Genomic DNA, 57,671 nt, shown 5'->3' with positions numbered 1-57,671 from the left:
GGGCAGGATGGCCGGCATGGCCGGAGACGAGGACGTGACGATCATCGGCGGCGGCATCGTGGGCCTGGCGACGGCGCGGGCGCTGGTCCGCGCGGGCACGACCGGGCGGATCGCGGTGCTGGAGAAGGAGCGGGCCGTGGGCGCGCACCAGACCGGTCACAACTCCGGCGTGCTCCACAGTGGACTGTACTACCCGCCGGGCAGCGCGAAGGCCCGGTTCGCCCGCGCGGGAGCGGAGGCCATGTACCGGTACTGCGCCGAGCGCGGGGTTCCGGTGCGGCGCACCGGGAAGCTCGTGGTGGCGACCCGGCCGGAGCAGCTGCCTCGGCTGGCCGAGCTCGCCCGCCGCGGCACCGCCAACGGCGTCCGGCTGTCCGAAGTGGACCCCGGTGGGATCGAGGAGCGGGAACCGAACATCCGCGGCCTGCGCGCGCTGCTGGTGCCGGACGCGGGGATCACCGACTTCGGCGCCGTCTGCACCGCGCTGGCCGCGGAACTCGCCGAGCACGGGGTCGAGGTGCGGCGCGGCGTCGAGCTGCGCTCGGCACGCCGCGACGGCGACCGGCTCGTGCTGGGCACCACGGCAGGCGAGGTCCGCACCCGGTTCGCGGTGAACTGCGCGGGGCTGCACAGCGACACCGTGGCGGAACTGGCGGGCACCCGGCCGGCCGCGCGCGTCCTGCCGTTCCGCGGCGAGTACTACGAGGCCGCCCCCGGGCGTCGCGATCTGGTGCGGGCGCTGGTGTACCCGGTGCCGGACCCGGCGTTCCCGTTCCTCGGCGTGCACTTCACGCGGATGGTCGACGGCGGGCTGCACGTGGGGCCGAACGCGGTGCCCGCGCTCGCCCGCGAGGGCTACGACTGGCGGACCTGGTCGGCGCCGCACCTGCGGCGGCTGCTGGGCGATCCGGGATTGCGGGCGCTGGCGAAGCGCTACTGGCGCACCGGTGCGGCGGAGATCGCGCGCTCGGCGGTGAAACCGCTGTTCGTGCGGGCCGCGCGGGAGCTGCTGCCGGGGTTGCGCGTCACGGACCTGGTGCCCGCGGCCGCGGGGGTGCGGGCGCAGGCGGTGCGCCCGGACGGCACCCTCGTCGACGACTTCCTGGTGCACGAGGACGAGCGCTGGGTGCACGTGCTCAACGCGCCCTCCCCGGCGGCGACCGCCTCGTTGCGCATCGGCGAGGACATCGCGGACCGGGTCGCGGCGAAGCTCGCCTAGCGCTCCCCGGCCCGTCGAGCGGGCCGGGGAGGCGGCGATCAGTAGTGGCCGCGGTCCCGGTAGTCGCGGTACTCGCGGTACTCGCGCTCCCGGTTCTCCTCGGCGTTGATGCTGATCCGGCGGATCACGCCGTGCAGCACGCTGCTGACGATCGTCACGATCAGCGCGCCCCAGAACGCGGCCCAGAACCCGTCCACGTGGAACGGCTGGTTCAGCTCCCCCGCCACGTACCCGGTGAGCCAGAACAGCAGCGCGTTCACCACGAGCCCGAACAACCCGAGCGTCACCAGGTACAGCAGGCAGCCGAACGTCTTCGCGATCGGCTTCAGCACTGCGTTGATCACGCCGAACACGATCGCGACCACCAGCAAGGTGACCACCTTCGTGCCGGTGTCCGTGCTCGCGTCGCCGAGCTGGATGCCGGGCAGCGCGGTCGTCGCCCACACGGCGACCGCGGTGATCAGGATGTGCAGCAGGACCGTCACGAAGTGGCCTCCCGAGTTCGCCGTGGAACCTCGAACGCTACCGTTCCGCCCCCGCCCGGAGCCCGCCCACCGCAAGACCCCGCGATGCACCCGTTCAGGCGAACATCTCGTCGGTCAGGCGGCGGATCGCGTCGGCGCGGGTGCACTGCTCGGCCCGCTCGTAGGCCTCGACGAAGCGGAACACGAGCCCTTCGCGCAGCCCCCACGGGCACAGGTCCAGCTCTTCGACGCCGAGCGCGCGCAGCAGCGAGTCGGCGGTGATCGCACCGGCGAGGATGCGCCGCGCCCTGCTGCGGGAGACGCCGGGGAGCTTGGCGCGCTCGACCTGGCCGAGTTCGGCGAGCTGCGGGATCCACCGGGTCAGGTTCGTCCGCGCCAGCGTGTCCGGGTGCCGCACCAGTCGCTTCGACGAGCTCGCGGCGAGCACCGCCAGCTGCCGCAGCACCTTCGACTGGCCGACGGGCTGGCCGAGCCTGCGGCCGCGGAACGGGGCCAGGTCGACCGGGGCGACGGCTTCGACGGCCGCGTACAGCGCGGCGACCTGGTCCGGCGGTGGCGGGTCCGAGGGCAGGTGCTCGCGGGTGAGCCGGGCCGCGCCGAGCGGCATCGACACCACTTCGTCCGGGTAGGGGCCCGATCCGATGGCGACCTCGGCGGTGCCGCCACCGATGTCGACGGTGGTCAGCGGGGTGTCCTCGCGGCCGTGCCAGCGGCGGGCCGCGTGGAAGCAGAGCGCGGCCTCGGCGTGCGGGGTCATCGAGCCGATGCGGGTGCCCGCGGCCTCGGTGAGGCGGGCGCGCAGCTCGGCGCCGTTGGTGGCGTCGCGCACCGCGGCGGTGCCGAACGCGACCAGCGGTCCGCGCAGTTCGGCGCCGACGGCGCGCACGCAGCCCTCGACGGCGCGGGCGGCCTGCTCGATGCCCTCGTCGGTCACCGATCCGTCGGCGAGGGTGTTCTCGCCGAGCCGGGTGCGCTCCTTGTGGCTCCAGGAGGCGCGGGGCAGCCTGCCGCGATCGAGGTCGACCAGTTCCAGCCGCGCCGCGGTGGAACCGATGTCGAGGAGTCCGAGCTTCATACCACCCTCACGTGTAGTCCGGACGGGTCTTCGAGGCGTAGTGCGTTCCTCCAGCAGCAGCAGCGCAGAACCATCGGCATGGCCGAATCATGCCGTATGCACAGGTTTTGTTCATCGCCCGTTCGGACTTTCTTGATCCGTAATTGATGTCACTGGTACATGCGCACTTCCGATGTCACACCGAGCGGTGTTACAAAGGAGTCACCCCTGACCGCTACCAAGCGGTAACCTCGGGGCGATCAGGTGCTGCGGCTGGAACGCGAGGTGCGCCCATCCGCAACGTCAGCGACGGAGAGGACCACCATGCGCATCGGGATGCCGCTGAACTACAGCGGAGGCTTCAAGGAGACGGTCGACGAACTGGCCACCTACGAGAAGGCCGGTCTCGACATCGTCTACGTCGCCGAAGCGTACTCGTTCGACGCGGTCAGCCAGATGGGCTTCATCGCCGCCCGCACCGAACGGCTCCAGATCGCCTCCGGGATCCTGCAGATCTACACCCGCACGCCCACGCTCACCGCGATGACCGCCGCCGGGCTGGACTTCGTCTCCGACGGCCGGTTCACCCTCGGCATCGGCGCCTCCGGGCCGCAGGTCATCGAAGGATTCCACGGCGTGCCCTACAGCGCGCCGCTGGGCCGCACCCGCGAACTGGTCGACATCTGCCGCCAGGTGTGGCGCCGCGAACGCGTGCAGCACGACGGCAAGCACTACCAGATCCCGCTGCCCGAAGGCCAGGGCACCGGGCTCGGCAAGCCGCTGAAGCTCATCAACCACCCGGTGCGCCCGAACATCCCGATCATGATCGCGGCGATCGGCCCGAAGAACGTCGCGATGGTCGCCGAGATCGCCGACGCCTGGGAACCGATCTTCTACGTCCCCGAGAAGGCCCACGAGGTCTGGGGCGAATCGCTGGCCGCCGGCAAGGCCAAGCGCGACCCCGAGCTCGGTGAGCTCGACGTCGTCGGCCAGGCCCCGCTGGCCATCGGCGACGACGTCGACGCGCTCGTCGACTCGATGCGCCCGATGCTCGCCCTCTACATCGGCGGCATGGGTGCGAAGGGCAAGAACTTCTACAACGACCTCGCCCGCCGTTACGGCTACGAGGCCGAAGCCGAGGAGATCCAGAACCTCTACCTGGACGGCAAGAAGGACGAGGCCGCCGCGGCGGTGCCGGACGAGCTGGTCGCCGCCAGCACCCTCATCGGCTCCGAGGGCCACGTGCGGGAACGCCTCGCCGCATTCAAGGAGTCCGGCGTGACCACGATGAACGTGACGCCGCTCGCCGGTTCCTTCGAGGAGCGCACCAAGCTGATCGAGAAGATCCGCGGCATCGCCGACGACCTCTGATCCGCCCCGCGGCCGGGCGCGCCCCGCCCGGCCGCGGCCCGGTCAGCCGTTGAGCACCCGCACCGGCGAGCCGTCCGCGAAGGCCCGGATGTCGGCGACCGTCTCGGCGTAGAACGTCCGGTAGGTGCCCTCGGTGACGTACCCGACGTGCGGGGTGAGCACGGTGCGCGGCGTGGTCCGCCACGGGTCGTCCGCGGGCAGCGGCTCGGTCCCGTACACGTCGATGCCCGCACCGGCGAGCCGTCCCGCGTGCAGCGCCTCGCGCAGCGCCGCCTCGTCCACGATCGGCCCGCGCGAGGTGTTCACCAGGTACGCGGTGGGCCGCATCAGCGCCAGTTCCGCCGCGCCGACCAGCCCCCGGGTCCGCTCGCTGAGCACCGTGTGCACGGTGAGCACGTCGGAGTCGCGGAACAGCTCCTCCTTCGCCACCCGCCGGGCGCCGACCTCCGCGGCGGCCTCCGCGGTGAGGTTCCGGCTCCAGGCGATGACGTCCATGCCGAACGCGGCACCGACCTTCGCGACCTGGCTGCCGAGCCTGCCCAGCCCGAGCACGCCCAGCGTGCGCCCGGCCAGCTCGAACCCGACGCCCTGCTGCCAGCCGCCGTCCCGGATCGCGCGGTCCTGCTCCGGGATCTGCCGGGTGACCGCGATGATCAGGCCCCAGGTGAGTTCCGCCGTCGGTCCCCACGCCCGGTCCGGCGCGGCCCCGCTGCCGGTCCCGCACACGGTGACGCCGAGCTCGGTGGCCGCGTCCAGGTCGATCGACGCGTTGCGCATGCCGGTGGTGACCAGCAGCTTCAGCTCCGGCAGCGCGGCCAGCACGTCCCGCGGGAACGGGGTCCGCTCCCGCATCGCGGCGATCACGTCGAACGGGGCGAGCCGCCGCACCAGCTCCGCGCGGTCGGCGGGGGTGTCGTGGAAGAACTCGACCTGCGCGGGCAGCGAGTCCCAGTCCGCGTAGTCCCGCGCGACGTGCTGGTAGTCGTCGAGCACCGCGATGCGCATGCACTCCTCCTTCGGGTGTCCGGTCCTCCGAGCGCCCGGCCTCCGAGCGTCCGGTCCTCCGGGTCTCGGCCCTGCGGACGTCCCGCCCTTCGGGCGTCCGGTCCTCCGAACGTCCGGGCCTTCGGGTGCCCGGCCCTCCGGGCCTCGGTCTTGAGGACGGCCGGTCTCCGGCCGCGTCCGGCCGCGATCGTAGTGCGGCCGCCCGGCGGGGTGATCGACCCGCGGGGCGGCGCGCGCGACCTGACAACGCGCGGTGCGGCCAGGCAGACTGCCGACGTGACTCGATCCAGACTGCTGCACCTGCTGCCGCTGAGCGCGTTCCACGCGGCCGCGGACCACATCGGTTCCCCGTCGCTGGAGACCGAGGGGTTCGTGCACTGCTCGCCGGACATGGCCACCGCGCTGGCGGTCGCCAACGCGCTGTACGCGGACGTGGACGAGCAGCTGGTGGCGCTGGAGCTCGATCCGCAGCGGCTGTCCGCCCCGGTCCGCTGGGAATCGGCGGCACCGCACCCGCCGCCCGGGGTCGCCGAGGACGTGCTGTTCCCGCACGTGTACGGCTCGCTGGAGCGGTCCGCGGTGATCGGCCTGCACTACGCGCGGCGCGACGTCCGCGGCCGGTTCACGGCGCTGGAGACGCGCGGCCGCACCGCGGAGGAGCTGAACCTGCTGCCGCACCCGGAGGGCGGCTGGTTCCGGCGGACCTGGACCAGCGACGTCGAGGTGACGCCCGACGAGCGGGGCCTGCGGCCGACCGCGACGGCGATCTACTACCTGCTCTCCGCGGGCCACACCTCGGAGTGGCACCGGGTGGGCTCGGCGGAGCTGTGGCTGTGGCACCGCGGCGGCCCGCTGACCCTGGTGCTGGGCGGCGACGGGGACGTCCCCGCCGAGCAGCCGAGCAACCACGTGCTGGGCGCGGGCGCCGGGCAGGACCCTCAGGTCCTGGTGCCCGCCGGGACGTGGCAGCGGGCGGTGGCCTCGGCGACGGTGGAGTCGCTGGTGACCTGCGTGGTCTCGCCCGGGTTCGACTTCGCGGATTTCAGCACGCCCGGCTGAGGTTCGGCGGCGGACTGCGCGGGGACCCGCTGCTCCGGGTCCGGCCGCAGCACGGCGACCCGTTCCGGTGCGGCGCCGGTCTCGGCGGGCTCCGGTTCGCGGCCCAGCTCCCGGTCGGGCGCCGGATGCGGTCGCACGCCGAGCAGGCGTTTCTCGAACCAGCACAGGGCGATCAGCGATCCGATGATCGTTCCGATGGCCACCGACGCCACCAGCGCGAAGACCGCCAACGTGTTCAGCACCGACCTCACCCCCGAGAGAAACCGTGCACGGCACCGGGTCCCGTCCGGCTCGCGCCGCCGGCGAGGACCTCGCCGGGATTCACCGTAGGGCGGGGCCCCGAACGGTGCCGGACGCCGGACCGGGTGCCGTCCGATCGAGGGAATTCAGCGCCGGGGAGGTGTCGGCGGCGCCCCTCGCCCAGGCGATCCGGTGCACGTGGCGAACGCCCTTGATCAGGCAATTCGGCCATACGCGGCGCTACTATCGGGTGAAGGTGCGCGCCCCGCGGTGTCGCGGCGACGGGTAGTCACCGTCGCCACCCGAACTCGTGATCGCTGCGCGGTTCGGGACAACGGAACCGGGGTGGCGCGCGTGCGCACAGTGGTCACCACGATCCGACAGCACGGATCACCACGATCGACGGCAACGGGCCGGGAGGTATCGGTGCAGGGCTACGGGGTCCACCTGCTCTTCCACGCGCTCGCCGTGCTCTGCGGCGCGGCGCTGGGGATCGCGGGCACGGTGTGGTGGGCGGGCGGCAACCCGCCGGTGCTGTGGGCGGCGCTGGCCGCGCTGCTGCTCGGCGTCGTGGTGCTGGTGGTGCAGGGCCGCCAGCTCGCCGCCGAGCCCCGCCCGCGGCGCACCGCGCCGGGCTCCCGGCCCCGGCCGGGCACCCGCCCGGAACTGGCGGCGACGGCGATCCGGGACCCCGACGACCGCTGGCGCGGCTGACCGCCGCCGCTCCCGCGAGGTGAATGGCCCAGCAGCCCCGCCACGCTGGTCGAATGGGCCATTCACCTCGGGGCGCGGATCAGGGCAGCGGGGCGTGCGCCCAGCCGACGGCGGTCTTCCGCCCGTCCGCGTTCTCCACCCACACCTCGCTCTCCAGGTGCCGCGCCCCGTCGTGGTCGATCGCGCCCAGCACCGCGCCGCGGGCGGTGACCTCCTCGTCCACGTAGAACGGGTGCACGAACTTCACCGCCAGGTGCCCGCCCTCGATCCAGGCGCCGCCGTGGAACGCGGTGAGCATCTCGGAGAGGTAGCCGACCTGCTGCATGGCCTGGGCGACGGTGCGGTCCATCCCGGAACGCCGCGCGCCCGCCGCATCGGTGTGGATGTTGGAGAACCCGCGGCCGCCCCAGGAGAAGACGTACATCTGCTCCTGCGAGATCGTCTTGCGCACCGGCCGGATCGGGGTGCGCTCGCCGAGGTCCGCGCTCGCCGCTGCGGCCGGTGCCACGTCGAGCAGTTCGCCGGTGACCAGCCGGGACGGGGCCGGTGCGGTGCTGCCGCCCACCACGTCGGCGGCGTGCACCCGCATGATCTCGGTGCCGCGGTGGCGCAGCAGCAGCCTGCCGTCGGCGCCACGGGCTTCGGCCTCCATCACGACGTAGCCGTTGCCGCGCCGCACCTCGGTGTGCACGTAGCGGCCGCTGAGGGTGACGGTCTCGCCGATCACGACCGGTGCGTGCAGCGAGAGCTCCTCGTGGGTGTGCAGCCCGCGCGCCGTGTTGCCGTCGTAGGCGGCGTAGAACAGGAACAGCAACTCGTTGGACAGCACGGCGGGGCTCGCCGCGGGCCGCCCGCTCGCATCGGTGAGCCGCCCGGCTCCCGCGTCGTCCTGGGCGAAGGCGTAGTTGCGCACCATCCGCTCGTCGACGACCACGTCGAACGGGCCGAACACCTCCGGGACCTCGATGTTCTCGAAGACCGCTTCCTTGGTTCCGGTCCACCACCGGTTCATGGCCAGCTCCTCTGGGCGTGGGGCATCGCCGTCCCGCGGCGGGCGGGACGTGGCGACGGGGTGCGCGGCTCGTGCCGCGGGGGATCAGGTGTCGAGCCGGACGACGAACGGGAATTCCGGCCGGGTCCAGCTCCGGGCGTGCTCGACGGCGCGCCCGGTGTCGTCGTGCGTGGTCCGGTGCGCCTCCACCAGCGGGGCGCGCACCGCCACCTCCAGCAGGCCGGCGAGCTCCTTCGTCGCGGCGCAGGCGGTGATCTCCTGCTCGGCCCAGCTGACCGCGACGCCGCAGCGCTCGGCGAGGGTGCGGTACAGCGAGCCGGCGAGCAGCTCGGCACGGGCCAGTCCGGGGGCGGCGGCGACCGGCACCCAGGACTCCTGCACGGCCGCGGGCGTCCCGTCCACGGTGCGGAGCCGGACGAGCCGGACCGCTTCCGCGGCCTCGTCGAGATCGAGGACCTCCGCGATCTCCCCGGGCGGGACCAGCACGGCGCGGCGGATCTCGGTGGTGACCACGTCCTCGGTGACCTCGTCGCCGAAGGGCACCAGCCGGTTCAGCCGCCGGGACCGGGCGCGCCGCGGGGCCACGAAGCTGCCCGCACCGCGCCTGCGCACCACCAGCCGTTCCCGCACCAGCGCGTCGAAGGCCTGCCGGACCGTCATGCGGCTGACGCCGTAGCGCTCGGCGAGTTCCTTCTCGCTGGGCAGCCGGCTCTCGGGGGCGAGCGCGCCGGTGTTGATCCGGTCGAGCAGGTCGTCTCGGATGACCTCGTACATCGGGCGCGTGGCCACGGCGGGGAACTCCTCGGGGTGGTGTGATCGGATCTCAGGGTATCCGCCCGGTGCGGAGGTTCAGCTCTGCCGCGGGCCGGTTTCGGGGGCTTCGGCGCGCGCCCAGCCGACGGTGCTGAGCTTGCCGTCGGCGCGGCGCACCCACACCTCGACGTCGATCGCGAGGCGTCCGGGCCCCGCTTCCTCCACGGCCGTGACGGCACCGCCCACCTCCAGGGGTTCGAAGACCTCGACGGGGTTGATGAACTTGACCCGCAGCCAGCCGCCGGTGAACAGGTCGGCGCCGAAGAAGCGGGTGAGCATCCCGGTGATCAGCCCGCACTGCTGCTGGCCCTGCACGATGGGGATGCGCAGCCCGGCCTCCCGGGCCACGGCCAAGTCGCTGTGGGTGTTGCGGACGTACTCGCCGCAGCGGGAGAACACCGAGGCCTGCTCCTGGGTGATCGTGACGTGCAGCGGCGGCAGCGGTGCCCCGGGCCGCACCGTCGGCGTGCCGACGACCGCGGTGGGGGCGTCCGGGTCCGAGGTGCCGTCCACCGTCCCGGCCGCGCCACCGCCACCGGTCCGGTTGCGGCCCGCGACGTCGCCGGGCCGGGTGCGCAGGATCTCCACGCCGCGGTGCCGCAGGATGCCGCGGCCGCCGGTGCCGGTGGCGCTCGCCTCCATCACCACGTAGTCCTGGCCGCGCCGGGTGTAGGAGTCCACGTAGGTCCCGGCCAGCACCACCTCCTCGTCGAGGTGCGCGGGCCCGTCGAACCACAGCTGCTCCTCGGTGTGCAGCCCGACGGTGCGGCTCGCCCGGTAGGCGGTGGTGAACAGCTGCACCAGGTCGTTGGACAGCAGCCCGGCGTGCGCGATGCGGCCGCCGAACGGGCTCGGGCCGAAGTGCCACGGGTGGTGGTCGTCCTGGGTGAACGCGTACCGCTTGATCTTGTGGTCGTCGACGAGGACGGTCACGGGCCCGAAGTGCTCCGGGATGCTCAGGTTCTCGAAGACCGGTTCCTTGAGCCCGGCCTCGTGGTCCACGCCGCGGGCCACCACGCGCGGATCGGTCAGATCTCGCCAGGTCATGCGGTTCTCGCTTCCTGTCGGGGGCTCAGATCACGTCGTCGGCGCGCAGTGCGGCGAGCTCCTCGGCGTTCAGGCCGAGCAGCCGGGAGTAGACCTCGGCGTTGTCCTCGCCGGGCAGCGGCGGCGCCTTGCGGACCGAGCCGGGCGTGGCGCCGAGCTTGAGGGCGAGCCCGGGCAGCACGAGGGTGCCCAGCTCGGGGTGCTCGACCTCGATCATCATGTCCCTGGCCCGCACCTGCTCCGAGTCGGTCGCCTCGGCGACGCTGCGGACCGGGGAGTACGGCACGCCCGCCGCGGCCAGCAGCTCGCCGACGTGCGCCGAGGTGTGCCGCCGGGTGAAGCCGCGCACCACGTCGTCGAGCGCCTCGACGTGCACCAGCCGCGACTCCTGGTCGGCGAACCGCGGATCCTCGGTGAGCTCCGGCGCCCCCATCGCGGCCGCGAGCCGCGGGAACAGCGCGTCGGTGCCCGCGTGCAGGTACAGGTACCCGTCGGCGGTGGGATAGGCGTTGGCGGGCACCGTGATGTGGTCCCGGTTCCCGGTGCGCCCGGTCTCCTCGCCGAGCATCCGCCAGGCCGCGGGCAGCGTGCCCATGCAGGAGAACAGCGCGTCCAGGCAGGAGATGTCGACGTGCTGGCCGCTGCCGGTGCGGGCGCGGGCGGCGAGCGCCATCATCGCGCCCATCACCCCGTGGAAGGCGGCGATGTGGTCGGCGACGAACGCCCCGGCCATCGTGGGCGGCCCGTCGGGGGTGCCGGTCATGCTCATCAGCCCGGAAGCGGCCTGCGCGATCGCGTCGAACAGGGCGCGGTCCCGGTTCGGGCCGGTCTGGCCGAACCCGGAGATCGACACCAGCACGGCGCGCGGGTCGAGCTCGTGGATCCGCTCCCAGCCGAGGCCCATCTTCGCGAGGGTGCCGGGCCGGAAGTTCTCCACCACGACGTCGCTGCCGCGCACGAGTTCTTCCAGCACTCCCAGCGCTTTCGGGTGCCGGGTGTCGAGCGTGACGCCGTGCTTGCTGCGGTTGTAGTTGAGCGTGTAGAGGCTGTGCCCGCGGTGGTGCGGCACGTTGCGCCGCGAGTCCTCGCCGCCGGGCCGCTCGACCTTGATGACCTCGGCGCCCATGTCGCCGAGGATCTGGCAGCACAGCGGTCCGGCGATGAACCGGGACAGGTCGAGCACGCGCAGCCCGTCCAGCGGTGGCGCGGTCATCGCACCCCTCCCCCCTCGACGGCGGGCGTGGCGGCGGGTTCGGGCGTGCCGTCGGTGCCGTCGATGTCGAGCCTGCTGGTCTCCGGTGCCAGCCACGCGCACACCAGTCCGATGAGGACGAAGCCGCCGGTGATCGCGGCGACCGGCCACGGATCGCCGCCGGTGGCCAGCAGCAGCGCGGTGGACGCGGCGGGCCACAACCCGATCAGGATGCCGGGCAGCTGCGCGGCCAGCGAGATGCCGGTGTAGCGGACCTTGGTGCCGAACAGCTCCGCGAAGAACGCGGGTTCCACGCCGTACATCGGCCCGACGGAGAGCACGTAGAAGCCCACGTAGACCACGAACATCAGCGCGACCGACCCGGTGTCCAGCGCCCAGAAGAACGGGAACACCAGTACCAGCCCGGCGATCGCGCCGAACGCGAACACGGCGCGCCTGCCCCAGCGGTCGGAGGCGAGCCCGGAGGCGCCGTAGCCGAACAGCGCGAGCACCGCCGCGACCGTCCCGGCCAGCAGCACGTCGGTCTCGGGCAGGTCGGTGTAGCTCTTGGCGTAGGCCAGCCCGATGGTGAGGATGAGGTATCCGGCGAAGACCTCGCCGAGCCGCATCCCCATCGCCAGCAGCAGCGGCCGCCGGAAGTGCCGCAGCACCTGGCCGAGCGGCGGCTTCTCCGCTCCGGCGGTGTCGGCGTCGAGGCTGCGCTGCGCGGCCTGGAAGGCGGGCGTCTCGGTGAGCTTGAGCCGGATGACCATGCCCAGCGCGATCAGCACCCCGCTGAGCAGGAACGGCACCCGCCAGCCCCAGGACATCAGCTGCGGTTCGGGCAACGTGGACACCCAGGCGAAGATGCCGGTGCTCAGCACGAGCCCGACGGCGTTGCCGATCTGCGGGAAGGTGCCGTAGAGACCGCGCTTGCCCGCGGGCGCGAACTCGACGGCGACCAGCGAGGCCCCGCCCCACTCGCCGCCGACGCCGAGCCCTTGCACCAGGCGGCACAGCACCAGCAGCACCGGTGCCCAGATCCCGATGGTCGCGGCGGTGGGCAGCAGTCCGATGAGGAACGTCGCCGTCCCCATCATCAGCAGCGTGGTGACCAGCGCGGCCTTCCGGCCGATCTTGTCGCCGAGGTGCCCGAACACGATGCCGCCGACGGGGCGGGCGAAGAAGCCGACGCCGAACACCGCGAACGCGGACAGGGTGCCGATGACCGGGTCGTCGCCCGGGAAGAACAGCCTGCCGAACACCAGCGCGGAGGCGGTGCCGAAGATGAAGTAGTCGTACCACTCCACGGCGGTCCCGACGAGGCTGGCGAACGCCGCGCGCCGTGCCAGCCGCCGCCGGTCGGGGGCGTGCTCCGGCGGGGAGGTGGGTGGTGGGCCACTGACCATGTGCTGACTCCGTTGTCGCTGTGGTTCAGGTGTCGTCGGCCGGTCCGGTCGCGCCAGGTGCGCGCGTCCGGTGCCCGCTCCGCGGAGCGCGCCGGGATCTCCGCTGGTCGTGCGCGGGGTACTCGATGATGCCCCGGCACCGCTCCGAACAAAAGACTAGACAACTAGCCGTTTCGAGCTACAGTAAAGCCCGGCGCACCGCCCCGGTCAAGGGGCGACCCGCCCGGCGCGAGCCGGCCGAGGAGGAACCCGCGCACCCCCTGGAGATCCGGACACCGGCCGGGGCGGAGCCAGGACGTGAACCCGCCGCGCGCCACCGGCGGACCTGCCCAACGCGAAGTGAGGATGCACGGATGTCGGACAAGCCCACCGGCGGTCAGCTCGTCGTGACGATGCTCGAATCGCTCGGGATCACCCACGTCTTCGGCGTGGTCGGCGGCCAGACCCTCGCGATCACCGACGCGCTCATCGACACCCCGTCGATCGAGTTCGTGCACACCCGGCACGAAGGCGCCGCCGCGGTCATGGCCGACGCGCACGGCCGCCGCACCGGGCGGCCCGCGGTCGCCATCGCCACCACCGGGCCGGGGGCCACGAACCTGCTCACCGGCGTCGGCGGGGCGTTCCGCGACTCCAGCCCGGCGATCATCATCACCTGCAACAACAACGGCGAGAACATCCACAAGGACGACGCGCAGAACGCCGACCACGTGCAGATCTTCGCGCCGTTCACCAAGTTCTCCCGCCTCGTCGCGCACGGCTCCTCGATCAAGCAGGCGATGGAGGAGGCCTACGTCAACGCCATGACCGGCAACCCCGGTCCGGTGCACCTCGACTTCGCCCGGGACACCATCGAGCAGGTGCTAGCCGACGCGCCGGAGGTGCCCGCGGTGCACCCGGCGCGCTCCTGGGTCGAGGACCGGCCGGTCGCCTCCCCCGCCCGCATCGCCGAGATCGCCGAACGGGTGCTCACCGCGGAACGCCCGGTGATCTGGCTCGGCAACGGCGGCAACCGGTCCCGCGGCGGCGCCGAGGTGCTGGCACTGGCCGAGGCGCTCGGCATCCCCGTCGTCACCACCTTCAACGGGATCGGGGCGGTGCCCACCACGCACCCGCTGGTGTTCGGCGCGCTGTCCCGGATGGGCACCAACCTGAGCTCGCGGGTCGTCGCCGAGTCGGACCTGGTGCTGGCGCTGGGGAACAGCCTCAACGCGGTCTCCACCGGCCGGTGGCGGCTGCGGCTGCCGCAGGTCGTCCAGGTGGACGTGGACCCGGCGATGATCGGGCGCTACTACGCGGAGAGCACCACCGGCGTCGTCGGCGACCTCGCCGCGTTCAGCCGCGACCTGCGCACCGCCACCGCCGACCGCGCCGAGCAGGCGCGCGCCGGACGCGCCGGCTGGCTCGACGAGCTGCGGGACGCCGAACGCGAGTGGTGGGCGCGCTCGGAATCCCGCGCACCGGTCACCGCGGGCACCATCGCGCCCGCCGCCGCGGTCCGCGCGCTGCGCGAGGTCGCGCCCGCCGAGACGGTGCTGATCCCGGACGCGGGCAACCCCGGCGTGTGGTCGTTCCTGTGGGAGATGGAGCTGCCGCACCGCTACCTCAAGCCCGTCGGCTTCGGGAACATGGGCTTCGCGCTGCCCGCGGCCATCGCCTGCGCCGCCGCCGACCCGGAATCCCCGGTGCTGGCGCTGATCGGCGACGGTTCGCTGGGCATGAGCCTCGGCGAGCTGGAGACGCTGGCCCGCACCGGCGGCCCGGTCGTGCTGGTCGTCCTCAACGACTCCAGCTACGGCAACATCCGCCAGGAGCAGGAGCTGCACTTCGACGGGCGCACCACCGGCGTCGACTTCGGCGACGTGGACTTCGCCCGGGTGGCCGCCGGGATGGGCGTCGCCGCCGCGCGCGTCACCGAGGTCGACGAGCTCCTGACCACCGCGAAGGACGCGTTCGCCACGGGCCGCCCGTTCCTGATCGACGTGGTGCTGGACCGCGCGGCCAACGCCTGGACCTATCCCGCGTTCACCCCGCACCGCCCGCAGAGCTGAGCCGATCGGACTTCGCGCTTGCTCCGCGCGGCGGAACCGCTGCGCGCGCGGCGGCGCACCATGGGAACGCCGGGCGATGCGGCCCGGCGGCACGAGGAGGAGGGCGACGATGCCATCCGGATCACCCGGCCCGCTGGACGGGCTGAAGGTCCTGGACCTGTCCCGGTTCATCGCAGGGCCGATCTGCGCGCAGATCCTGGCGGACTTCGGCGCGGAGGTCGTCAAGGTCGAACGCCCCGGCGGTGAGGACGCGCGCCACCACGAGCCCTACTACCGGGGTGAGAGCGTCTACACGATGCTCTACAACCGCAACAAGCACGGCGCCACCCTCGACACCCGCCACCCCGAGGCGCTCGCCGTGCTCGAAGACCTGGTCCGCTGGGCCGACGTGGTGGTGGAGAACTACCGGCCCGGCACGGTCGAGCGGATGGGCCTCGGCTACGAGCGGATGGTGGAGCTCAAACCGGACGTCGTCCTGGTGTCGATCTCCGGGTACGGCCAGACCGGGCCGCTGTCCCAGCGGGCGCTGTTCGACGCGATCTCGCAGGCCTCCTCCGGGCTGATGTCCATCACCGGGGAGGCCGACGGGAAACCGACGCTGACCGGCACCTACATCGCCGACTACGTCACCGGATACCAGGCGGCGATCGGCGCGTTCGCCGCGATCGCGCACCGCAAGGCCACCGGGGAGGGCCAGCGGGTCGACGTGGCCTCGCTGGACTCGATGTTCGCGACGCTGGGCACCCGGCTGATCGCGCACCTGATGCTGGACCTGGACATGCCGCGCAGCGGATCGCGGGACCTGCTCACCGCACCGGTCAACGTGTACCCGGCGCTGGACGGCGACATGTACGTGCAGGCGGGCACCAACGGCCTGTTCCCGAAGCTGTGCCGCGCCATCGACCGGGAGGACCTGCTGGAGGTGCCCGAGTACCGCACCGTCGCGGGCCGGATGGCCGACCAGGAGCCGCTGGAGCAGGCGGTCGCCCAGTGGGCGGAGCACCGCAGCTGCGCGGAGATCGGCGAGGTGCTCGGTGCGGCGGGCATCCCCTGCGCCAAGGTGGCGACCGTGCCCGAGGTCGCGTCCTCCCCGCAGATCGCCGCCCGCGACATGGTCGTGGACGTCGAACACCCCGAGCTGGGCAGGCTCCGGGTGCCCGGCAACCCGGTGAAGATGGACAAGAGCCCGCCCACCACCCGCAAGGCGCCGCCGACGGTCGGCGAGGACAACGAGTACGTCTACCGCGAACTGCTCGGCCGCAGCGCCGAAGAACTGGCGCGGTTGCGGGACGGCGGTGCGGTGTGAGCGGACGCCGATGAACCGGGGCGCGCGCTGCGTCGTCGCCGTCGACGTGGGCACCTCCGCGGTCCGCGCGGCCGCGGTCGGCGAGGACGGCGCGCTCCGCGGCCGCGCGCGGGTGGAGCGGCCCGCCGGGAGCGGCGAGCTGTTCGACGCGGAGCGGTTGTGCACCGACGTGCTGGCGGCGCTCGCCGCGCTCCCCCGCACACCGGTGTCGGCGCTGGTGGTCTCCGCGCACCTGGGCGTGGTCGCGGTGGACGAGCGGCTGCGGCCGGTGGACGAGGCAGGCGGCTGGTCCGATCCGCGCGGCCTCGACGAGCTGCGCGCGGTCGACGCTGAGCTGCGGGACGCGCTGCTGCGGGCGGCGCGGCGGCCGGCGCTCACCGGCGGGGCGCTGGCCCGCGCGCTGGCGCTGCGCCGCGATCCGGCGGTGGCCGACCGGGTGCGGCACCTGCTGAGCCCGAAGGACTTCCTGGTGGCCCGGTTGACCGGCCGCGTCCGCACGGATTCGGTGCACGCCGCCTACACGCTGCTCGCCGACGTGCCGGGCCGGACGTGGCACCGGCGGGCGCTGGCGGCGCTGGGCATCGATCCGTCCTGGCTGCCCGCGCAGCTGCGGCCCACCGAGGTCGTGGGCGAGGTGCACCGCGACGCCGCCGAGCGCTGCGGGCTGCCCGCGGGTACGCCGGTGCTGGCGGGCGGGCCGGACGGGTCGATCGGCATCGGGCTGCTGCTCGGGTCGGATCCCGGGGGCATCGCCGACGTCGCGGGCACCACCGACGTGCTGGGACGGCTGCTCGCGGATACCGCCGCCCCGCCGTCGGCGCTGCTCAACCCGGCGCTGCTCGGGGACCGCTGGGTCGCCGGGGGCGCGACCGGCATGACGGGCGGGGCGGTCGCCGGCTGGCGCGGCTTGGTCGGGCCGGTCGCGGACGAGGAACTGGCCGCGGTGCCACCCGGTGCGGACGGGCTGCGGGTGCTGCCCGCGACCACCGGCAGCCGGTTCCCGCGCTGGGAGCCGGAGGATCGCGGCGCCGTGCTCGGCCAGGGGCCCGCGCACTCGGCGGCGCACCTGGTGCGCGCCGCGCAGGAAGGTGCCGCGTTCACGGTGCGCGAAGGCGTGGACCTGCTCGACCCGCCGGGTTCCGGACGGCTGCCGGTGCTGCTGGCCGGAGGTCTCACCCGCTCCCCGGTGGCGACCCGGTTGCGCGCGGACGTGCTCGGACGCCCGGTGCTGGTGTGCGCCGAACCGGACGTGACGCTGCTCGGGGCCGCCGCGGTGGCACTGGTCGGCACCGGTGCGGCGGCGGACCTGGACGAGGCGCGGCCGCTGCTGGGCTGCGAGCTGCGGCGGGTGGAACCCGATCCGGCGCGGGCGCGGCGCTACGACGAGCTGTTCGCCGCGTGGCTCGCCGACCGGGACGGCACACCGACCGGACGGACCTAGCCGCGGCGGCCTCCGCGTGCTGGCATGGGATTCCCGCCTGGAGGACGACGCCGATGCGCGCGGACACCCTGCTGGACGAGACCTGGTCGTTCGGGCCGCTGGACCGGCCGGACCCGGCGGAGGTGCCGGACGCGGCGCTGCGGCCGGTGCTGCTGCCGCACGTGGTCGCCGAGCTCGGCCACCGGGACTGGGACCCGGCGAGCTGGGAGCGGACCTGGTTGTACCGCAACGACTTCCCCGGCCCGGGCGAGCCGGGACGGCGGTACTTCCTGCGGTTCGCGGGCGCGCTCACCACCACCCGGCCGGTGCTGAACGGGCACCGGCTCGCCCCGCACGCGGGCGGGTACCTGCCGTTCGAGCGGGAAGTCACCGGGCTGCTGGCGCCGCGCAACCGGCTGGACGTGGTGCTGGACGGCCGGTTCGACCCGGAGGTGCCGCCGAACTCGGCGAACCCGAGCAGCGCGGTGGACTTCTGGCAGCCCGCGGGCCTGCACCGGGAGGTGTCGCTGGTGGCACGGCCCGCCGATCACGTGCGGGACGTGTTCGCCCGGCCCGTCCGGGTGCTGGACGCGGCGCGGCGCGCGCTGCGGGTGCGGTGCGAGCTCGACCTGGCCGTCGGCGGCGAGCTGGTGCTGCGCGCGGAACTCCGGGACGGTCCCGATCCGGTCGCCGCCGCCGAGGGACCGGTGCGGGCCGGTCCAGGGCGCGCGGTCGCGGAGCTGGAGCTGGACCGGCTGGGCGCGGTGCGGCTGTGGCACCCGGACTCGCCGCGGCGGTACGAGGTGGTGGTGGCGCTGCTGCGCGACGGACGGCAGCTGCACGAGCACCGGGTGCGCACCGGCTTCCGCCACGTCGAGTTCCGCCTCGACGGCTTCCGGCTCAACGGCGAGCGGTACCCGCTGTTCGGGCTCAACCGGCACCAGCTGTTCCCGTTCGCGGGCGCGGCGATGCCCGCGCGGGTGCAGCGGCAGGACGCGCGGCTGCTGCGGGAGGAGCTGAACTGCACGGTGGTGCGCTGCTCGCACTACCCGCCGCACGAGGCGTTCCTGGACGCCTGCGACGAGCTGGGCCTGCTGGTCTGGGACGAGCCGCCCGGCTGGCAGCACCTGGGCGGCGCGCGCTGGCGGGACCGCGCGCTGCGCGATGTGCACGACATGGTGGTGCGCGACCGCAACCACCCGTCGGTGGTGCTGTGGGCGGCGCGGCTCAACGAAACACCGGACTCCCCCGAGCTCTACGCCCGCACCGAACGGCTCGTGCACGAGCTGGACGGCTCGCGGCCCACCACCGGCGCGGTCCTCAGCGCCGACCACGACACCACCGGCTTCCGGCACGACGTGTTCGGCTGCAACGACTACTCGGCGAGCACCGGGCCGGACGGACTGCCCCGCCCCGAGCTCGCACCGCCGCGCACCGACCTCCCCTACCTGGTCAGCGAGGCCGTCGGCACCCTGTCCGGCCCGGCGAAGTTCTACCGCCGCACCGATCCGCAGCAGGTGCAGCAGGGCCAGGCGTTCGCGCACGCGCGGGTGCACGACCTGGCCGGTCGCGATCCGGGCTACGCGGGAGTGCTGGCGTGGGCGGGCTTCGACTACCCGTCGGGCAACGGGAACGTGGACCGGGGCGTGAAGTGTCCCGGCGTCGTCGACCTGTTCCGGGTGCCGAAGGCGGGGGCGGCGGTGTACCGGGCGCAGGTCGATCCGCGGCGGCGGCCGGTGGTCGAGCCGTCGTTCTGCTGGGACCTCACCGGGCCGAGCCCGGTGCAGGACCTCGCCGAAGCCGCCATCTGGTCCAATGCGGACGCGTTGGAGCTGTTCCTCGACGACGAACCGTTCGCCGCGCTCACCCCGGCCCGGGATCGGTTCCCGCACCTGCCGCACCCGCCGTTCCTGGCCGATTTCCGCGCGGTGACGGGGATTCCGGAGCTGCGGGTCGACGCCCACCTCGACGGCCGGCCGGTGCTGCGCAGGCGGTTCAGCGCGGACCGCGCCACCGACCGGCTGTCGCTGCGCGCCGACGACGCGGAACTGCACGCGGGCGGCGCGGACGCCACCCGCGTCGAGATCCGGGTGGTGGACCGCTACGGCGCCGAACGGCAGCACACCGCCGGGGACGTGGCGCTGGAGCTCGAAGGTCCCGCCGAGCTCATCGGCCCGAACCCGTTCCCGCTCGCGGACACCGGCGGCACCGGGGCGGTGTGGCTGCGCAGCACCCGCGGCACCGGCCGGGTGCGGCTGTCCGCCCGGCACCCGTCCGCGGGCCGGGCGCGGGTCGAACTCCTCACCCGGTCGGCACCGGTTCCGCGGTGAGGGCCCGCGCGGTCTGCCGGGCGATCTCCAGGTCCTCGCGGGATTCCACGACGACGGTGCGCACCCGCGCACCCGCCGCACCGATGTCGGCGTCCGCGGTGGCCGCCGCGTTGCGCTCCGCGTCCACCGCCACCCCGAGGAAGCCGAGCCGTTCCGCGACCTCCGCGCGCAGCACCGGCTGGTGCTCCCCCACGCCGCCGGTGAACACCAGCAGGTCCAGCCCGCCCATCGCCGCGACCATCGCGCCCGCGTGCCGCACCAGCGAGTGCACGTACACGTCGTAGGCGAGCTCGGCGTCCTGGTCGCAGTCGGCGCTCGCGGTCAGCACGTCCCGCAGGTCCCCGGAGCCACCGGCGAGCCCGGCCAGCCCGGACCGCTTGCGCAGCGCATCGCACAGCTCGTCCACACCGACCTTCCCGCTGGTCAGCAGCCACTCCAGCAGGCCGGGGTCCACCGAACCGCTGCGGGTCGCCATCACCAGCCCCTCGTCCGGGGTGAACCCCATCGTGGTGTCCACGCAGCGCCCGTCGCGCACCGCCGCCAGCGAGGCACCCGCGCCGAGGTGGCAGCTCAGCACCCGCCCGCCGGTCGGCCCGGCCAGCCCGGCGCCGCGCCGGGACGCGTAGCCGTGCGAGAGCCCGTGGAACCCGTACCGGCGCAGCCCCCACCGCTCGTTCCACTCCTTCGGCAGCGCGTAGGTGCGGGCCGCCTCCGGCAGCGTGGTGTGGAACGCGGTGTCCACGCACGCCACCGCCGGGGTGCCGGGCGCGCACTCGGCGGCCGCGCGCATCGCGTCGAGCGCGCGCGACTGGTGCAGCGGTGCCAGCTCGGTCAGCCCGGACAGGTAGTGCAGCAGCGCGTCGTCGACGACCGCGGGCCCCTGCAGCTTCGGCCCGCCGTGCACCACCCGGTGCCCGATGGCCTGCGCGCCGTGCTCCTGGAAGAAGTCCCGCACCGGGTCCGGCTCACCCCGCCAGTGCTGCACGTCGTGCCCGGCGACCTGGTCGTCGTCGTGCAGCAGGCGCAGCTTGAGGCTGCTCGATCCGGCGTTGACGGTCAGCACCCGCATGATCAGCTCCACTTCCAGTCGCGGACTTCCGGCAGGTCCTCGCCGTGCGTGGTGACGTACCGCCGGTGTCGGATGAGTGCGCCGACCAGTTCCTCCCGCACGTGCGCCGCCCGGGACCCGAGCTCCGGGACGCGGTCGATGACCTCGATGGCCAGGTGGAACCGGTCGATCTCGTTGAGCACGCACATGTCGAACGGGGTCGTGGTGGTGCCCTCCTCCTGGTAGCCGCGCACGTGGAGGTTCGCGTGGTTGCGCCGCCGGTAGGTCAGCCGGTGGATCAGCCACGGGTAGCCGTGGTAGTCGAAGATGACCGGCCGGTCGGTGGTGAACAGCGCGTCGAACTCCACATCGGACAGTCCGTGCGGGTGTTCCCGCGGGTCCTGCAACCGCATCAGGTCCACCACGTTGACCACCCGCATCCGCAGCTCGGGGAAGCGGCGGCGCAGCAGGTCCACGGCGGCGAGGGTCTCCATCGTCGGCACGTCCCCGGCGCAGGCCAGCACCACGTCCGGTTCGCCGTCGCCGTCGGTGCTCGCCCACTCCCAGATGCCGATCCCCTTGGTGCAGTGCACTTCCGCGTCGTCGATGCCCAGGTACTGCGGGGCGGGCTGCTTGCCGGCGACGACCACGTTGATGTAGTCCCGGCTGCGCAGGCAGTGGTCGGCGACCGACAGCAGCGTGTTCGCGTCCGGCGGCAGGTAGACGCGCACGATCTCGGCCTTCTTGTTCACCACGTGGTCGATGAAACCGGGGTCCTGGTGGGAGAAGCCGTTGTGGTCCTGGCGCCACACGTGCGAGGTGAGCAGGTAGTTCAGCGAGGCGATCGGCTGCCGCCACGCCAGCCCGGTGCTCACCTTCAGCCACTTCGCGTGCTGGTTGAGCATCGAGTCCACCAGGTGCGCGAACGCCTCGTAGCAGGAGAACAGCCCGTGCCTGCCGGTGAGCAGGTAGCCCTCCAGCCAGCCCTGGCAGGTGTGCTCGGACAGCACCTCCAGCACCCGCCCGTCCGGGGCGAGCGAATCGTCCCCCGGTTCGGTCTCCCCCATCCACGCCCGCGAGGTCGCCTCCAGCACGGCGCCGAGCCGGTTCGAGTTGTTCTCGTCGGGGGCGAACAGCCGGAAGTTCGCGGCGAGCCGGTTGCGGGTCAGCACGTCCCGCAGGAACCCGCCGAGCACCTGGGTGGCCTGCCCGCTGGTGGCGCCCGGTTCGGGCACCGGCACGCCGTGGTCGCGGAAGTCCGGCAGCCGCAGCCCGCGCAGCAGCAGGCCGCCGTTGGCGTGCGGGTTCGCGCTCATCCGCCGCGTCCCGGCCGGGTTGAGCCGCCGGATCTCCTCGACCGGCGCGCCGTCGGCGGTGAACAGCTCCTCCGGCCGGTAGCCGCGCAGCCAGTCCTCCAGCTGCCGCAGGTGCTCCGGGTCGCCGCGCGGGTCGGAGAGCGGGATCTGGTGCGCCCGCCAGGTGCCTTCGACCTGCTGCCCGTCCACCACGTCGGGACCGGTCCAGCCCTTCGGGGTGCGCAGCACGATCATCGGCCAGCGGGGTCGTTCCACCACTCCTTCGTGCCGGGCGCGGTAGCGGATGCGGTCGATCTCGTCGAGGCAGCCGTCGAGGGCCGCGGCGAAGGACCGGTGCATCACCGCAGGGTCGGGCCCGGACACCACGCGCGGTTCGTAGCCGTAGCCGCGCAGCAGCTCCAGCAGCTCGTGCTCGGGGATGCGGGCCAGCACCGCCGGGTTCGCGATCTTGTAGCCGTTGAGGTGCAGCAGCGGCAGCACCGCGCCGTCGCGCACCGGGTCGAGGAACTTGTTCGAGTGCCAGCTCGTCGCGAGCGGCCCCGTCTCGGCCTCCCCGTCGCCGACCACGCAGGCCACCGTCAGGTCCGGGTTGTCGAAGGCGGCGCCGTAGGCGTGCGCCAGCGAGTAGCCGAGTTCCCCGCCCTCGTTGATCGACCCGGGTGTCTCCGGCGCGGCGTGGCTGGGGATCCCGCCGGGGAAGGAGAACTGGGTGACCAGCCGCTGCAGCCCCGCCACGTCCTGCGCGACGTCCGGGTAGATCTCGCCGTAGGTGCCTTCCAGCCAGGTCGCGGCGACCACGCCCGGCCCGCCGTGCCCCGGCCCCGTCACGTAGATCATGTCGAGGTCGCGGTCGCGGATGGCGCGGTTCAGGTGCGCGTACAGGAAGGTCAGCCCGGGCGTGGTGCCCCAGTGGCCGAGCAGCCGCGGTTTGACGTGCTCGGGCCGCAGCGGTTCCCGCAGCAGCGGGTTGCCCATCAGGTAGATCTGCGCCGCGGACAGGTAGTTCGCGGCCCGCCACCACTGGTCGACGCGCTGGAGTTCGCGCGCGTCGAGGTCGGCGGGTGCGTCGGCGGTGCGGGTGCCCATCCGGAACCTCCGGGGAACGCCGTGCGGGATCGCTTCACTCCGCAGCGTTCCCAGCCCACCGCCGCGGCAATCCCCGCTCCGGCCGGAGATCGATCAGCACGTCCGGACCGGGGTGGTCGACCGGGCGATCAGAGGTGGACGACCCGGCCCTCCGCGGCGGAGCGGCGGGCCGCGTCGATGATCTCCAGCCCGGTGATGGCGTCGGCCGGGTCCACCGGCGGCGCCGAGCCCTCGCGCAGCGCGGTGCCGAGCAGGTCGTAGAACTCCGGGTAGGCGCCGGGTTCGGTCGGCACCCGCCGGGACTCCTCGACGGTGCCGAGCTCGCCCTGCAGCGATTCGGCTTCGACGCCCCAGCCGGCGCCGGGCAGCGCCCCGCCCTTCAGCGCCGCCTCCTGCGGGTCGAGCCCGTACTTGGTGTAGCCCGCGCGGTCGCCGAGCACCCGCAGCCGCGGGCCGTGCTGGGCGGTGAACTTGCCGACCCACAGGTGCGAGCGGACACCGCCCGCGTGCGTCAGCGCGAGGAACGTGTCGTCGTCCACGGCGCTGCCGGGCCTGCGCACGTCCACTTCGGCGTAGACGCTCGCGACCGGGCCGAACAGGGCCAGCGCCTGGTCGATGAGGTGGCTGCCCAGGTCGTAGAGCACGCCACCGGCCTCCTCCGGACCGCCGGATTCGCGCCAGCCGGTCTTCGGCGTCGGCACCCAGCGCTCGAACCGGGACTCGAAGCGATGCACGGCACCGAGCTCCCCGGCGTCGATCAGCTTCGCGAGGGTGCGGAAGTCGTTGTCCCACCGGCGGTTCTGGAACACGGTGAGCAGCAGGTCGCGGCGCCACGCCTCGGCGACGAGCTCCCGCGCCGCCGCCGCGGTGGGCGCGAACGGCTTGTCCACCACCACGGGCAGCCCGGCGCGTAGCACCTCGGTGGTGTGCTCGACGTGCAGCCGGTTCGGGCTGGCCACCACCACGAGGTCGAGCCCGCCGCGGTCGAGCAGCGCGGGCACGTCGTCCACGACCGCCGTGCCGGGGTGCGCGGCCTCCAGCGCGGCGCGCCGCTCCGGGTTCCGGGTGACCACTGCGGACAGTTCGAACCCCGGGTTCGCCGCGATCAGCGGTGCGTGGAACACCGCCCCGGCGATGCCGTACCCGATCAACCCCACCCGCAGCGCAGCACTCATGGCTCCATTACACCCCGCGGCGGCGGTCGGGCGGCGCCCGGGCCGGACACCCCCGCCGGCAAAGCCCGTCCGCGGACCTCGGCCGTTTTCCTGTCAGCGGCGACGCCGCTGAGCGGAGACCCGGCACGCGGCCGGACCACCCGCGGGTTCTCAGCGGCCCTCGCGAGGACGGCGTTCTCTCGTGTGGCGGAGCCACTCGTGAGAACGATCCGCAGCGAGGGGGCCGCTGAGGTTCCGCCACCCGCCCCCGGATCGCAGCAGGAGGGCGGAAGCCCTAGACGGAGGCTTCGGGCCCGTTCACCTGGCCCGGCGACACGAGGCCCGTCTCGTAGGCGGTGATCACCAGCTGGGTGCGGGAGCTCAGGTGCAGCTTCTGCATCACGTGGTACAGGTGCGATTTCACCGTCAGCTCGGCCAGGCCGAGGTTCCGCGCGATGTCGGCGTTCGAGCCGCCGCGCGCCACCTCCAGCAGCACGTCCAGCTCGCGGTTGGTGAGCCCGCTGAGCTCGGTGGACGCGTCCCGGACGCCGAGCGAGGCGAACCGGGTCAGCAGCCGCCGCGTGACGCGCGGCGCCAGCAGCGCCTCCCCGGCGGCGACGGTGTGCACCGCGCGCACCAGCTCCTCCGGCGGGGCGTCCTTGAGCAGGAACCCGCTGGCCCCGGCGCGCAGCGCCGCGTACACGTACTCGTCGAGGTCGTGCACGGTGAGCATGATGACCGAGGTCCCGCCCTCGGTGGCGGTCATGATCTCGCGGGCCGCGCTGATGCCGTCCATCCCGGGCATCCGCACGTCCATCAGCACCACGTCGGGGCGCCGCCTGCGCACGGCGGCCACCGCGGCGGCACCGTCCTCGGCTTCGGCGAGAACGCGCAGGTCGGGCTCGGCGGACAGCAGTGCCACCAGCCCTGCCCGGATCATCGCCTGGTCGTCGGCGACGAGCACCGTCGTCTCCGCGGGGTGCTCCACCACGGACCTCCTCGGTTCGGGCCGCCGCGCACCGGCCGAAACCGGTTTCAAATACGGGTCAGGCAAGGTCCGAATTTTCCGGGCACGGTAGCACGGCCGCCAAGTGGAACCCGTTGGAAACCGGGTGCGCGGTGAACGTCCCCCCGAGCAGCGCAACGCGTTCCCGCAGCCCGATGAGCCCGCGGCCCGATCCGCCGCCGCGCACCGGGGACAGCGCGGGCACCTTCTCCGCGAGACCGCGGGCGAAGCTGTCCGGTCCGGTCGCGTGGTTGGTGACCTCCAGGCGCAGCGCACCGGAGCCGTAGTCCAGCAGCACCCGCGCGTAACCGCTGCCCGCGTGCTTGAGCACGTTCGTCACGGCCTCCTGCACGATGCGGTAGGCGGCCATCTCCACACCGGGCCCGAGTTCGCGCACTTCGCCCCGGCGGTCCAGCCGCCACACCACTCCGGTGCCGCGCACCGATTCCACCAGGTGGTCCACCCGGTGCAGTCCGGGCGCGGGATGCCGTCCGGGTTCGTCGCCGGACGCGGCGCCGTGCTCCGCGGGGTCCTCGCGCAACCTGCCCAGCAGGCCGCGGAGTTCGCCGAGCGCGGCCCGCGAGGTGTGTTCGAGTTCGCGCAGCGTCTGCTCCGCGTGCCCCGGATCGCGGTCCACGAGCGCCCGGGCGACGCCCGCGCGCAGCGCCACCACGGACAGGTTGTGCGAGACGATGTCGTGGAATTCGCGGGCTATCCGGGCCCGTTCCCCCGCGACCGCTTCGGCGGCGAGCTGGTCCCGCGCCTGGTCGAGCAGGGCAACGGTGTGCTCGAGCTGGGCGGCCCGCTGCCTGCCGAAGCGGACCGCGTAGGCCAGTCCGACGACCATGAACAGGTCGATCGACGCCATCACGGTGCTCACGAACGCGGACAGCGGCGGGTCGTACCACGAGTACAGCACCGGCCAGAGCATCGCGAGCACGGTAGCGGTCACGGCGCCGAGCGTTCCGCTGCGCTGGCAGACCGAGTACACGCCGACCAGGATCGTGAAGTTCAGCGGGTTCTCCGGCACGCCGACCAGGGTCAGCGTCGTCGCCGCGGCCAGGCCCGCCAGCAGCGACACCCACGGCCACTTGCGCCGCACCAGCAGCAGTGCGAACGCGGGCACCGTCACCAGCATCATCGACCACCAGGGCCGCCCGGGCGGCCCTGGTGATTCGAGATGCAGGATCAGGGCGTGCATGACGGTGAACAGCACGACCATCGCGAGGTCGAGCAGGAACGCTCGCTTCACCAACGCATTCGGCACGCCCCGCAGTATGCGCACACCGCGTGCGCGAAATCAGTAGCCTCGGGCGACCCATTCATCAAATTGGGGCAAAACCTCGGCAATGGTGGTGCTCTCTCCGTGACCGGGGTGCACGGTCGTGACCTCGGGCAGGGTGAGCAGCCGTTCCCGGATGGATTCGACGAGCACGCCGAAGTCCGAGTAGGACCGGCCGGTGGCGCCGGGCCCGCCCGCGAACAGGGTGTCGCCGGTGAACACGGTGCCCAGGTCGGCCGAGTACAGGCACACCGAGCCGGGGGCGTGCCCCGGCGTGTGCAGCACCTGCAGCCCGGTGCCCGCGACGCCGATGACCTGCCGGTCGGCGAGGGTGCGCTCGGGCTCCCGGTCCGGGTGGGTGAGCTGCCACAGCACCTGGTCGTCGGGGTGCAGGAAGATCGGCGCACCGACCTCGGCGGCGAGCTCGGGGGCCTTGCGCACGTGGTCGTCGTGGGCGTGGGTGGCGAGGATCGCCAGCACGGTGCGCCCGTCGATCAGCTTCTTGATCGCGTCGACGTCGTGCGGGACGTCGATGACGACGCACTCCTCGTCGTCGCCGACGACCCACGCGTTGTTGTCCACCTGGTGGGTCTCGCCGTCGAGCGAGAAAGTGCCCGACGTCGTGGTGTGGTCGATGCGGGCGCTCATCAGAACACCACCACCGAACGGAGGACCTCTCCGTCGTGCATCTTGGTGAAGGCGGACTCGACCTGGTCCAACGAGATCTCCTCGGTCACGAACTTCTCCAACGGCAACCTGCCCTGGAGGTACATCTCCACCAGCATGGGGAAATCACGACTCGGCAAGCAATCCCCATACCACGACGACTTCAACGCACCACCCCGCCCGAACACCTCCAACAACGGCAACTCCAACTTCATCTCCGGAGTCGGCACCCCCACCAACACCACCGTCCCCGCCAGATCCCGCGCGTAGAACGCCTGCTCATACGTCGCAGGCACCCCCACCGCATCGATCACCAGATCCGCACCGAACCCATCCGTGAGCTCCCGCACCGCCTCCACCGTGTCCACCTCCGCCGCGTTCACCGTGTGCGTCGCACCGAACTCCCGCGCCCACGCCAACTTCGCCGGATCCCTGTCCACCGCGATGATCCGCCGCGCACCCGCGAAACTCGCCCCCGCGATCGCACCATCACCCACACCACCACACCCGATCACCGCAACCGAATCACCCGGCCCCGCACCACCGGTGTTCACCGCCGCACCGATCCCCGCCATCACACCGCACCCCAACAACCCCGCCACCGCAGGCCGCGCCGCCGGATCCACCTTCGTGCACTGCCCCGCATGCACCAACGTCTTCTCCGCGAACGCACCGATCCCCAACGCCGGCGACAACGCAGTCCCATCCACCAACGTCATCGGCTGCGCCGCATTGTGCGTATCGAAGCAATACTGCGGACGACCCCGCCTGCACGCCCGACACACCCCACACACCGCACGCCAGTTCAACACCACGAAATCACCAGGCTCGAGATCCACCACCCCGACACCCACCGACTCCACAACCCCAGCAGCCTCATGCCCCAACAAGAACGGGAACTCGTCATTGATCCCACCCTCCCGGTAGTGCAAATCCGTGTGGCACACCCCGCACGCCTGCACCCGCACCACCGCCTCACCCGGACCCGGATCAGGAACGATGATGGTGGTGACCTCGACGGGCGCTCCCTTGCCGGTCGCCACGACGGCGCGAACCTCGGACACGTACACCTCCAGGAGTGGGTTTTCCGCCGCCCGAACAGCCGCATTCACCCGGCTGCGGGCGCTCTCGCGAACAGGGCCGGAAATGCGCATACCGGCATCTGTAGACGATCACGACCATACCCCCCGTTCGGCCGTAGCCACCGGGTGCTCGACTGCGGTTCCGTCTGGGAGGGTCCCGCTCGGGCCCGCCCCTCTTCGACACGGTGCGTGAACCGACGACTACTGTACGGTGTCGCCGACGGAGGAACGAGGAGCACATCATGGTCGACGCGCAACGCCTGTTGTCCAGGGAAATGGACATCGACCGGCCTTGCGCGGCGCGGATCTACGACGCGTTCCTCGGCGGTGGCCACAACTTCGGTGTGGAGCGCGAGTTCGCCGAGCGGTTGCAGACCGCGATGCCCGGGGTGGCCGGGGTGTTCCGGGACAACCGGGCGTTCCTGCGGCGCACCGTGGAACACCTGCTGGCGCGCGGCGTGCGGCAGTTCCTCGAACTCGGCTCCGGGATACCGACCATCGGGCACGTGCACGAGGTCGCCGCCCGCCGCACCCGCCGGTTCAGCGTGCTGTACGTGGACAACGAGCCGCTCACCGTCGCGCACAGCAGGCCGCTGCTCGACGCCGAACCGCGGGCCGCGATCATCCGCGCCGACATCCGCGAGCCCGATGTGGTGCTCGGTTCCCCCGCGGCCGCGAGCCTGATCGACTTCTCCGAGCCGGTGGCGCTGGTGATGTCCGCGGTGCTGCACTTCGTCCCGGACGACGACGATCCGATGCGGCTGGTGCGCGCCTACCAGGACGCGGTGGCCCCCGGCAGCGCGCTCGTGCTCTCCCACCTGTGCGCCAGCGAGGAACCCGAGCCGATGAACCTGCTCGCCGCGTTCTACGAGGAGACGGCCGACCCGGTGGTGGCGCGCCCCGTCGAGTGGCTCACCGAGTGCTTCGGCGCGTTCGAGCGGCAGCCGCCCGGCACCTGCTACATCGGCGACTGGCGACCCGAACCGGACCAGCCCCCGCACCGCCACCCCCGCTACCGCATCCTCCACGGCGGCGTCGCCCGCAAACCCTGACCCGCGCCACCGGCCCATCCGCGTCGAGCGGCTCGGCCACTCGCCCGACTTCCACTCCGCTAACCTGCGCGGCGCGCTGATCGGTTCCCCGTCAGCGGCGGAGCCGCCGAGCCGACGACCACGCAAGCAGCCGGCACCGCAGCGGGTTCTTCGCGAGGACAGCGATGTCACGTGTGGCGGAGCGATCCCGCAGCGCGGAAACCGCTGAGGTTCCGCCACCCGAGCACTACGCGGCAGAAGCAGCGGACAGGCAGTGAGGTACCCAGGAGCAGGAGAACAGGCAGCTCACCTGGAAGCAGGACGGACGAAGAGGAGCAGGATTCCGGCGAGGACCGCGGCCGCTCCCGCCGCCAGCCACGCCGTGCCGAGTCCCGCGTGCTCGCCGAGGAACCCGAACAGCAGCGGCCCCGCGCTGCCGCCGAAGTAGATGCCGGTCTGGGTGAACGAGGTCGCGCTCGCCACCCGGTCGGGGGCGATCTTGGCGACGGAGAAGTTGAGCAGCCCCGGCCACGCCCACCCCGCGCCGAACCCGATGGACACGCCGATCAGGAACAGCGACATCGAGCCCGTGGCCATCAGCGCGTACCCCAGCGACCCCACGACCAGCATGATCGTGATGACCCGCAGCAGGTTCACCGCCCAGCGGTCCGCGACCACCCCGGCCAGCAGCCGGATCGTCAGCCCGGCCGCCGAGGCCAGCGACAGCACCAGGCCCGCGGCCGACGGGCTGAACCCGACGTCCACCGCGGTGGTGGTCACGAACGCGCCCTGCGCGTTGGCCGCGGCCGAACCGAGCCCGCCCGCGATGGCGATCAGCAGCAGCGCCACGAACCGGGACTCGCCACCGGACTCGGCGGCCGCGGGCCGGGCGGAGCGCTCCGCCTGCGGCAGCGACGGCACGAACAGCGCCGCCAGCAGCCCGATCACCCCGGCGAACACGAACACCCAGCGCCAGCCGATGGTCAGCGCGATCGCGGGCACCGCCGCCCCGGCCAGCAGCGTCGCCAGCGGGATCGAGGACTGCTTCACGCCGAAGCCCATGCCGCGCCGGTGCGCGGGCACGCCCTGCGTGATCAGCAGGTTCGCGGCGGGCTGCGCCAGCGAGTTCGGCAGCCCGGACAGGCACAGCAGCACCAGCAGCCAGCCCGCGTCGTGCACCGCGCTGATCCCCAGCAGGCACACCGCGCTGCCCGCGGCACCCAGCCGCATGCCCAGCCGGGAACCGATGCGCTCCACCACCCAGCCCATGAAGCGGGAGGCGAGCGCGGCGACGGCGAAGAACGCGGCGGCCGCTCCGCCCAGCAGCGCGGCACCGAAACCGAGTTCCCGCTGCAGCTGCACGCCGAGCCCGCCGACGAGGAACACCGGGAACACGCCGACGGTGACGACCGCCGCCACCGAGGCGAGCACCCGCGCGGGCCCGACCTGGCGCGTTCGCAGGGGACCGCCACCGACCACCGCTGCCGCCATCGATCCGCCTCCGTTCGTCGGCCGCCGCGGGTGGGCAAGCCCGCTACCAGCGTGTGAACCGGCGAACCGTTTAGCAACGCTAACGTGACGCATACCTCCGGGCACCACGCGAATGCGCTCGTCCGCCGTCTTGACGTCGCGTCCGCCAGCCGCCACGGTCGATCAGGTGGCCATCGACGGCCACGTGTGGACGCGGACTGGAGGCGGGCCGGGTGGGCGCCGAGTTGAGCGGAATCCCGTCGGCGAACGTGCCCGAGCCGGTGCGGCTCGACGCGGTCGAGCTGTCCTGGTCGATCCGGCAGCGCGAGCTGAGCTGCGTGCAGGTCGCCGAAGCGTTCCTCACCCAGATCGACCGGTTCAACCCGCTGGTCAACGCCATCGTGTCGCGCGCCGACGAGGAGGACGTGCTCGCGCAGGCCCGCGCCCGGGACACCGAGCTGGACCGCGGCGAGTACTCCGGGTGGATGCACGGGTTCCCGATCGCGGTGAAGGACCTCAGCGACGCGGCCGGATTCCCCACCACGGCCGGTTTCGAACGCCCGGAACCCGCCGCGGCGGACGCGCCGTTCGTGCGCCGGATGAAGGCGGCGGGCGCGATCGTGGTGGGCAAGACGAACGTCCCCGAGTTCGGGCTCGGCTCGCACACGTTCAACTCGCTGTTCGGCACCACCACCAACCCGTACGACCTGTCCCGCATCGCGGGCGGCAGCAGCGGTGGGGCCGCGGCGGCGCTGGCGATGCGGATGCTGCCGGTCGCCGACGGCAGCGACTTCATGGGCTCGCTGCGGACGCCCGCCGCGTTCTGCAACGTGCTGTCGCTGCGGCCCGGGTTCGGCCGGGTGCCCGGTCCCGGGTTCGTCGCCGAACCGTCGGTGGTGGGGCCGATGGCGCGCACCATCCGGGACCTGGCGATGCTGCTGTCCACCGTGGCCGGTCCGGACGAGCGAGCACCGCTGAGCCTGCCGCAGGATCCGGCGCTGTTCGCCGAATCGCCACGCCGCGACGTGGCGGGGCTGCGCATCGGCTGGATCGGGGACTTCGACGGTTACCTGCCGACCGAGCCGGGCGTGCTGGACCTGTGCCGGGACGCGGCTCGGCTGTTCGAGCAGCTGGGCTGCGTGGTGGAACCGGCGCCGCGGCTGCCCGTGGAGCAGGCGTGGGAGACGTTCCTGCTGTGGCGGCGCTGGATGATCGGCGAGGGGCTGCACGAGGTCTACCGCTCCCCCACCGCCCGCGCCCGGATGAAACCGGAGGCGCAGTACGAGGCGGAGGGCTACCTGGAGCTGACGGTGCGCGACATCGCCGCGGCCCGCGCCGGGCGGGACGCGTGGCGGGAGTCCGTGTCGGACCTGTTCGACCGCTTCGACTTCCTGCTCGCGCCCAGCACCCAGGTGTTCCCGTTCGACGCGGGCCTGCGCTGGCCGGCGGAGATCGACGGCACCCCGATGGACACCTACCACCGCTGGATGGAGGCGTCGGTGCCGTGGACCCTGTCGGGGCATCCGGTGCTGAACCTGCCTGCCGGGTTCAACGACGCGGGACTGCCCACCGGGGTGCAGCTCATCGGGCCGGGGCACGGCGAGTGGCCGCTGCTGCAGCTGGGCCACGCCTACGAGCAGGCGAGCGATTGGGTGCACACCGTGCTCCCGCCGCCGTTGACCTGAGTCCGCGCCACGGTGGCGCGGGCGCCGCAACCCCCCAGTGCCGCAACCCCACAGTGCCGCAACCCCACAGCGCCGCAACCCCGCAGTGCCGCAGCGCGGCAGGCCCGCACTGCCGCAGCCCTGCGGTGCCGCGGCGCTACACCCCGCGGCAGCGCGACTCGCAACACCACAAGCCCCGCAACACCACAAGCCCCGCAGCGGCACGAGCTCCGCAGCACCGCGCCCCGCAGCGACACGACGCCGCAGCGCCACTGCTCCGGTGTTCCGCTCGCACTGCTCCGGTGGGCTCCGCGATTTCCCGGTGGTGCGGGGGAATTCGCGAGTCCGGGGTGGCGCCGAGCCGGTGATCAGTGCGAACGTCCGTTCCGCGGTTCTCCCGGCGGCCCGCTCGCCGCAATTTCTCACGAACTCGGGGCGTATTTGATATCTGCGGCGGGGTGCGCCGACCGGGGACGACCGTGTGCAAGGCTGCACCCGTCAGGTCGGTTTTTCGGGAAGGTGACGAGTTGGGTACCGAGGTTTTCTCCCTCCAGGACAAAGTGGCACTGGTGACCGGTGCCGGGCAGGGAATCGGTCTGGAGATCGCGAAGGCGCTGCGGTCGGCGGGCGCCCACGTGGTGATCGGCGAGATCAACCCGGAGACCGGCAATGCCGCCGCCGAGCAGGTCGAGGGTGATTTCCTCCCGCTCGACGTGACGGACTCGGCCGCGGTGGCCGACGCGGTGGCGCGGATCGTGGCCGACCACGGCCGCATCGACGTGTCCGTGCACAACGCGGGCATGGTGCGCAACGAGCCCGCCGAGGAGATGAGCGACGAGTCCTGGCGCCGCGTCCTCGGGCTGAACCTGGACGGGGTGTTCTACTGCTCCCGCGAGGTCGGCAAGCAGATGCTCGCTCAGGGGTCCGGTTCGATCATCAACATCGCCTCGATGTCGGGCATGATCTCCAACCACCCGCAGCCGCAGGTCTCGTACAACGCGTCCAAGGCCGGCGTGATCATGTTGACCAAGTCCCTGGCCGGCGAGTGGGCTCGCCGCGGCGTCCGGGTCAACTCGATCTCGCCGGGCTACACCGGCACCGACCTGCTGCTGGGCGTGCAGAACACCCAGCCGGAGTGGTTCAACGGCTGGATGGAGCAGACCCCGATGGGCCGCGCCGGTCGTCCGGACGAGCTGGGCCCGGTCGCGGTGTTCCTGGCGTCCGAGGCCAGCAGCTTCGTCACCGGCAGCAACGTCGTCGCCGACGGCGGCTTCACCATCTGGTGAGCCGACCCGGCTGATCGCCCGGCCGGTCCTGATCACGCGTCACGACCGGCCGGGACGTCGTCGCACTACCGGAACGCGTTGCTCCCGGTGAGGGCTTGGCCGATGGTCAGGGCGTGCATCTCGCCGGTTCCTTCGTAGGTGAGCACCGATTCCAGGTTGGTCATGTGCCGGATCACCGGGTATTCCAGCGAGATCCCGTTGGCGCCGAGCACGGTCCGCGCGCTGCGGGCGACTTCCAGCGCGCCGCGCACGTTGTCGAGCTTGCCGAAGCTGACCTGCTGCGGCAGCAGGGTTCCGGCGTCCTTGCGCTTGCCGAGGTGCAACGCGAGCAGCCGCGCGTTCTGCACCCGCACCGCCATGTCGGCGAGCTTCTGCTGGGTGAGCTGGAAACCGGCGATGGGCTTGCCGAACTGCTCGCGGCTGCGCGCGTAGTCGAGCGCGGTGTCCAGGCAGTTGCGGGCCGCGCCGGTGGCGCCCCAGACGATCCCGTAGCGCGCTTCGTTCAGGCAGCTCAGCGGCCCGCGCAGCCCCACGGCTCCGGGCAGCGCCGCGGCGTCCGGCAGCCGCACCCCGTCGAGCACCAGCTCGCTGGTCACCGAGGCGCGCAACGACAGCTTCTTCTTCAGCTCCGGTGCGGCGAATCCCGGGGTGTCGGTGGGGACGACGAATCCCCGCACGCCCTCCTCGGTCTGCGCCCACACCACGGCGACGTCGGCGATGCTGCCGTTGGTGATCCACATCTTGCGGCCGTCGAGCACCCAGTCCGTGCCGTCCCGCCGGGCGCGGGTGGTCATCGACGCCGGGTCCGAGCCGTGGTCGGGTTCGGTGAGGCCGAAGCAGCCGATGGCCTCGCCCGCGGCCATCTTCGGCAACCACTGCTGCTTGTGCTCCTCGGATCCCCAGCGCCAGATGCCGTACATGGCCAGCGAGCCCTGCACCGACACCAGCGAGCGCAGCCCGGAGTCGGCGGCTTCCAGCTCCTCGCAGGCGACGCCGTAGTCGACGGCGGAGGCGCCCGCGCAGCCGTAGCCCTCCAGGTGCATGCCGAGCACGCCGAGCTTGCCCAGTTCGCGGGCGAGTTCACGGGCCTGCGGGAACTCGCCGTGTTCGAACCAGTCGGCGACGTGCGGCTGCACGAGGTCCCGGCAGAGGGCTCGCACGCTGTCGCGCAGCGCGAGCTGTTCGGTGGTCAGCTCGGCGTCGATGCCCAGCGGATCACGGGGATCGAAGTCGGGTTTGGCGCTCATCGGTGGCCTCCTCGGGCTGGGTCGTCGGACAGCGGTGGCAGCGGGTGCGGTTCCGCGGCGAGCCAGCCGCGGACCTCGTCGGTGTGCTCGCCGAGGTGGGGCGGAGCGAGCGGATCGGCGACGTCGATGTCGGAGAACTCGATCGGCATCCGGGCTTGGGCCACTCCCCCGTCGCCGGGGTCGACCACCGGGCGCAGGCCGAGCGATTCCGCGTAGTGCACCGCGTGCGAGAGGTCGTTGACCTGCCCGCAGGCGATGCCGGCCCGGTGCAGCCGAGCCTGCCAGTCGCTCGCCCGCCGGGCGCCGAGCACGTTCTCCAGGCGCCGCACGAGTTCCGTCCGGTTCGCGACGCGTTCGGCGTTGGCGGCGAACCGCGGGTCGTCGGCCAGCCCGATCAGGCCGAGCGCGTCGGTGAACCGGCGGAACTGCGCGTCGTTGCCGACGGCCACCGCGAGCAGCCCGTCCTCGCAGCGCAGCGTCTCGTACGGGGCGATGCTGGGGTGCCGGTTGCCCATCCGCTCGGGCGCGATGCCGGTGGTGAGCAGGCCGCTCATCTGGTTGACGAGGGCGGCGAGCAGGCTGGAGAGCAGGTTGACCTCGATGTGCTGCCCCAGCCCGGTGGCATCGCGCTGTCGCAGCGCGGCGAGGATGCCGAGCCCGAGGTCCTTGCCGGTGAGCACGTCGACGACGGCGACCCCGACCTTGGTGGGCGGCCCGTCGGGTGCGCCGGTGATGCTCATCAGCCCGCCGACCGCCTGCACCACGAAGTCGTAGCCGGGCAGGTCCGCGCCGGGACCGCTGCCGAAACCGGAGACGGACGCGTAGATCAGCGCGGGGTTGAGCTCGCGCGCGCCGTCGGGGTCGAGCCCGCAGCGGTCCAGCACGCCGGGCCGGAAGTTCTCCACCAGCACGTCGGCGCGCCGCACGAGCTCCCGCGCCGCGTCCCGGTCCCGTTCGTCGTCGAAGTCGAGCACCACGCTGCGCTTGCTGCGGTTGACCGACTCGAAGTAGGCGGAGCCGCGATCGGTCCACGGTGGACCCCAGCCGCGGGTGTCGTCGCCGGTGCCGGGCCGTTCCACCTTGATCACGGTGGCGCCGAGGTCGGCCAGCGCCATCGTCGCGTACGGACCGGCCAGCACCCGGCTGAAGTCCGCCACCACGATGCCGTCCAGCGGCAGTGCCCGTCCCATCACCGACCCACCTTCCGGTTCCAGGCCCGTTCGGGCCGGGCGAGCCACGCGGCGGCGTTCGCGCGCGGGCAACGGGATTTCCGGACCGGAGCCCGCGCCGCGGATCGCGTGGGCCGGATTCCGGCACCTGGGACGCGCGGCGAATCGTGTTGCGCTCTCCCCGGATTGGATCCAATATACAGTGATCGGACGCCGGGTCAACACGCTGCGCGCCTCTCGAACGAGTGATCGCACGGCCGGGCGCCCCGGGACCATCCGCACGACGAACCGGCGGGAGCCGATGCCAGCAGACCCGAATCCGCGCCCGCCGACGCCGCCCGATCTGCGCTGGCACGACCTGCGCGGGACCGACCGGCCACCGACCACGCAGGCGTTCGTGCTGGACGCGCTGCGCCGGGCCATCACCACCGGTTCGCTGGCCCCGGGCAGGCCGATCCGGCAGGACGCGATCGCCCAGGAGCTCGGCGTCAGCCGCGTTCCGCTGCGGGAGGCGCTGAAGACGCTGGAGGCGGAGGGCCAGGTGGTCTACCGGCCGCACCGCGGCTACGCGGTCGCCGAGCTCTCGCTGGACGATCTGCTGGAGGTGTACCGGCTGCGCGCGCTGCTGGAGTCGGAGGCCGCCGAGGCCGCGGCGGGCCGCTTCGAGGAGGCGGACCTGCACCGGGTCGAGGAGGCCGCGCGGGACGTGGAGCGCGCGGCGGACGCGGACGACCTGGTCGGCATGATCACGGCGAACCGCCGGTTCCACTTCGCGCTGCTGGAGCCGTGCGGGCTGCCGCGGCTGCTGCGGATCGTGCGCACGCTGTGGGACGCGACGGACGCGTACCGGGCGGTGTACTACAACGAGGGCGCGAACCGGGAGCGGGTGCGCGCCGAGCACGAGGCGATCCTCCGCGCGGCCACCGCGGGCGAGGCCGAGCGGCTGGTCGCGCTGCTCGACGAGCACCGGGACCACGCGGTCGCCGCACTCCGCGGCACCATCGGCTGACCTCCGGGGCTCCGGGCGGCCCGACCACCGGTCCCACCGCAGCCCGCAGCCCCCGGCCGGCGCCTCGTCCCACCCGGCGGCGAAGCCGCTGCGCGGCGGCGCGCGCCCGGCACCGTGGCGGGTTCTCAGCGACTTCCTCGCGAGGACACCGATGTCGCCGCGTGCCGGACACACACAGCAGACATCGATCCCGCGGCGAGGAAACCGCTGAGGTTCCGCCACCGACCACTACGCGGCAGAAGTAGCGAGACAGGCGGTCAGGTTCCGCTTGGCCGGGCCCGTCGCGGCAGGACCGGCGGCGGACGCTCAGGAGTACTCGTAGAACCCGCGGCCGGACTTCTTGCCGTACAGCCCCGCGTCCACCATCCGCTGCAGCAGCGGCGGCGCCGCGTACAGCTGCTCCTTGTACTCGTCGTACATCGAGTCGGCGATCGCCTTGAGCGTGTCCAGGCCGACCAGGTCGGCCAGCGCCAGCGGCCCCATCGGGTGGGCGCAACCGAGCACCATGCCGTTGTCGATGTCCTCGGCCGCGGCGATGCCGCTCTCGAACATCCGGACCGCGGAGAGCAGGTACGGCACCAGGAGCGCGTTCACCACGAACCCGGAGCGGTCCTGGGCGCGGATGGTCTGCTTGCCGAGCCCGTCGGTGGCGAACTCGGCGGCCCGCCGCACCGTGTCCTCGGAGGTGACCAGCGAGGGCACCAGTTCGACGAGCTTGAGCACCGGAACCGGGTTGAAGAAGTGCACGCCGATGACCTGCGCGGGCCGCGAGGTGGCGGCGGCGAGCTTCGCGATCGGGATCGAGGAGGTGTTGGAGGCGAGGATCGCGTCCGGGTCGGTGAGGACCCGGTCGAGTTCGGCGAACACCCCGGTCTTGAGCTGCTCGTTCTCGGCGATGGCCTCGATGACGAGCTGGCGGTCCGCGAGTTCGGCGAGCTCGGTGGTGAACCGGAGGCGGCCGAGCGCGGCGTCCCGGTCGGCTTCGGCGAGCTTGCCGCGGCCGACGGCGCGGTCCAGGGACTTGGTGATGCGGGCTCGACCCGCTTCGGCGGCCTGCTCGCTGACCTCCGAGACGATGACGTCCAGTCCACTGCGAGCGCTGACTTCGGCGATGCCCGCCCCCATCAGTCCCGAGCCCACCACGCCTACGCGTTCGATTCCCGTCACCACACCGATCCTTCCGTCCGACTGCGCCGTCGGGTCGTGCTCGACCGACGCGGCGATGATGCCAAAGGGAACGGTGACCGGCGGGTCCAAGGTGCTGTAGGACACGGGATCCGGGAAGCGTCGTGGTTCGCTCCGGGCGCTTCGAAGAAGTCGGGCCGCAGTGCTCCGGCCCGACTTCTCCACTCCCCGAAAGCCCCCGAGCTCCCCGAAAGCCCCCCGCCTCACACCCTGACCCCCCAGGGTTCCATCATCGTATATCAACAGCGGCGGACAGATCCACTACTTCCGCCCACCGGTGTGGACGAGATCATCACGACATCGGCGGTGTCGCGGAGATCGCGACCCCTTACAGTCGAGGCGTGCCCCACCCATCCGGCTCCGACTCCACCGACGCCCCCGAGGACCAGGTCTCGGGGAGTTCCATCAGCGTGCACGTGTTCGCCGAGCGCCTCACCGAACTGCTGGCGGCGCAGCCCGATCCGGAGACGGGGAAGCCGTACGGCAGCGAGCGGATGGCGGGACTGCTGACCGCGCGCGGGGTGCGGATGTCCGGCACGCACATGTGGCACCTGCGCACCGGCCGCGCGGTTCCGCGGCTCACCGAGGTGGTGGCGTTCGCGGAGTTCTTCGGCGTGGGCCTGGACTTCTTCGACCCGGCGATCGCGCCGGAGCTGCTGGCGCAGTGGCGGCTGGCCGGGCAGTTGCGCAGCCACGGCGTGGAGGAGGTGGCGCTGCGCCAGCTCACCGACCAGTTCCCGGAGCAGGACCGGCAGCACGTGGCGGACGCGATCCTCGGGGTGCTGCACGGTTTCAAGGCGTTGCGCGCCGCGGACCAGCAGCCGGAGCAGCGGTGAGGCTGCTGGTGTGGGACGAGGGGCCGAGCCGGAGTTCGCGCTGGTTGCTGCGCAGGCGCAGCGGGAAGCGGCTGGACGCGCTGGGCCTGCCGCGCCGGTTCACCGCGCAGCAGCTGCTGGAGCGGGCGCGCGAGCACCTGGGCCGGGACATCTACTTCGCGGCCGTGGAGCTGCCGCCGCGCGCGCCGAGCGGGCTGGCGCTGCTGCCGGAGGGCTGCGTGATCATCATCGCGGACGCGCGCACCACCCGCTGGCACCGCTGGCACATCTGGTTGCATGAGCTGATGCACCTGCTGTGGGGCCACGTGGGCCGGCCGCTGTCGGATCCGGCTCCGGCGTTGCGCTCGCTGTTCGGGGGCCTGCCGCCGGAGGTGCTGGACCGGGTGCTGACCCGCACCGGCTGCTCGGCGCACGAGGAGGCCGCGGCCGAGATGATGGCGTCGGTGGCGATGCGCCGGATCAGCTCGTGGGAACCGCCGCAGGCGCAGCAGGTTCCCGACGAGGCGCGGGAGATCCTGCACCGCTTCCAGTCGACCCTCGGGTGATCGGGTGTTCGCCGTCGTCTACCCGTTGGCGCTGCTGCTGCAGTTGAGCGCGTTCGCGTGGAAGCTGCGCGATTTCCTGCGCGATCCGCGGGATCCGCGGCTCGGCGCGATCACCTTGGCGCTGCTGTTCGTGGCGTGCGGGTTCAACTTCGCGATCCCCGGGGTGTACCTGGCGGTCGGCGCCGCGGCGGGGGTGCCGAACCTGTCGACGTTGGCGGTGTACTCGTCGATCGTGCTGTGCACCGCCTCGTTGCAGGTGTGCTCGGTGAACTTGGCGCGGCCCCGGGAGGAGGCGCAGCCGGCGGGCCGGGTGCTGGTGCTGGGCACGGCGGCGGTGCTGCTGGTGCTGGCCGGGACGTTCGCGCTGGCGCCGGTGCACGACGAGCCGCACGTGCTGGACTTCGACGCGCACTACTCGGGCGTGCCCGCGGTGGTCGGGTTCCTGGCGGTGTACCTGGGCGCGTATTCGGTGGGGCTGGTGCGCAGCGCGCTGATCTGCCTGCGGATCCGGCCGCACGCGCGGGAGCGCTGGTTGCGGCGGGGCGTGTCGCTGGTGCCGGTGGGCGTGCTGTTCGGCCTGGGCTATTCGGTGCTGAAGGTGGTCGCGGTGGCGGGCACCTGGCTCGGTGCGGACCTGGATGCGGTGAGCACGGTGGCGGCGCCGCTGAGCGCGACGGTCGGGGCGAGCGTGATGGCGGTGGGCTACGTGCTGCCGTCGGTGCCGCGGTTGCTGCGGCGGTGGCGGGCGCGCCGCTACCTGCGCCCGCTGTTGCAGGCGTTGCGGCCGCTGGATCCGGACCTGGTGCGCAACACGCGTTCGGAGTCGGCGGAGTACCGCTGGCTGATCGCCACCGATGACCTGCTGCGCGAGCTGCGGCCCTACCTCGACCCGGCGGTGGTGCCGGTGGCGGAGCGGCACGCGGACCGTGCGGGCCTCACCGGTGAGCAGCGGGCGGCGACCGTCGAGGCGGCGCGGATCGCGGCCGGATTGCGCGCGCACGCGGCCGGGCGGCGGCCCGGTTCGGGCAGCGACATGATCCGCGAGGACTCCGGGATGGACGGTTCGGCGGCGGCGGTGTGGCGGTTCCCGGAGCAGGACCCGCACCGCGACTTGGCGGAGGAGTTGCACTGGTCGTGCCTGATCGGCAAGGCGTTCCAGGAACCGCACCCGGTGGTGCGGGACGTGCTGGCGGAGCTGGACGCGGACCGGAGCCCGGCGCCGTGACCGATCCGTTCACCGCGCCCGACCCGTTCGAAGCGCTGGCGGAGCTGCGCGCGGCCGGACCGGTGCACCGGGTGTCCACTCCGGACGGTCCGGGCGCGTGGCTGGTGACCCGGTACGCGGAGGTGCGGGCCGCGCTGGGCGATCAGCGGCTGGCGCTGAACCGCTCGCACTCGCACGGCGCGGACTACGCGGGTTTCGACCTGCCACCGCAGCTGGACGCGCACCTGCTCAACAGCGATCCGCCGCGGCACACCCGGTTGCGGCGGCAGATCGCGCCGAGCTTCACCGCGCAGCGGGTGCGCGAGCTGGCGCCGCAGGTGCAGCAGGTCGCCGAGCGGCTGGCGGCGGCGCTGCCGGACGAGGTGGACCTGGTCGCGGAGTTCGCGGTCCCGCTGCCGGTGCGGGTGATCGCGGAGCTGCTGCCGCTGCCGGAGCAGGCGCGCGCCGAGTTCACCGGCTGGGCGGATGCGCTGCTGCGCCACGCCCCCGGTGCGGAGCCGCGGGCGCGGGACACGATGCGGGACATGCGCCGGATCATCGGCGGCGCGCTGGGTTCGGCGCCGCCCGCGGGGTCGCTGCTGTCGGGGCTGCTGGCGGCCCGCGCCGGGGGCGAGCTGGACGACGACGAGCTGACCAGCATGGTGTTCTACCTGCTGTTCGTCTGGTACGAGATCATGGTGCACGCGGTGTCGGCCGCGGTGCTGCGGCTGCTGGGCGCGGAGCCCGCGCTGCTGGACTCCGGCGTGGAGGAGGTGCTGCGCTGCCACCCGCCGCAGCTGCTGGCGGCGCCGCGCTACCCGCTGTCGGACCTGGAGATCGGCGGGGTTCCGGTGCGCGCCGGGGACACGCTGCTGCTGTCGCTGGCGTCGGCGAACCGGGACGAGCGGGTGTTCGCGGACGCGGCGGTGTTCCGCCCGGAGCGCTCGCCGAACCCGCACCTGAGCTTGGGCCACGGCATCCACTCGTGCCCGGCTTCGGCGTTGACCAGGGTGATCGCGGCGAGCGCGGTGCGGGCGCTGCGGGCGCGGCGGCCGGGGTTGTCGCTGGACGTTCCCGCGGAGTCCGCGACGTGGCGCGGCAACTTCCGGCACCGGGGCCCTGCGGAACTGGTGGCGCGAGTGCGCCGCTGACGCGGGTCGTCCTCCCCGCCTGTTTCAAGGTATAGCGCACCCCGGGGCTTGTGGCAAGACCCCGGCACCCCCGCACACTGTGCCTCTCAACTGGGCGAACAGGGGGTTCGATGATCGACGTCATCGTGGTCGGCGGGGGTCCGACGGGGTTGCTGCTCGCGGCGGAGCTGCGGCTGCGCGGGGTGCGCGTGGTGCTGCTGGAGCGGAACGCGGAGCCGGTGCGGGAGGCGCGGGCGTTGGGCCTGCACGCGCGCAGCGCGGAGGTGCTGGACCAGCGCGGGATGCTGGAGCCGTTCCTCGAACACGGCACGCAGGTCACGGCGGGCGGGTTCTTCGCGGCCCTGGGCACCCGCTGGCCGGAGGGCATGGACACCGCGCACGCGTACGTGCTGGCGATTCCGCAGGACCGGACGGAACGCCTGCTCACCGAGCACGCGGAGCGGGTCGGCGTGGACTTCCGCCGCGGCAGCGAGCTGGTGGGGCTGGCGCAGGACGCCGACGGCGTCACCGCGGAGCTCGCGGGCGGCGGGCGGCTCCGCGCGCGCTACCTGGTGGGCTGCGACGGCGGCCGCAGCACGGTGCGCAAGCTGCTCGGCGTCGGCTTCCCCGGCGAACCGTCCCGGGTGGACACGTTGATCTCCGAGTGCGAACTGGCGGTCGGGCCGGAGGAGCTGGCGGCGAAGGTCGCCGAGGCCCGCAAGACCCAGTTCCGGTTCGGCGCGATGCCCCGCGGCGAGGGCCTGTACCGGGTGATCGTGCCCGCGGCGGGCGTGGCCGAGGACCGGTCGGTGCCGCCGACGATGGCCGAGCTGCGGGAGCGGCTGCGCGCGGTCGCGGGCACCGATTTCGGGGCGCACTCGCCGCGTTCGCTGTCCCGCTTCGGCGACGGCACCCGGCTCGCCGAGCGGTACCGGGACGGCCGGGTGCTGCTGGCGGGCGATGCGGCGCACGTGCACCCGCCGACGGGCGGGATGGGCATGAACACCGGTCTGCAGGACGCGTTCAACCTGGGCTGGAAGCTGGCGGCCGCGGTGGGTGGCCGGGCTCCGGCGGGGCTGCTGGACAGCTACGAGGCGGAGCGGCGCCCGGTGGCCGCCGAGGTGCTGGAGCTGACCCGCGCGCAGATGGAGCTGCTGCTGCCGGAGCCGGGGCCGCGGGCGGTGCGCAAGGTGCTCGCGGACCTGGTCGAGTTCGAGGAGGTGAACCGCTACCTGATCGAGAAGGTCACGGCGATCGGGATCCACTACGACTTCGGGGAACCCGCCGCAGGAGGCGAAGAGCCCGGAGCCGGGAGCCGAAACCCGTTGGTGGGCAGGCGGATGCGCGACGTCGAGCTGAAGCGGGGCCGGTTGTACCGGCTGCTGCACGGCGGGCGCGGCCTGCTGCTGGACCAGACCGGCGAGTTCTCCGCGGCGGGCTGGGCGGACCGCGTGGACCACGTCGTCGACGTGAGCGAGGAGCTGGACGTCCCGGCGCTGCTGCTCCGCCCGGACGGCCACATCGCGTGGGCGGGCGACGACCGGGACGCCCTGCGCGAAGCACTCACCCGCTGGTTCGGCACCCCGGCCTGACCGGCGCCACGGGTGCACGTCGCGGCGGCGTGCACCCGCGGGGCCGACAGCTGCTCCGTCCCCCTTCGGGCTACCGCAGTCCGCCCACTGGACACGTCGTATCGGCGACCGCGCCGGAATCGAATGTGCGCGCACCCCGGCGATCGCTCGACTCGAGCATCGGAATCAACGATGCGAGGTTTATTCGCAAGTCGAAATTTCCCAATCTTGGTGATCTTTTATACCACCAACCGCTTATACCGTTAAGCATATTCCGGCCACTACGGTCGCCGCAGTCCGGCCACGCGACAGTCGATACGGAAATCGAACCACCCAAAACCGTTCGACGCGACTCATCGCACGGTTACACTGCTGCGAATCGGGCCACCCGAAAGCGGAGAACAAGGCTCGATCTATCCACGTGGAACAGTTGGAGGGTTCAGCTTGTACTCGGCCGAGATCAATCGGAATCACCGCGCTTGCCTGCTTCTGCTGATCGACCAGTCGTTCTCCATGTCCGAGCCGTGGGCGGGCACCGAGTCGTCGAAGTCCCACGCGCTGGCGCAGGCCGTCAACAAGCTGCTCGGCAACGCGACCCTCCTGTGCAGCAAGGGCGACGAACGGGTGAACGACTACTTCGAGGTCGGTGTCCTCGGCTACGGAGCAGACGTCGCCTCCGTCTTGCACGGGTCCAATTCCGCCCGTCCGCTGGTCCCCATCGGCGAGCTCGCTCGGCAGCCCATGCGGGTGGACGAGATCCTGCGCAAGGTTCCGGACGGGGCGGGCGGGATCATGCAGTTGCCGATGAAGCTTCCGGTGTGGGTCGATCCGTCGAACAACGGCAAGACCCCGATGGTGCAAGCCCTCCGGGAAGCAGACCGGATCGCGAGGGCTTGGTGCGCGAACAATTCGAGCAACTTCCCACCCATCGTCATCAACATCACCGACGGTGTGAGCACGGATGGCGACCCCACCGAAGCGGCCGAGTCGCTGCGATCGACCGGAACCGACGACGGGCGCACCCTGTTGTTCAACTTGCACTTGTCCGCCAACCCGGTCCAGATCTCGGCTTTGCCGAACACCTCGAGCGGACTGCCCGACGCACACGCCGTGCGGCTGTTCGAGATGACGAGCGAATTGCCGTCGGTCCTGCTCGAAGCTGCGTCCAGCATCGGATACAACGTCCAGCCCGGCTCGCGCGGTTTCCTGTACAACGCCGACGCGACATCGATGATCGAGTTCTTGGACATCGGAACGCGGGCTGTCACTCCGACGGGACTCCGCGAACTGACGTCCGGGAAGCCGAGTTGAGTCGGACCGTCGTTCGCGGCGAGCGGATCACGCCCAACGTCCGCACGTTCAGCACCGTCAAGCAAGGCTACGAGGAGTCGGAGAACGAGGACGCCTGCGCGGCCGATCCGGTGACTCTTCGCTTCGCCGTCGCAGACGGCGCATCGACCGCGGCACGTTCCGACGTCTGGAGCCGTCTCCTGGTCGAGGCGTTCGTCCACGAACATCTCGACCCCACGGATCCCGGTACTCGGCGAGAGCTGTCCAGCCGCTGGCTGGCAGCGGTATGGCGGGCGGACCTGGCCTGGTTCGCGCAGGAGAAGCTGTCCGGAGGTTCAGCGGCGACGTTCGTCGGCTTGACCTTCTCGGACGAGACCTACCGGGTGCACGCAGTCGGTGACTCGTGCCTGTTCCACCTGCGTGGAGACCGCGTGCTGCTCGCAGGACCGATGTTCGATCCGGACGAGTTCGACCGCTTCCCCGAACTGCTTCGAACCTCCTCGGAAAGCCACGGCGGCGATGCAGTCTGGGAAGCGGTGGGGACGCACCTCTCCGGGGACGTCTTCGTACTGGCCACCGACGCAGTGGCAGCCACTTTCCTCACCGCGTGCTCGACAGAGGGGAGGGTTCCCGCCCACTACGTGGATACGCCTTCCGAACTCGTCGACCGGGCACGGAACGAGGGCCGCAACGACGACATGACGATGTGTGTGATCGAGATATGAGGCTTCCGGCTCTCACCGACTACGTCCAAGCAGTACAATATCCCGCGCTCGCGTTCACCGACGAGAAGTTGCGCCGCGGCATGGCCCGATGCACTCCGCTGGGCACGCCTGCGGTCGCTTCGGGCGGGTTCGCGCTCACCTTCGACATCACGGTGGCCGGCGAACGCTATGCCGTGCGCTGCTTCCACAAGGAGGGGAACCACCTCCAAGAGCGCTACGCCCGGGTCTCCGAGTTCATCCGAGCGCATTCCCGCTACGACTTCCTCGTCGACGTCGCCTTCATACCGCGAGGAGTGCGGGTCAACGGGGACGACTTCCCGATCGTCCGGATGCCGTGGATAGCCGGAGCAACGCTGAGCGACTGGGTGGAAGCCAACCTCCGCTCGCCGGACGAATTGCGGAAGGTCCAGCAGCGGATCCACGAAGCGGTGGGTGCCTTGCAACAGACCGACGCCGCCCATGGCGACCTGCAGCACGGCAACATCTTGGTGCGGCCCGATCGTTCGGTTCAGCTGGTCGACTACGACGGCATGTTCCTGCCCGCGCTCAGCGCATTGGGAGCGGCGGAACGCGGGCACCGGCATTACCAGCACCCGGCTCGCGGGGATGCCTACGACTCGAAGATCGATGCGTTCTCGGCAGCCGTGCTCGATCTCTCTCTGTCCGCGCTCCAACACGAACCGCGCTTGTGGGACGAGTTCCACAACGGCGAGAACCTGATCTTCACTGCTGCCGACTTCGCCGACCCGGCCGCATCGGCGGTGTTCGACCGCACAGAGCGGATTCCTCCTCTGCAGGAATCCACGCGTCGTCTGCGAGCCGCGTGCACAGCGGATTTCGCCGCCGTCCCGGAAGCCTTGCAAGGGGACGACCGGGTCCGAACAACGTCGGCACCACCGCGGCCCCGGCGCCGCGGCCCACAGCCGGTGCACGCGATCGACGCCAATGCGCTTCGGTCGGCCGAGGGCGACGAGAAGACCGTGTTCGGCCGGGTGCACAACGTTGTCGGCCACCCGCGCGGACCCGCCATGCAGACCGCGAACATCAACTTCGGCGATTACAAGCGAGGCGCGTTCACCATCTACGTATTCGGTGATGCGATCGGCGAACTCCAGCGAAGGTTCGGCTCCGACCTGGCGGGCCTCAACGGCACGTGGCTCTGCTTGACCGGGCTGATCACGTTGTTCAAGAGCAGGACGGCGAAGGTGGCGGCTCCGCAGATCCACCTTCGCAAGTCCCGCCCGCTACAGGTGTTGAGTGCCGAACAGGTGGCGGCGCTCCTGCGACCGCCGCCGGAAGAGGACGACACGACGGCACACTCCGATACCCGAGAGTCCACCGGGCCGGGCGCTCCAGCGGCGGAGCGACGGCCTGGCGATCCGAGCCCGCCTTCCGCCACGCCGAGGCCGAGCAGCGGCGGAACCCGTGCCGTCGAAGACCGGCTGAGCAGCCTGTACTCATCGCAGGGGTTCGGCTCGACCGTCAAGCCGTCCGGACCGCGGAGTCCGAACGGCGGTGCCGTGGCCGGAACGCCACCGGCACTTCGCGCACCGGCACCGCCGCCCCCAGTGCCGCCGAAGCACCGGTTCGAGTTCCTCACGCCACCGCCGCAGGTCACGCCGCCGAGTGCCAGCTCGCCGCCACCACCGCCACCCGATCCGCAACGTCCGAAGAGCAAACTCGGCAGCCTCTGGGACCGGTTGACCGGCCGACGGTAGATCGAGCGACTCCGCAAGCCCGCCGAAACCGCGGGAACGGGTCACGCCGACGAGGCGTGAGCGGTGAACCAGGTCGTGGTGGCTCGGGCCACTTCGGCGAGGGCGCCGGGTTCTTCGAAGAGGTGGGTGGCGCCGGGGACGACCTGGAGGTCGTGCTCGGCGGTGAGGTGGGTGGCGGCGCGGCGGTTGAGTTCGAGGACTTCCGGGTCGTTCCCACCGACGAGCAGCAGGGTGGGCGCGCGCACCCGGTCGAGGGGTTCGGTGCTGAGGTCGGGGCGCCCGCCGCGGGACACCACCGCGCGCACCGACTCCGGTCGGCGCGCGGCGGCCCCGAGTGCGGCGGCCGCCCCGGTGCTGGCGCCGAACAGGCTCAGCGGCCCCCGCCACCAGTCGAGGACGCCGAGGACGCGGACGGTGAGCAGCGGGATGTTGAACCGCTGCTCCCCGTGCGCGTCGCGTTCGCACTCGTCGTCGGTGAGCAGGTCCAGCAGCAGCGTCCCGAAGCCGGCCTCCTGCAGCCGGGCCGCCACCCACCGGTTCCGCTCGCTGTGCCGGGAGGAGCCGCTGCCGTGCGCGAACACCACCAGCGGCGAATCGAGTTGCGGCAGCGTCAGATCCGCGGCGAGCGCCCCGCTGCCGTGCGGGGCCGGGATGGCGACCTGATCAGGTTCCGCCATCCTGCACCCGTTCGGCGTTCTCCTCCGGGGAGGCGTTGCGGGCGGGCCCGGCGGAGCCCTCGGTGCTCACCGCGGACAGACCGGTGTTCTCCACCTCGTCGCCCTCGACGGCGGCCCCGGTTCCGGTGGCCCGTTCGGCCTGGTCGGCGACCTGCTCACCGCTCGCGCCGTCGGCGACCTCCGCGGTCGCCTGCTCGTCGACGGTGTCGTCGAGCTCGTACAGGCGGGTTTCGGCGAGCGGTTTGCCCACCTCGGCGGCCGGGTCGGGGCGTTCTTCGGCGAGCCGTTCATCGATCGTCTCGCCTTCGCGCTGCTCGCGGGGCGTGGGCGGGTCCGCGGCGTCCCGCGACCAGTGCTCGGGCGGTTCGACTCCCTCTTCGAGGGGGTCCACGCCCAGTTCGTCCTCGTCGAGGTCTCCCGCGGATTGCAGGTCGGCCGGGTCCTGCGGGTTTGCGGGATCGGGGCCGACCTCGTCAGCCGAGGGAGTCTCGGCGTCCAGCGGGTCCGACATCGTGCGCGTCTCCGTTCGTCGTGCGGGCAACGGACATCCGCACCACGGCTACCCGCACGCGCGCCGCTCAATCCCCCGATGGGGGCACACGGAGGTGACGCCGGTTCGACCGCTCGCGCCGCGCCAGGGGCGCGAGCGCCGCGGGATCGTCGCGAGGCGGCGGGGTGGACCGGGTCCGGGCTCGACCGCGCGGCTGGGCGGAGGCGGTGCGCGCAACCGAGATCACCGGGTGCCGTTCGCCCGCGGGCGATCAGCCCGACAGGCCCAGGCGCAGGTGTTCGATGTGGTAGACGGCCTCGTCGAGCAGCTGCGCCACGTGGTCGTCGTAGAGGCTGTAGACGACGCTGCGCCCGCTGCGGTTGCCGGTGACGAGCCCGAGCGAGCGCAGCAGCCGCAGCTGGTGCGAGACGGCGGAGGCCTCCATGCCGACGGCCTCGGCGAGCTCCCCGACGGAGCGGGCGCCTTGGCGCAGTTCGCTGAGGATGAGCAGCCGGGACGGGGTGGCGAGCGCCTGGAGGGTCTCGGCGACGGAGGCCGCCGCGGTGGCGTCCAGCTTCGCCGCAGGCGTGACCGCGCTCTCGACACCGTGACCCATGTGCGCAGTGTATCGGCAGGCCCGAACACCTGAACGCTTGAACACCTGAGCAGTCGTTCATGTATCCTCGGCGCGCCCCGCCCCCGCTCCGAGGAAGCAGCGATGGTCACGCTCGACGACAGCCCCGCCCGCACCGCACCGCCCGCGCCTCGGCGCCGGAGCCCGTTCGCCCTGCCCGAAGCCCGCTGGGCGACGGCCTCGCTGGCCGCGTTCCTGATCGGCCTCGCCGTCGACCTCGGCGGCGGCCCGTGGTGGGCGATGTGGGCGCCGTACCTGGTCTGCTACGCCACCGGCGGCTGGGAACCGGCCCGGGCCGGGTTGCAGGCGTTGCGGGAGCGCACGCTGGACGTGGACCTGCTGATGATCGTGGCGGCGATCGGCGCGGCCGCCATCGGCCAGGTGCGCGACGGCGGGCTGCTCATCGTCATCTTCGCGACCTCCGGTGCGCTGGAGGCGTACGCGACCGCGCGGACCGAGGATTCCGTGCGCGGACTGCTCGACCTCGCCCCGGACACCGCGGTGCGGGTGCGCGACGGCGTCGAGGAGCGGGTTCCCGCCGCGGAGCTGCGGATCGGCAACGAGATCGTGGTGCGTCCCGGCGAGCGCATCGGCGCCGACGGCGAGGTGCTCGACGGCGGCAGCGAAGTCGACGAGGCCACCATCACCGGCGAACCGGTGCCCGCCGCGAAGTCGCACGGCTCCGAGGTGTTCGCCGGAACCCTGAACGGTTCCGGTGCGCTGCGCGTGCGCGTCACCCGGGATTCCGCCGAATCGGTGATCGCCCGCATCGTGGCGCTGGTCGCCGAGGCGAGCGAGGCGAAGGCGCCCACGCAGCTGTTCGTCGAGAAGGTCGAGCAGCGCTACTCGGTCGGCGTGGTGCTGGCGACGCTCGCCGTGTTCGGCGTCCCGCTGCTGTTCGGTTCGACGCCCACCGACGCGCTGCTGCGCGCCATGACCTTCATGATCGTCGCCTCGCCGTGCGCGGTGGTGCTGGCGACGATGCCGCCGCTGCTGTCCGCGATCGCGAACGCCGGGCGGCGCGGCGTGCTGGTGAAGTCCGCGGTGGTGCTGGAGCGGCTCGCCGACGTGCGGCGGGTCGCGCTGGACAAGACCGGCACCCTCACCGAGGGCACCCCGCAGGTCACCGAGGTCCGCGTCGAACCCGGCCGGTCCGCGGACGAGCTGCTCGCCGCGGCGGCCGGTGCGGAGCGCTTCAGCGAACACCCGCTGGGCCGCGCCGTCCTCGCCGCCGCCCGCGACCGCGGCCTCGCCGTGCCCGCCGCCACCGATTTCCACGCCACCCCAGGCCACGGCGTGGCCGCCACCGTGGACGGACGCCGCGTCGAGGTCACCCGCCCCGTCGACCGCATCGGCCCGGTCGGCGAGGTCGAAGCGGGCGGCCGCACCGCCGTCGTGGTGTCCGTGGACGGGACCCGCGCCGGAGTGCTCGGGCTCAGCGACCGGCTCCGCCCCGACGCGGCCGAAGCCGTCGCGGCGTTGCGCGCGCTGACCGGCGCGGAACCGGTGCTGCTCACCGGCGACCAGGAACCGGCCGCGCGCCGGGTCGCCGCCGAAGCGGGTCTGCGCGAGGTGCGGGCCGGGCTCCTGCCGGACCAGAAGGTCGCCGCCATCGCCGAACTCGGCGACCGCACCCTGATGGTCGGCGACGGCGTCAACGACGCACCCGCGCTCGCCGCCGCGCACACCGGCGTCGCGCTCGGCCGCGCGGGTGCCGACCTCACCTTGGAGACCGCCGACGTGGTGATCGTGCGGGACGAGCTCGCCGCCGTCGGCAAGCTCGTCGACCTGTCCCGCCGGGCCCGGCGCCTGGTGCGGCAGAACCTCGTCATCGCGGGCGCCTTCATCACCGTCCTCGTGGTGTGGGACCTCGCCGGGAACCTGCCGCTGCCGCTCGGCGTCGCCGGCCACGAAGGCTCCACCGTCCTCGTCGGTCTCAACGGCCTCCGCCTGCTGCGCGCCGGCGCCTGGCGCTGATCCGGCGATGATGATGTTTGCCGCCGTCCACGGCGGATACCCCAGAGCCGATGCACAGCCGAGGGATGGAGCGACACCGGAACATGAGCGGCGAGAACGGCCGAACGGCAACGCAACGGCCCACGTTGGGGCTGATCACCGATCCGGATCTGCCGGAGCAGGTCGCGCAGCACCTCGCGGATGAGTTGCCGGAGCACCTCGGCGACGACCGGGAGTGGGTGGTCGAAGTGGACGTGGACCCGGTGACCGCGGGCGAGCACAGCACCCGCGACATGCTGCGCGCCACCGCCGACCGGCGGCAGGAACGGGGCTGGGACTACGCGATCACGCTCACCGACCTGCCGGTGCGGGTGAACCGGCGGCCGGTCGTCGCCGACGCGAACCTCGACGGCCAGGTCGCGGTGGTGTCGTTGCCCGCGCTGGGCGGCACCCAGCCGTACCGGCGGTCCCGGCAGGTCGTGCTGCAGCTCATCGACGAGCTCACCGGACGCGAGGGCGGCGCCGACCACCGCTACGGGCTGGACAGCAGGCTCACCGAAGTGGTCGCGCCGATCCGCCGCACCAGCGAGCAGAGCTCGGACGACGGCGAAGTGGACGTCCGCTACACCGCCACCCGCGGCCGCGGCCGGCTGCGGCTGCTCAGCGGGATGGTGCGCACCAACCAGCCGTGGCGGCTGGTGTTCGGGCTGCGCAACGCGCTGGCGGCGGCGATCGCCACGAGCGCGTTCGGGTTGTCGTCCAGCACGATCTGGCAGATCGGCGACATGCTCGGCGCCTGGCGCCAGGTGCTCGCCGCGATCGCGTCGGTGGTGCTGCTGGTGGGCTGGCTGATCGCCGCGCACGGGCTCTGGGAGAAGCGGCGCGGGAACAGCGAGCGGGACCGGGAGCAGGTGCTGCTCTACAACGTCTCGACGGTGGCGACGCTGACCATCGGCGTGGGCTGCCTGTACGCCGGGTTGTTCGTGATCAACCTGCTGGTGGCGCTGTTCCTGGTGCCGCCGGAGCTGCTGGCGAGCAGCCTCGGGCACGACGCCGACTTCACCCGGTACCTGGCGCTGGCGTGGGGGTTCACCACGATGGGCGTGGTCGCGGGTGCGCTCGGGTCCAGCCTGGAGACCGATGCCGCGGTGCGGCAGGCTGCCTACGGCTACCGCGAGGAGCAGCGCCGCAACGAACGACGCGCGGAGGAACGCGACTCGGGCGAGCGGGACCGCCGGCGGGATCAGGACGACGGCGGCCCGGCATCCGGGGAGGACGAGCAGCGCGAGGAGGACCAGCGCCGCGAGCAGGACGAGCGCGGGGACTGATCCCCGGCGCGGACGGACCCCGCGCCGCTGGGCCGAACGGGTGGTCAGATGCCGTCCTCCGCGGACGTCGACCCGTCGGCCGGGGCACCTCTCCCGACCAGCTCCGAGCGCCCGGAGCACGCGGGCCGACTACGCCGTTCGCCCGAAATGCGCGGAGTCCGACTAGGTCACACATAGTTGCATGACGCAACCTTACCGTTAGCCTTGCGAAGCAGGCCGAAGTGGACGGAAAGGTGCTCACGTGACCAGTACCCACGAGCAATGGGACATCGTCTCCGGCGTCGGGATCACCGCCCTGGCCGTTGCGGGCGGCCGAGCGGTCGAATCCCAGCGGGAGGACCGGCTGATCAACGACCCCTACGCCGCGGACCTCGTCGCCGCGGCCGGATCCACGATGTTCACCGAGATGGAGAACTCCCCCGCCGAACTGCTCGAGGCCATGTCCGGCTACCTCGGCGTGCGGACCCGGTTCTTCGACGAGTACTTCCTGCGCGCCGCCGCAGGCGGGGTGCAGCAGGCCGTGATCCTCGCGTCCGGGCTCGACACCCGCGCCTTCCGGCTCGCCTGGCCCGAAGGCCTGCGGGTCTTCGAGATCGACCAGCCGAAGGTGCTGCAGTTCAAGGACGACACGCTGAACCGGATCGACGCCGAGCCCGGCAGCGACCGGCGGGTCGTGCCCGTCGACCTGCGCGACGACTGGGCGAGCGCCCTCGAAGCCGCCGGGTTCGACGCGACCAAGCCCACCGCCTGGCTCGCCGAAGGACTGCTGCCCTACCTGCCGCCCGAAGCGGAAGCGCAGCTGCTGGCCACCGTCGACCGGCTCTCCGCTCCCGGCAGCAGGCTGTCCATCGAGCACATGACCGGGCCGCGCGACCGGTTCGCCACCGACGAGATGCAGGCCATCGGCCGGCAGTGGGGCATCGACCTGCTGGGCTTGTTCAGCACGGACGACCGCCCCGACCCCGAAGACGTGCTGAAGCGGGCGGGCTGGCAGGTACGGCGCGAACCGACCAACGAGATCGCCGCGGGCTACGGCCGGGAACTGCCCGGCTTCACCCGGCGCTTCGCCGAGGTCGGCTGCATGCTCACCGCGTTCCGCGAAAGCTGACCTCGCGCACGACGGCGGCCCGCCTCCCCACGGGGAAGCGGGCCGCTCGACGTTCCGGGCTCAGCGCACGACCAGCACCGGGCAGCGGGCGTGGTGCACCAGCTTGAGCGCCACCGAGCCGACCATCATGCCGGTGAACGCGCCGTGGCCCTTGTTGCCCAGCACCATCATGTCCGCCTGCGGGGACAGGCCGACCAGTTCGTCGACCACGTGTCCGCGGATCAGCCGGGGCCGGATGTCGACGTCCGGAAACTCCCGCTGCACCGCCTCGGTCGTACCGTCCAGCAGTTCGCGGGCCCGTCCCTCCAGTTCGGAGTCCGGGGTGGGCAGCCGGTAGCCGAACTGCACCGGCTGGTGCCAGACGGCGATGGCGTGCACCAGCCCGCCCACCTTCGTGACGTAGTCGGCGGCCCAGCGCAGCGCGCGTCCGGATTCGTCGGAGCCGTCGATGCCCACTACCACGGTCTGCGGCATGATCGCATTCCTCTCGGTCGCGAACCCCGACCGTATGGCACCCGCGGACCGCCGCGCTACTGCTGGTCGACCGCCTGCACGCGGATCACCGCGGCGCCCTCCTCGTCGGACGCGGCGAGATCGACCTCGGCGCTGATGCCCCAGTCGTGATCGCCGGCGGGGTCGGCGAAGATCTGCCGCACCAGCCAGCGCTCCGGCTCTTCGGTGATCATCAGCATCGCGGGACCGCGCGCGTCGGCGTCGGTGCCGATCTCGTCGTACTCGGCGAAGTAGCCGTCCAGGGCCTCCTCCCACGCCTCGGCGCCGAACTCGGGGTCCAGCTCGCCGAGCGGCGTGGTCCAGCGGCGGGCGGCGAGCTCCACCCGGCGGAACAGCGCGTTGCGCACCTGCACCCGGAACGCCCGCTTGTTCTGCGTGATCCCGGCGGGGGCCGCGTCGGCGGCGGTCGGCTCCGCGGTGATCTCGGCACCCGGGTTGCGCAGCCGCTCCCACTCGTCGAGCAGGCTGGAATCGACCTGGCGGACCAGCTCGCCGAGCCACTCCACGAGGTCGGTGAGCTCTTCGGTCTTCGCATCCGCGGGCACCGTGTGCCGCAGCGCCTTGTAGACGTCCGCGAGGTAGCGCAGCACCAGCCCCTCGGAGCGGGCCAGGCCGTAGTGGTTGACGAACTCGACGAAGTTCATCGCCCGCTCGAACATGTCCCGCGCCACCGACTTCGGCGACAGCTCGTGCTCGGCGACCCACGGGTGCCCCTTGCGGTACATCTCGTAGGCCGCTTCCAGCATGTCCTGCAGCGGCTTCGGGTAGGTGACGTCCTCGAGCAGCTCCATCCGCTCGTCGTACTCGATGCCGTCGGCCTTCATCCGCGCCACGGCCTCGCCGCGCTCCTTGAACTGCTGGGCCGACAGCACCTGGCGCGGATTGTCCAGAGTGGACTCGATGACGGAGAGCACGTCCAGCGCGTAGCTCGGCGACTCCACGTCCAGCAGCTCGATCGCGGCGAGCGCGAACGGCGACAGCGGCTGGTTCAGCGCGAAGTCGAACTGCAGGTCCACCGTCAGGCGCACCCGGCGGCCCAGCTGGTCCGGCTCGTCCAGCTGCTCCACCACGTCCGCGGCCAGCAGCGCCCGGTAGATCGCGATGGCGCGCAGGATGTGCCTGCGCTGCGCCGGGCGGTCCTCGTGGTTCTCGGTGAGCAGGTGCTTCATCGCCGCGAACGCGTCACCCGGGCGGTTGATCACGTTGAGCAGCATCGAATGGCTGACCTGGAAGCTGGAGACCAGCGGCTCCGGCTCGGCCTCCACCAGCTTGTCGAAGGTCTTCTCGCTCCACGACACGAAGCCCTCGGGCGCCTGCTTGCGCACCACCTTGCGCCGCTTCTTCGGGTCCTCCCCCGCCTTCGCGAGCGCCTTCTCGTTCTCGATCACGTGCTCCGGGGCCTGCACCACCACGTAGCCCGCCGTGTCGTAGCCCGCGCGGCCCGCGCGCCCGGCGATCTGGTGGAACTCGCGGGCCTTCAGGTGCCGGGTCCGCACCCCGTCGTACTTGGTGAGCCCGGTCAGCAGCACGGTGCGGATCGGCACGTTGATGCCGACGCCCAGCGTGTCCGTCCCGCAGATGATCTTCAGCAGTCCGGCCTGCGCCAGCTGCTCCACCAGCCGCCGGTACTTCGGCAGCATCCCCGCGTGGTGCACGCCGATGCCGTGGCGCACCAGCCGGGACAGCGTCTTGCCGAAGCCTGCGGTGAACCGGAAGTCGCCGATCGCCTCCGCGATCCGGTCCCGCTGCTCGCGGGAGGCGACGTTCACGCTCATCAGGCCCTGCGCCTGCTCCATCGCGGACGCCTGGTTGAAGTAGACGACGTAGACCGGGGCCTGGTTGCCGCCCAGCAGCTCCTCGATCGTCTCGTGCAACGGCGTCAGCGCGTAGCGGAACGTCAGCGGGATCGGACGCTCCGCCGAGCTCACCACCGCCGTCGAACGACCGGTGCGGGCGGTGAGGTCCCGTTCGAAGCGGGCGACGTCGCCGAGCGTCGCCGACATGAGCACGAACTGGGCCTGCGGCAGTTCCAGCAGCGGCACCTGCCAGGCCCAGCCGCGCTCCGGTTCGGCGTAGAAGTGGAACTCGTCCATCACCACCTGGCCGAGCTCGGCCTGCTCGCCGTCGCGCAGCGCCAGGTTCGCCAGGATCTCCGCGGTGCAGCAGATGATCGGCGCGTCCGCGTTCACGCTGCTGTCGCCGGTCATCATGCCGACGTTGTCCGCGCCGAAGACGTCGACGAGCGCGAAGAACTTCTCCGACACCAGCGCCTTGATCGGCGCGGTGTAGTAGCTGCGCTTGCCCTCGGCGAGGGCGGTGAAGTGCGCACCGGTGGCGACGAGGCTCTTACCGGAGCCGGTGGGGGTGCTGAGGATGACGTTCGCCCCGGTCACCACCTCCATCAGCGCCTCTTCCTGCGCCGGGTAGAGCTCGATGCCCTGCTCCGTCGTCCAGGTGGTGAAGGCGTCGAGCAGCGCGTCCGGTTCGGGCGAGGCGGGGAGGTGGCTGGTCAGATTCATGGCACCCCCGATCGTCCCTGGTCAGCTCCGGCGAGCCGCAAGCGGGGTCCGCTGCGGCGGCTCCGCCGCGCGGGGCGGAGTCCCGACACCCCCGCACTCACTCTTCCGAGTGATGGCCGGGGGTGCGGGGGTGGATCGGAGCAGCGGGGATCATCGAGACTGGTCGCCATGCCGGAGCGAGTGGTGCGGTTCGTCGGTGGACCGCTGGACGGGCGAACGCAGGACCTGCGCGACTCCGAGGCCGTGCTCGGCAGACTGCTGCGGCACATCCACCTGCACGACGGGCCGAAGATCGAGACCTGCTACCGGCTGCGGTACACGCCGGACGCGGGCTGGGAGTACCACTTCAGCGGGCACTGACCGGCCGGGCGCCGGGGTGGGCTCGGGGAAGCTCGGGGCGGGCCGGGGCCGGGGCGGGTTCGGGACGGCCCGGGTCCAGGTGCGGCGACCCGGCGGGGCCTCGTTGACCTCGCAGGACGTCGTTCCGCCCGCGGGAACGAGCCGCGGAATCTTGGGACGTGGGTCACAGGAGAAGCGGCGTTTCGGGCCGGTGCGGAGTCCTACCATCGACTGTCATGGCGCCCACTGACCGGCTCTCGACGACGAGCAGCCCCCGGCCCGGGCTCAGCCTGGCCGGCGAGTTCCCCCGGCCGACCCACGAGCAGTGGCTGGAGCAGGTGGAGAAGGTCCTGCGCCGGACCGGCCGCATCCGCGAGGACGATCCCTCCCCGGAGGACGCCGCCGCACTGCTGGATTCCCCCGGGTACGACGGCTTCGCGGTGCGGCCGCTGTACTCCGCCGGGGCGGACCTGCCGGACCCGGGAGTGCCCGGGTTCGCGCCGTTCGTGCGGGGCAGCAGGCCGCAGGGTTCGGTGCCGGAGGGCTGGGACGTGCGCCAGGCCCACGGCGGACCGGACGCGGCGGCGGTGAACCGGGCGATCCTCGCCGACCTCAACGGCGGCGTCACCTCCTTGCTGCTGCGGCTCGGCGCGGGCGGGC

The 57,671-nt window shown here is 72.5% G+C and carries 49 protein-coding genes (1 of these 49 cut by a window edge); 25 read left to right on the top strand and 24 right to left on the bottom strand.

Going from position 1 to position 57,671, the window contains the following annotated elements; genetic code table 11:
* Positions 1–16: 16 nt before the first annotated feature.
* Positions 17–1,219 (top strand): L-2-hydroxyglutarate oxidase, encoded by a 1,203-nt coding sequence (lhgO, locus tag AC29IT_RS19410; RefSeq protein ID WP_488219700.1) that lies wholly within the window; start codon positions 17–19, stop codon positions 1,217–1,219.
* Positions 1,220–1,257: 38 nt separating this feature from the next.
* Here lhgO and AC29IT_RS19405 read toward each other — a convergent pair whose 3' ends face one another.
* Entirely contained in the window at positions 1,258–1,704 is a 447-nt protein-coding gene (locus AC29IT_RS19405) for a phage holin family protein (protein WP_488219699.1), read from the bottom strand.
* Positions 1,705–1,798: 94 nt separating this feature from the next.
* Complete coding sequence (locus tag AC29IT_RS19400; RefSeq protein ID WP_358444987.1) at positions 1,799–2,779, bottom strand: Ppx/GppA phosphatase family protein; 981 nt, start codon at positions 2,777–2,779, stop codon at positions 1,799–1,801.
* Positions 2,780–3,082: 303 nt separating this feature from the next.
* Between AC29IT_RS19400 and AC29IT_RS19395 the strand changes: the two genes are divergently transcribed.
* Entirely contained in the window at positions 3,083–4,129 is a 1,047-nt protein-coding gene (locus AC29IT_RS19395) for an LLM class F420-dependent oxidoreductase (protein WP_358444984.1), read from the top strand.
* A 42-nt stretch (positions 4,130–4,171) separates the two neighbouring features.
* Here the strand turns inward: AC29IT_RS19395 and AC29IT_RS19390 are convergent, their stop codons facing one another.
* Complete coding sequence (locus AC29IT_RS19390; RefSeq protein ID WP_488219698.1) at positions 4,172–5,134, bottom strand: D-2-hydroxyacid dehydrogenase family protein; 963 nt, start codon at positions 5,132–5,134, stop codon at positions 4,172–4,174.
* Between the two features lie 276 nt (positions 5,135–5,410).
* Between AC29IT_RS19390 and AC29IT_RS19385 the strand changes: the two genes are divergently transcribed.
* Together AC29IT_RS19385 and AC29IT_RS19380 are read left to right on the top strand one after the other, a co-directional pair.
* Positions 5,411–6,193: a cupin domain-containing protein gene (locus AC29IT_RS19385; protein WP_488219697.1), complete on the top strand. Its 783-nt coding sequence runs from the start codon at positions 5,411–5,413 to the stop codon at positions 6,191–6,193.
* A gap of 666 nt (positions 6,194–6,859) precedes the next feature.
* The gene (locus AC29IT_RS19380; RefSeq protein ID WP_488219696.1) at positions 6,860–7,147 is read left to right on the top strand and encodes a hypothetical protein; all 288 of its coding nucleotides are present in this window, start codon (positions 6,860–6,862) and stop codon (positions 7,145–7,147) included.
* Positions 7,148–7,226: 79 nt separating this feature from the next.
* On the opposite strand, the gene AC29IT_RS19375 is transcribed toward AC29IT_RS19380, so the two are convergent.
* From AC29IT_RS19375 to AC29IT_RS19355, 5 genes are all read right to left on the bottom strand, one after another.
* Entirely contained in the window at positions 7,227–8,159 is a 933-nt protein-coding gene (locus tag AC29IT_RS19375) for a hypothetical protein (RefSeq protein WP_358444974.1), read from the bottom strand.
* A gap of 84 nt (positions 8,160–8,243) precedes the next feature.
* Positions 8,244–8,948, bottom strand: a complete 705-nt coding sequence (locus AC29IT_RS19370; protein WP_358444971.1) for a GntR family transcriptional regulator — start codon at positions 8,946–8,948, stop codon at positions 8,244–8,246.
* Positions 8,949–9,008: 60 nt separating this feature from the next.
* The gene (locus AC29IT_RS19365) at positions 9,009–10,019 is read right to left on the bottom strand and encodes a hypothetical protein (protein WP_488219695.1); all 1,011 of its coding nucleotides are present in this window, start codon (positions 10,017–10,019) and stop codon (positions 9,009–9,011) included.
* A gap of 25 nt (positions 10,020–10,044) precedes the next feature.
* Positions 10,045–11,232 (bottom strand): CaiB/BaiF CoA transferase family protein, encoded by a 1,188-nt coding sequence (locus AC29IT_RS19360; protein ID WP_488219694.1) that lies wholly within the window; start codon positions 11,230–11,232, stop codon positions 10,045–10,047.
* Positions 11,229–12,620, bottom strand: coding sequence for an MFS transporter (locus AC29IT_RS19355; protein WP_488219693.1), 1,392 nt, complete (start codon positions 12,618–12,620; stop codon positions 11,229–11,231). Before AC29IT_RS19355 ends, AC29IT_RS19360 begins: the two co-directional genes overlap by 4 nt.
* Positions 12,621–12,973: 353 nt before the next feature.
* Here AC29IT_RS19355 and AC29IT_RS19350 point away from each other — a divergent pair, with 353 nt between their 5' ends.
* The 4 genes from AC29IT_RS19350 to AC29IT_RS19335 all read left to right on the top strand — a co-directional run bounded on the left by AC29IT_RS19350 (position 12,974) and on the right by AC29IT_RS19335 (position 19,727).
* Positions 12,974–14,671, top strand: coding sequence for a thiamine pyrophosphate-binding protein (locus AC29IT_RS19350; protein WP_488219692.1), 1,698 nt, complete (start codon positions 12,974–12,976; stop codon positions 14,669–14,671).
* Positions 14,672–14,780: 109 nt separating this feature from the next.
* Positions 14,781–15,977, top strand: a complete 1,197-nt coding sequence (locus tag AC29IT_RS19345) for a CaiB/BaiF CoA transferase family protein (RefSeq protein ID WP_488219691.1) — start codon at positions 14,781–14,783, stop codon at positions 15,975–15,977.
* Positions 15,978–15,987: 10 nt separating this feature from the next.
* Positions 15,988–17,418, top strand: a complete 1,431-nt coding sequence (locus tag AC29IT_RS19340) for a xylulokinase (protein ID WP_488219690.1) — start codon at positions 15,988–15,990, stop codon at positions 17,416–17,418.
* A gap of 53 nt (positions 17,419–17,471) precedes the next feature.
* Entirely contained in the window at positions 17,472–19,727 is a 2,256-nt protein-coding gene (locus AC29IT_RS19335; RefSeq protein ID WP_488219689.1) for a glycoside hydrolase family 2 protein, read from the top strand.
* Here AC29IT_RS19335 and AC29IT_RS19330 read toward each other — a convergent pair.
* The 7 genes from AC29IT_RS19330 to AC29IT_RS19300 all read right to left on the bottom strand — a co-directional run bounded on the left by AC29IT_RS19330 (position 19,699) and on the right by AC29IT_RS19300 (position 28,349).
* A complete protein-coding gene (locus tag AC29IT_RS19330) occupies positions 19,699–20,796 on the bottom strand; it encodes an acetate/propionate family kinase (protein ID WP_488219688.1) in 1,098 nt (365 codons plus the stop codon). The genes AC29IT_RS19335 and AC29IT_RS19330 overlap by 29 nt on opposite strands.
* A 2-nt stretch (positions 20,797–20,798) precedes the next feature.
* Positions 20,799–23,177, bottom strand: a complete 2,379-nt coding sequence (locus tag AC29IT_RS19325) for a phosphoketolase family protein (RefSeq protein WP_488219687.1) — start codon at positions 23,175–23,177, stop codon at positions 20,799–20,801.
* 128 nt (positions 23,178–23,305) lie between these two features.
* Positions 23,306–24,352 carry a Gfo/Idh/MocA family oxidoreductase gene (locus AC29IT_RS19320; RefSeq protein ID WP_488219686.1) on the bottom strand — a complete coding sequence of 349 codons (1,047 nt, stop codon included), beginning with the start codon at positions 24,350–24,352 and terminating at the stop codon, positions 23,306–23,308.
* A 274-nt stretch (positions 24,353–24,626) separates the two neighbouring features.
* Positions 24,627–25,319, bottom strand: a complete 693-nt coding sequence (locus AC29IT_RS19315; protein WP_488219685.1) for a response regulator — start codon at positions 25,317–25,319, stop codon at positions 24,627–24,629.
* A 58-nt stretch (positions 25,320–25,377) separates the two neighbouring features.
* The gene (locus AC29IT_RS19310) at positions 25,378–26,604 is read right to left on the bottom strand and encodes a sensor histidine kinase (RefSeq protein WP_488219684.1); all 1,227 of its coding nucleotides are present in this window, start codon (positions 26,602–26,604) and stop codon (positions 25,378–25,380) included.
* A gap of 33 nt (positions 26,605–26,637) precedes the next feature.
* Complete coding sequence (locus tag AC29IT_RS19305) at positions 26,638–27,267, bottom strand: MBL fold metallo-hydrolase (protein WP_358444934.1); 630 nt, start codon at positions 27,265–27,267, stop codon at positions 26,638–26,640.
* A complete protein-coding gene (locus tag AC29IT_RS19300) occupies positions 27,267–28,349 on the bottom strand; it encodes an S-(hydroxymethyl)mycothiol dehydrogenase (RefSeq protein ID WP_488219840.1) in 1,083 nt (360 codons plus the stop codon). The genes AC29IT_RS19305 and AC29IT_RS19300 overlap by 1 nt, the downstream gene beginning before the upstream one ends.
* 260 nt (positions 28,350–28,609) lie before the next feature.
* Here AC29IT_RS19300 and AC29IT_RS19295 point away from each other — a divergent pair, with 260 nt between their 5' ends.
* Entirely contained in the window at positions 28,610–29,419 is an 810-nt protein-coding gene (locus tag AC29IT_RS19295) for an SAM-dependent methyltransferase (protein ID WP_358437713.1), read from the top strand.
* Between the two features lie 285 nt (positions 29,420–29,704).
* Here the strand turns inward: AC29IT_RS19295 and AC29IT_RS19290 are convergent, their stop codons facing one another.
* Positions 29,705–30,889 (bottom strand): MFS transporter, encoded by a 1,185-nt coding sequence (locus tag AC29IT_RS19290; protein WP_488219683.1) that lies wholly within the window; start codon positions 30,887–30,889, stop codon positions 29,705–29,707.
* A 212-nt stretch (positions 30,890–31,101) separates the two neighbouring features.
* Between AC29IT_RS19290 and AC29IT_RS19285 the strand changes: the two genes are divergently transcribed.
* Both AC29IT_RS19285 and AC29IT_RS19280 read left to right on the top strand, forming a co-directional pair.
* Entirely contained in the window at positions 31,102–32,553 is a 1,452-nt protein-coding gene (locus tag AC29IT_RS19285; RefSeq protein ID WP_488219682.1) for an amidase, read from the top strand.
* 506 nt (positions 32,554–33,059) lie between these two features.
* Positions 33,060–33,818: an SDR family NAD(P)-dependent oxidoreductase gene (locus tag AC29IT_RS19280; protein WP_358437722.1), complete on the top strand. Its 759-nt coding sequence runs from the start codon at positions 33,060–33,062 to the stop codon at positions 33,816–33,818.
* A 65-nt stretch (positions 33,819–33,883) separates the two neighbouring features.
* Here AC29IT_RS19280 and AC29IT_RS19275 read toward each other — a convergent pair whose 3' ends face one another.
* On the bottom strand, positions 33,884–35,065 hold the full coding sequence (locus AC29IT_RS19275; protein WP_358437725.1) for an acyl-CoA dehydrogenase family protein: 1,182 nt from the start codon (positions 35,063–35,065) through the stop codon (positions 33,884–33,886).
* Positions 35,062–36,255, bottom strand: coding sequence for a CaiB/BaiF CoA transferase family protein (locus AC29IT_RS19270; protein WP_488219681.1), 1,194 nt, complete (start codon positions 36,253–36,255; stop codon positions 35,062–35,064). The genes AC29IT_RS19275 and AC29IT_RS19270 overlap by 4 nt, the downstream gene beginning before the upstream one ends.
* A 280-nt stretch (positions 36,256–36,535) precedes the next feature.
* On the opposite strand from AC29IT_RS19270, the gene AC29IT_RS19265 reads away from it, so the two are divergent.
* On the top strand, positions 36,536–37,243 hold the full coding sequence (locus AC29IT_RS19265; protein WP_358437731.1) for a GntR family transcriptional regulator: 708 nt from the start codon (positions 36,536–36,538) through the stop codon (positions 37,241–37,243).
* A 306-nt stretch (positions 37,244–37,549) separates the two neighbouring features.
* On the opposite strand, the gene AC29IT_RS19260 is transcribed toward AC29IT_RS19265, so the two are convergent.
* Positions 37,550–38,410: a 3-hydroxybutyryl-CoA dehydrogenase gene (locus tag AC29IT_RS19260; RefSeq protein ID WP_358437734.1), complete on the bottom strand. Its 861-nt coding sequence runs from the start codon at positions 38,408–38,410 to the stop codon at positions 37,550–37,552.
* 359 nt (positions 38,411–38,769) lie between these two features.
* Between AC29IT_RS19260 and AC29IT_RS19255 the strand changes: the two genes are divergently transcribed.
* From AC29IT_RS19255 to AC29IT_RS19220, 8 genes are all read left to right on the top strand, one after another.
* On the top strand, positions 38,770–39,264 hold the full coding sequence (locus AC29IT_RS19255) for a hypothetical protein (protein ID WP_358437737.1): 495 nt from the start codon (positions 38,770–38,772) through the stop codon (positions 39,262–39,264).
* Positions 39,261–39,809 (top strand): hypothetical protein, encoded by a 549-nt coding sequence (locus AC29IT_RS19250; protein WP_358437740.1) that lies wholly within the window; start codon positions 39,261–39,263, stop codon positions 39,807–39,809. The genes AC29IT_RS19255 and AC29IT_RS19250 overlap by 4 nt, the downstream gene beginning before the upstream one ends.
* A gap of 4 nt (positions 39,810–39,813) precedes the next feature.
* Positions 39,814–41,034: an MAB_1171c family putative transporter gene (locus AC29IT_RS19245; RefSeq protein ID WP_488219680.1), complete on the top strand. Its 1,221-nt coding sequence runs from the start codon at positions 39,814–39,816 to the stop codon at positions 41,032–41,034.
* Positions 41,031–42,164: a cytochrome P450 gene (locus AC29IT_RS19240; protein WP_358437746.1), complete on the top strand. Its 1,134-nt coding sequence runs from the start codon at positions 41,031–41,033 to the stop codon at positions 42,162–42,164. Before AC29IT_RS19245 ends, AC29IT_RS19240 begins: the two co-directional genes overlap by 4 nt.
* Before the next feature lie 110 nt (positions 42,165–42,274).
* Positions 42,275–43,735, top strand: a complete 1,461-nt coding sequence (locus AC29IT_RS19235; protein WP_488219679.1) for an FAD-dependent monooxygenase — start codon at positions 42,275–42,277, stop codon at positions 43,733–43,735.
* A gap of 423 nt (positions 43,736–44,158) precedes the next feature.
* Positions 44,159–45,025 (top strand): vWA domain-containing protein, encoded by an 867-nt coding sequence (locus AC29IT_RS19230; RefSeq protein WP_488219678.1) that lies wholly within the window; start codon positions 44,159–44,161, stop codon positions 45,023–45,025.
* Positions 45,022–45,729 (top strand): protein phosphatase 2C domain-containing protein, encoded by a 708-nt coding sequence (locus AC29IT_RS19225; protein WP_488219677.1) that lies wholly within the window; start codon positions 45,022–45,024, stop codon positions 45,727–45,729. The genes AC29IT_RS19230 and AC29IT_RS19225 overlap by 4 nt, the downstream gene beginning before the upstream one ends.
* Positions 45,726–47,447, top strand: a complete 1,722-nt coding sequence (locus tag AC29IT_RS19220; protein ID WP_488219676.1) for a protein kinase family protein — start codon at positions 45,726–45,728, stop codon at positions 47,445–47,447. The genes AC29IT_RS19225 and AC29IT_RS19220 overlap by 4 nt, the downstream gene beginning before the upstream one ends.
* A 41-nt stretch (positions 47,448–47,488) precedes the next feature.
* On the opposite strand, the gene AC29IT_RS19215 is transcribed toward AC29IT_RS19220, so the two are convergent.
* The 3 genes from AC29IT_RS19215 to AC29IT_RS19205 form a co-directional block, all read right to left on the bottom strand.
* Positions 47,489–48,124: a dienelactone hydrolase family protein gene (locus AC29IT_RS19215; protein WP_358437761.1), complete on the bottom strand. Its 636-nt coding sequence runs from the start codon at positions 48,122–48,124 to the stop codon at positions 47,489–47,491.
* Positions 48,111–48,635, bottom strand: a complete 525-nt coding sequence (locus tag AC29IT_RS19210) for a hypothetical protein (RefSeq protein WP_488219675.1) — start codon at positions 48,633–48,635, stop codon at positions 48,111–48,113. Before AC29IT_RS19210 ends, AC29IT_RS19215 begins: the two co-directional genes overlap by 14 nt.
* A 250-nt stretch (positions 48,636–48,885) precedes the next feature.
* Complete coding sequence (locus AC29IT_RS19205; protein ID WP_488219674.1) at positions 48,886–49,230, bottom strand: ArsR/SmtB family transcription factor; 345 nt, start codon at positions 49,228–49,230, stop codon at positions 48,886–48,888.
* A gap of 102 nt (positions 49,231–49,332) precedes the next feature.
* On the opposite strand from AC29IT_RS19205, the gene AC29IT_RS19200 reads away from it, so the two are divergent.
* The 3 genes from AC29IT_RS19200 (at position 49,333) to AC29IT_RS19190 (ending at position 53,640) form a co-directional block, all read left to right on the top strand.
* Positions 49,333–51,225, top strand: coding sequence for a heavy metal translocating P-type ATPase (locus AC29IT_RS19200; protein ID WP_488219673.1), 1,893 nt, complete (start codon positions 49,333–49,335; stop codon positions 51,223–51,225).
* Positions 51,226–51,308: 83 nt separating this feature from the next.
* The gene (locus AC29IT_RS19195; protein ID WP_488219672.1) at positions 51,309–52,532 is read left to right on the top strand and encodes a hypothetical protein; all 1,224 of its coding nucleotides are present in this window, start codon (positions 51,309–51,311) and stop codon (positions 52,530–52,532) included.
* A 241-nt stretch (positions 52,533–52,773) separates the two neighbouring features.
* On the top strand, positions 52,774–53,640 hold the full coding sequence (locus AC29IT_RS19190) for a class I SAM-dependent methyltransferase (RefSeq protein ID WP_488219671.1): 867 nt from the start codon (positions 52,774–52,776) through the stop codon (positions 53,638–53,640).
* 60 nt (positions 53,641–53,700) lie between these two features.
* On the opposite strand, the gene AC29IT_RS19185 is transcribed toward AC29IT_RS19190, so the two are convergent.
* Together AC29IT_RS19185 and AC29IT_RS19180 are read right to left on the bottom strand one after the other, a co-directional pair.
* The gene (locus tag AC29IT_RS19185; RefSeq protein WP_358437776.1) at positions 53,701–54,114 is read right to left on the bottom strand and encodes a universal stress protein; all 414 of its coding nucleotides are present in this window, start codon (positions 54,112–54,114) and stop codon (positions 53,701–53,703) included.
* Positions 54,115–54,170: 56 nt separating this feature from the next.
* Positions 54,171–56,672: a DEAD/DEAH box helicase gene (locus tag AC29IT_RS19180; RefSeq protein ID WP_488219670.1), complete on the bottom strand. Its 2,502-nt coding sequence runs from the start codon at positions 56,670–56,672 to the stop codon at positions 54,171–54,173.
* Between the two features lie 168 nt (positions 56,673–56,840).
* Between AC29IT_RS19180 and AC29IT_RS19175 the strand changes: the two genes are divergently transcribed.
* A complete protein-coding gene (locus AC29IT_RS19175) occupies positions 56,841–57,032 on the top strand; it encodes a hypothetical protein (protein ID WP_358437781.1) in 192 nt (63 codons plus the stop codon).
* Between the two features lie 215 nt (positions 57,033–57,247).
* Positions 57,248–57,671: the 5' end (the start) of a methylmalonyl-CoA mutase family protein gene (locus tag AC29IT_RS19170; RefSeq protein ID WP_358437784.1), read on the top strand. 1,457 nt of this gene lie beyond the right edge of the window; only the first 424 of its 1,881 coding nucleotides appear in the window; it begins with the start codon at positions 57,248–57,250; the stop codon falls past the right edge of the window.

Source organism: Saccharopolyspora sp. MMCC62, assembly GCF_057736575.1.
This window is presented reverse-complemented; position numbering and strand designations above follow the sequence as displayed.

Coding starts and splice junctions, on each gene's coding strand:
- AC29IT_RS19210 (WP_488219675.1), bottom strand. CDS start 48,635: ATGTCGGACCCGCTGGACGCCGAGACTCCCTCGGCTGACGAGGTCGGC.
- AC29IT_RS19180 (WP_488219670.1), bottom strand. CDS start 56,672: ATGAATCTGACCAGCCACCTCCCCGCCTCGCCCGAACCGGACGCGCTG.
- AC29IT_RS19320 (WP_488219686.1), bottom strand. CDS start 24,352: ATGAGTGCTGCGCTGCGGGTGGGGTTGATCGGGTACGGCATCGCCGGG.
- AC29IT_RS19275 (WP_358437725.1), bottom strand. CDS start 35,065: ATGAGCGCCAAACCCGACTTCGATCCCCGTGATCCGCTGGGCATCGAC.
- AC29IT_RS19375 (WP_358444974.1), bottom strand. CDS start 8,159: ATGAACCGGTGGTGGACCGGAACCAAGGAAGCGGTCTTCGAGAACATC.
- AC29IT_RS19200 (WP_488219673.1), top strand. CDS start 49,333: ATGGTCACGCTCGACGACAGCCCCGCCCGCACCGCACCGCCCGCGCCT.
- AC29IT_RS19325 (WP_488219687.1), bottom strand. CDS start 23,177: ATGGGCACCCGCACCGCCGACGCACCCGCCGACCTCGACGCGCGCGAA.
- AC29IT_RS19395 (WP_358444984.1), top strand. CDS start 3,083: ATGCGCATCGGGATGCCGCTGAACTACAGCGGAGGCTTCAAGGAGACG.
- lhgO (WP_488219700.1), top strand. CDS start 17: ATGGCCGGAGACGAGGACGTGACGATCATCGGCGGCGGCATCGTGGGC.
- AC29IT_RS19340 (WP_488219690.1), top strand. CDS start 15,988: ATGAACCGGGGCGCGCGCTGCGTCGTCGCCGTCGACGTGGGCACCTCC.
- AC29IT_RS19265 (WP_358437731.1), top strand. CDS start 36,536: ATGCCAGCAGACCCGAATCCGCGCCCGCCGACGCCGCCCGATCTGCGC.
- AC29IT_RS19215 (WP_358437761.1), bottom strand. CDS start 48,124: ATGGCGGAACCTGATCAGGTCGCCATCCCGGCCCCGCACGGCAGCGGG.
- AC29IT_RS19365 (WP_488219695.1), bottom strand. CDS start 10,019: ATGACCTGGCGAGATCTGACCGATCCGCGCGTGGTGGCCCGCGGCGTG.
- AC29IT_RS19195 (WP_488219672.1), top strand. CDS start 51,309: ATGAGCGGCGAGAACGGCCGAACGGCAACGCAACGGCCCACGTTGGGG.
- AC29IT_RS19175 (WP_358437781.1), top strand. CDS start 56,841: ATGCCGGAGCGAGTGGTGCGGTTCGTCGGTGGACCGCTGGACGGGCGA.
- AC29IT_RS19295 (WP_358437713.1), top strand. CDS start 28,610: ATGGTCGACGCGCAACGCCTGTTGTCCAGGGAAATGGACATCGACCGG.
- AC29IT_RS19390 (WP_488219698.1), bottom strand. CDS start 5,134: ATGCGCATCGCGGTGCTCGACGACTACCAGCACGTCGCGCGGGACTAC.
- AC29IT_RS19235 (WP_488219679.1), top strand. CDS start 42,275: ATGATCGACGTCATCGTGGTCGGCGGGGGTCCGACGGGGTTGCTGCTC.
- AC29IT_RS19335 (WP_488219689.1), top strand. CDS start 17,472: ATGCGCGCGGACACCCTGCTGGACGAGACCTGGTCGTTCGGGCCGCTG.
- AC29IT_RS19330 (WP_488219688.1), bottom strand. CDS start 20,796: ATGCGGGTGCTGACCGTCAACGCCGGATCGAGCAGCCTCAAGCTGCGC.
- AC29IT_RS19305 (WP_358444934.1), bottom strand. CDS start 27,267: ATGAGCGCCCGCATCGACCACACCACGACGTCGGGCACTTTCTCGCTC.
- AC29IT_RS19360 (WP_488219694.1), bottom strand. CDS start 11,232: ATGACCGCGCCACCGCTGGACGGGCTGCGCGTGCTCGACCTGTCCCGG.
- AC29IT_RS19220 (WP_488219676.1), top strand. CDS start 45,726: ATGAGGCTTCCGGCTCTCACCGACTACGTCCAAGCAGTACAATATCCC.
- AC29IT_RS19350 (WP_488219692.1), top strand. CDS start 12,974: ATGTCGGACAAGCCCACCGGCGGTCAGCTCGTCGTGACGATGCTCGAA.
- AC29IT_RS19400 (WP_358444987.1), bottom strand. CDS start 2,779: ATGAAGCTCGGACTCCTCGACATCGGTTCCACCGCGGCGCGGCTGGAA.
- AC29IT_RS19185 (WP_358437776.1), bottom strand. CDS start 54,114: ATGCCGCAGACCGTGGTAGTGGGCATCGACGGCTCCGACGAATCCGGA.
- AC29IT_RS19355 (WP_488219693.1), bottom strand. CDS start 12,620: ATGGTCAGTGGCCCACCACCCACCTCCCCGCCGGAGCACGCCCCCGAC.
- AC29IT_RS19345 (WP_488219691.1), top strand. CDS start 14,781: ATGCCATCCGGATCACCCGGCCCGCTGGACGGGCTGAAGGTCCTGGAC.
- AC29IT_RS19290 (WP_488219683.1), bottom strand. CDS start 30,889: ATGGCGGCAGCGGTGGTCGGTGGCGGTCCCCTGCGAACGCGCCAGGTC.
- AC29IT_RS19270 (WP_488219681.1), bottom strand. CDS start 36,255: ATGGGACGGGCACTGCCGCTGGACGGCATCGTGGTGGCGGACTTCAGC.
- AC29IT_RS19205 (WP_488219674.1), bottom strand. CDS start 49,230: ATGGGTCACGGTGTCGAGAGCGCGGTCACGCCTGCGGCGAAGCTGGAC.